The 54,882-nt window shown below is 73.3% G+C and carries 55 protein-coding genes (2 of these 55 only partly in view); 16 read left to right on the top strand and 39 right to left on the bottom strand.

Going from position 1 to position 54,882, the window contains the following annotated elements:
• The 3 genes from ACGFMM_RS20680 to ACGFMM_RS20670 all read right to left on the bottom strand — a co-directional run.
• Positions 1-520, bottom strand: partial view of a MetQ/NlpA family ABC transporter substrate-binding protein gene (locus ACGFMM_RS20680; RefSeq protein ID WP_393647817.1) — the 5' portion only. 335 nt of this gene lie to the left of the window's left edge; only the first 520 of its 855 coding nucleotides appear in the window; the start codon lies at positions 518-520; its stop codon lies off the left edge, out of view.
• 79 nt (positions 521-599) lie between these two features.
• Entirely contained in the window at positions 600-1,268 is a 669-nt protein-coding gene (locus ACGFMM_RS20675; protein ID WP_393647816.1) for a methionine ABC transporter permease, read from the bottom strand.
• Positions 1,265-2,338 (bottom strand): methionine ABC transporter ATP-binding protein, encoded by a 1,074-nt coding sequence (locus ACGFMM_RS20670; RefSeq protein WP_393647815.1) that lies wholly within the window; start codon positions 2,336-2,338, stop codon positions 1,265-1,267. Before ACGFMM_RS20670 ends, ACGFMM_RS20675 begins: the two co-directional genes overlap by 4 nt.
• A 513-nt stretch (positions 2,339-2,851) precedes the next feature.
• On the opposite strand from ACGFMM_RS20670, the gene ACGFMM_RS20665 reads away from it, so the two are divergent.
• Positions 2,852-3,214 (top strand): hypothetical protein, encoded by a 363-nt coding sequence (locus ACGFMM_RS20665; RefSeq protein ID WP_393647814.1) that lies wholly within the window; start codon positions 2,852-2,854, stop codon positions 3,212-3,214.
• 104 nt (positions 3,215-3,318) lie between these two features.
• Positions 3,319-3,690: a hypothetical protein gene (locus ACGFMM_RS20660; RefSeq protein WP_393647875.1), complete on the top strand. Its 372-nt coding sequence runs from the start codon at positions 3,319-3,321 to the stop codon at positions 3,688-3,690.
• A 1-nt stretch (position 3,691) separates the two neighbouring features.
• On the opposite strand, the gene ACGFMM_RS20655 is transcribed toward ACGFMM_RS20660, so the two are convergent.
• The 3 genes from ACGFMM_RS20655 to ACGFMM_RS20645 form a co-directional block, all read right to left on the bottom strand.
• The gene (locus tag ACGFMM_RS20655; protein ID WP_393647813.1) at positions 3,692-4,174 is read right to left on the bottom strand and encodes a GNAT family N-acetyltransferase; all 483 of its coding nucleotides are present in this window, start codon (positions 4,172-4,174) and stop codon (positions 3,692-3,694) included.
• Positions 4,175-4,211: 37 nt separating this feature from the next.
• On the bottom strand, positions 4,212-4,763 hold the full coding sequence (locus ACGFMM_RS20650; protein WP_393647812.1) for a sigma-70 family RNA polymerase sigma factor: 552 nt from the start codon (positions 4,761-4,763) through the stop codon (positions 4,212-4,214).
• A gap of 87 nt (positions 4,764-4,850) precedes the next feature.
• Positions 4,851-6,020 carry a glycerophosphodiester phosphodiesterase gene (locus tag ACGFMM_RS20645; RefSeq protein ID WP_393647811.1) on the bottom strand — a complete coding sequence of 390 codons (1,170 nt, stop codon included), beginning with the start codon at positions 6,018-6,020 and terminating at the stop codon, positions 4,851-4,853.
• A 231-nt stretch (positions 6,021-6,251) separates the two neighbouring features.
• On the opposite strand from ACGFMM_RS20645, the gene ACGFMM_RS20640 reads away from it, so the two are divergent.
• Positions 6,252-6,926: a lysophospholipid acyltransferase family protein gene (locus ACGFMM_RS20640; protein ID WP_393647810.1), complete on the top strand. Its 675-nt coding sequence runs from the start codon at positions 6,252-6,254 to the stop codon at positions 6,924-6,926.
• 4 nt (positions 6,927-6,930) lie between these two features.
• Here ACGFMM_RS20640 and ACGFMM_RS20635 read toward each other — a convergent pair whose 3' ends face one another.
• The 3 genes from ACGFMM_RS20635 to ACGFMM_RS20625 all read right to left on the bottom strand — a co-directional run bounded on the left by ACGFMM_RS20635 (position 6,931) and on the right by ACGFMM_RS20625 (position 10,597).
• Complete coding sequence (locus ACGFMM_RS20635) at positions 6,931-8,412, bottom strand: membrane-associated oxidoreductase (RefSeq protein WP_393647809.1); 1,482 nt, start codon at positions 8,410-8,412, stop codon at positions 6,931-6,933.
• Positions 8,413-8,507: 95 nt separating this feature from the next.
• Positions 8,508-10,049, bottom strand: a complete 1,542-nt coding sequence (locus tag ACGFMM_RS20630; protein ID WP_393647808.1) for an MFS transporter — start codon at positions 10,047-10,049, stop codon at positions 8,508-8,510.
• Positions 10,046-10,597 (bottom strand): TetR/AcrR family transcriptional regulator, encoded by a 552-nt coding sequence (locus ACGFMM_RS20625; RefSeq protein WP_393647807.1) that lies wholly within the window; start codon positions 10,595-10,597, stop codon positions 10,046-10,048. The genes ACGFMM_RS20630 and ACGFMM_RS20625 overlap by 4 nt, the downstream gene beginning before the upstream one ends.
• 84 nt (positions 10,598-10,681) lie before the next feature.
• Here ACGFMM_RS20625 and ACGFMM_RS20620 point away from each other — a divergent pair, with 84 nt between their 5' ends.
• Positions 10,682-11,206, top strand: coding sequence for an HAD domain-containing protein (locus ACGFMM_RS20620; RefSeq protein ID WP_393647806.1), 525 nt, complete (start codon positions 10,682-10,684; stop codon positions 11,204-11,206).
• Positions 11,207-11,237: 31 nt separating this feature from the next.
• Here ACGFMM_RS20620 and argH read toward each other — a convergent pair whose 3' ends face one another.
• The gene (argH, locus tag ACGFMM_RS20615; protein WP_393647805.1) at positions 11,238-12,665 is read right to left on the bottom strand and encodes an argininosuccinate lyase; all 1,428 of its coding nucleotides are present in this window, start codon (positions 12,663-12,665) and stop codon (positions 11,238-11,240) included.
• A gap of 195 nt (positions 12,666-12,860) precedes the next feature.
• Here argH and ACGFMM_RS20610 point away from each other — a divergent pair, with 195 nt between their 5' ends.
• Genes ACGFMM_RS20610 through ACGFMM_RS20595 form a run of 4 tightly spaced genes read left to right on the top strand, consistent with a single transcriptional unit; the run spans position 12,861 to position 16,839 of the window.
• The gene (locus ACGFMM_RS20610) at positions 12,861-14,246 is read left to right on the top strand and encodes a hypothetical protein (protein ID WP_393647804.1); all 1,386 of its coding nucleotides are present in this window, start codon (positions 12,861-12,863) and stop codon (positions 14,244-14,246) included.
• Positions 14,243-15,466, top strand: a complete 1,224-nt coding sequence (locus ACGFMM_RS20605) for a hypothetical protein (RefSeq protein ID WP_393647803.1) — start codon at positions 14,243-14,245, stop codon at positions 15,464-15,466. Before ACGFMM_RS20610 ends, ACGFMM_RS20605 begins: the two co-directional genes overlap by 4 nt.
• 39 nt (positions 15,467-15,505) lie before the next feature.
• Positions 15,506-16,102: a pyridoxamine 5'-phosphate oxidase family protein gene (locus ACGFMM_RS20600; protein ID WP_393647802.1), complete on the top strand. Its 597-nt coding sequence runs from the start codon at positions 15,506-15,508 to the stop codon at positions 16,100-16,102.
• 38 nt (positions 16,103-16,140) lie between these two features.
• Complete coding sequence (locus ACGFMM_RS20595) at positions 16,141-16,839, top strand: L,D-transpeptidase (RefSeq protein WP_393647801.1); 699 nt, start codon at positions 16,141-16,143, stop codon at positions 16,837-16,839.
• Between the two features lie 24 nt (positions 16,840-16,863).
• Here ACGFMM_RS20595 and ACGFMM_RS20590 read toward each other — a convergent pair whose 3' ends face one another.
• The 5 genes from ACGFMM_RS20590 to argC are packed head-to-tail and all read right to left on the bottom strand — an operon-like array spanning position 16,864 to position 21,730.
• Complete coding sequence (locus ACGFMM_RS20590) at positions 16,864-17,427, bottom strand: arginine repressor (protein WP_393647800.1); 564 nt, start codon at positions 17,425-17,427, stop codon at positions 16,864-16,866.
• Positions 17,428-17,434: 7 nt separating this feature from the next.
• Positions 17,435-18,637 (bottom strand): acetylornithine transaminase, encoded by a 1,203-nt coding sequence (locus ACGFMM_RS20585; protein ID WP_393647799.1) that lies wholly within the window; start codon positions 18,635-18,637, stop codon positions 17,435-17,437.
• The gene (gene argB, locus ACGFMM_RS20580) at positions 18,634-19,539 is read right to left on the bottom strand and encodes an acetylglutamate kinase (protein ID WP_393647798.1); all 906 of its coding nucleotides are present in this window, start codon (positions 19,537-19,539) and stop codon (positions 18,634-18,636) included. The genes ACGFMM_RS20585 and argB overlap by 4 nt, the downstream gene beginning before the upstream one ends.
• Positions 19,536-20,705, bottom strand: a complete 1,170-nt coding sequence (argJ, locus tag ACGFMM_RS20575; protein WP_393647797.1) for a bifunctional glutamate N-acetyltransferase/amino-acid acetyltransferase ArgJ — start codon at positions 20,703-20,705, stop codon at positions 19,536-19,538. Before argJ ends, argB begins: the two co-directional genes overlap by 4 nt.
• Entirely contained in the window at positions 20,702-21,730 is a 1,029-nt protein-coding gene (gene argC / locus ACGFMM_RS20570) for an N-acetyl-gamma-glutamyl-phosphate reductase (RefSeq protein WP_393647796.1), read from the bottom strand. The genes argJ and argC overlap by 4 nt, the downstream gene beginning before the upstream one ends.
• A gap of 150 nt (positions 21,731-21,880) precedes the next feature.
• Between argC and ACGFMM_RS20565 the strand changes: the two genes are divergently transcribed.
• Entirely contained in the window at positions 21,881-22,279 is a 399-nt protein-coding gene (locus ACGFMM_RS20565) for a VOC family protein (RefSeq protein WP_393647795.1), read from the top strand.
• Here ACGFMM_RS20565 and ACGFMM_RS20560 read toward each other — a convergent pair.
• From ACGFMM_RS20560 to ACGFMM_RS20545, 4 genes are all read right to left on the bottom strand, one after another.
• Positions 22,276-23,433 (bottom strand): methyltransferase, encoded by a 1,158-nt coding sequence (locus tag ACGFMM_RS20560; protein ID WP_393647794.1) that lies wholly within the window; start codon positions 23,431-23,433, stop codon positions 22,276-22,278. The two genes, ACGFMM_RS20565 and ACGFMM_RS20560, sit on opposite strands and share 4 nt — an antisense overlap.
• Positions 23,434-23,466: 33 nt before the next feature.
• A complete protein-coding gene (locus ACGFMM_RS20555) occupies positions 23,467-24,078 on the bottom strand; it encodes a histidine phosphatase family protein (RefSeq protein ID WP_393647793.1) in 612 nt (203 codons plus the stop codon).
• A 69-nt stretch (positions 24,079-24,147) separates the two neighbouring features.
• On the bottom strand, positions 24,148-24,612 hold the full coding sequence (locus tag ACGFMM_RS20550; RefSeq protein WP_393647874.1) for a GNAT family N-acetyltransferase: 465 nt from the start codon (positions 24,610-24,612) through the stop codon (positions 24,148-24,150).
• Between the two features lie 82 nt (positions 24,613-24,694).
• Entirely contained in the window at positions 24,695-26,134 is a 1,440-nt protein-coding gene (locus ACGFMM_RS20545) for a PLP-dependent aminotransferase family protein (protein ID WP_393647792.1), read from the bottom strand.
• Here ACGFMM_RS20545 and ACGFMM_RS20540 point away from each other — a divergent pair.
• On the top strand, positions 26,133-27,041 hold the full coding sequence (locus ACGFMM_RS20540; RefSeq protein ID WP_393647791.1) for a DMT family transporter: 909 nt from the start codon (positions 26,133-26,135) through the stop codon (positions 27,039-27,041). The two genes, ACGFMM_RS20545 and ACGFMM_RS20540, sit on opposite strands and share 2 nt — an antisense overlap.
• A gap of 103 nt (positions 27,042-27,144) precedes the next feature.
• Complete coding sequence (locus ACGFMM_RS20535; RefSeq protein WP_393647790.1) at positions 27,145-27,342, top strand: DUF1918 domain-containing protein; 198 nt, start codon at positions 27,145-27,147, stop codon at positions 27,340-27,342.
• Here ACGFMM_RS20535 and ACGFMM_RS20530 read toward each other — a convergent pair whose 3' ends face one another.
• Positions 27,343-28,626 (bottom strand): glycoside hydrolase family 10 protein, encoded by a 1,284-nt coding sequence (locus ACGFMM_RS20530; RefSeq protein WP_393647789.1) that lies wholly within the window; start codon positions 28,624-28,626, stop codon positions 27,343-27,345. It abuts the gene before it with no gap.
• Between the two features lie 166 nt (positions 28,627-28,792).
• Between ACGFMM_RS20530 and ACGFMM_RS20525 the strand changes: the two genes are divergently transcribed.
• On the top strand, positions 28,793-29,653 hold the full coding sequence (locus ACGFMM_RS20525) for a 3-hydroxybutyryl-CoA dehydrogenase (RefSeq protein WP_393647788.1): 861 nt from the start codon (positions 28,793-28,795) through the stop codon (positions 29,651-29,653).
• 100 nt (positions 29,654-29,753) lie between these two features.
• Here the strand turns inward: ACGFMM_RS20525 and ACGFMM_RS20520 are convergent, their stop codons facing one another.
• The 12 genes from ACGFMM_RS20520 to infC all read right to left on the bottom strand — a co-directional run bounded on the left by ACGFMM_RS20520 (position 29,754) and on the right by infC (position 43,873).
• The gene (locus ACGFMM_RS20520; RefSeq protein WP_393647787.1) at positions 29,754-30,284 is read right to left on the bottom strand and encodes an NUDIX hydrolase; all 531 of its coding nucleotides are present in this window, start codon (positions 30,282-30,284) and stop codon (positions 29,754-29,756) included.
• Positions 30,285-30,346: 62 nt separating this feature from the next.
• A complete protein-coding gene (locus ACGFMM_RS20515; RefSeq protein ID WP_393647786.1) occupies positions 30,347-31,690 on the bottom strand; it encodes a transcriptional regulator in 1,344 nt (447 codons plus the stop codon).
• Positions 31,691-32,021: 331 nt separating this feature from the next.
• A complete protein-coding gene (locus ACGFMM_RS20510) occupies positions 32,022-33,095 on the bottom strand; it encodes a PP2C family protein-serine/threonine phosphatase (RefSeq protein ID WP_393647785.1) in 1,074 nt (357 codons plus the stop codon).
• Positions 33,096-33,288: 193 nt separating this feature from the next.
• A complete protein-coding gene (locus ACGFMM_RS20505) occupies positions 33,289-34,422 on the bottom strand; it encodes a flavin-containing monooxygenase (protein ID WP_393647784.1) in 1,134 nt (377 codons plus the stop codon).
• Positions 34,423-34,521: 99 nt separating this feature from the next.
• On the bottom strand, positions 34,522-36,171 hold the full coding sequence (locus ACGFMM_RS20500) for a LuxR C-terminal-related transcriptional regulator (protein ID WP_393647783.1): 1,650 nt from the start codon (positions 36,169-36,171) through the stop codon (positions 34,522-34,524).
• A gap of 149 nt (positions 36,172-36,320) precedes the next feature.
• Positions 36,321-38,849 carry a phenylalanine--tRNA ligase subunit beta gene (gene pheT / locus ACGFMM_RS20495; protein ID WP_393647782.1) on the bottom strand — a complete coding sequence of 843 codons (2,529 nt, stop codon included), beginning with the start codon at positions 38,847-38,849 and terminating at the stop codon, positions 36,321-36,323.
• A complete protein-coding gene (pheS, locus tag ACGFMM_RS20490) occupies positions 38,849-39,976 on the bottom strand; it encodes a phenylalanine--tRNA ligase subunit alpha (protein ID WP_393647781.1) in 1,128 nt (375 codons plus the stop codon). Before pheS ends, pheT begins: the two co-directional genes overlap by 1 nt.
• Before the next feature lie 135 nt (positions 39,977-40,111).
• On the bottom strand, positions 40,112-41,290 hold the full coding sequence (locus ACGFMM_RS20485; RefSeq protein WP_393647780.1) for an ATP-binding protein: 1,179 nt from the start codon (positions 41,288-41,290) through the stop codon (positions 40,112-40,114).
• An 82-nt stretch (positions 41,291-41,372) separates the two neighbouring features.
• Positions 41,373-42,212 carry a TrmH family RNA methyltransferase gene (locus ACGFMM_RS20480; RefSeq protein ID WP_393647779.1) on the bottom strand — a complete coding sequence of 280 codons (840 nt, stop codon included), beginning with the start codon at positions 42,210-42,212 and terminating at the stop codon, positions 41,373-41,375.
• Positions 42,213-42,342: 130 nt separating this feature from the next.
• A complete protein-coding gene (gene rplT / locus ACGFMM_RS20475; RefSeq protein ID WP_019884941.1) occupies positions 42,343-42,729 on the bottom strand; it encodes a 50S ribosomal protein L20 in 387 nt (128 codons plus the stop codon).
• Between the two features lie 108 nt (positions 42,730-42,837).
• On the bottom strand, positions 42,838-43,032 hold the full coding sequence (gene rpmI, locus ACGFMM_RS20470; RefSeq protein ID WP_329122635.1) for a 50S ribosomal protein L35: 195 nt from the start codon (positions 43,030-43,032) through the stop codon (positions 42,838-42,840).
• A gap of 127 nt (positions 43,033-43,159) precedes the next feature.
• The gene (infC, locus tag ACGFMM_RS20465) at positions 43,160-43,873 is read right to left on the bottom strand and encodes a translation initiation factor IF-3 (RefSeq protein WP_393647873.1); all 714 of its coding nucleotides are present in this window, start codon (positions 43,871-43,873) and stop codon (positions 43,160-43,162) included.
• A 297-nt stretch (positions 43,874-44,170) separates the two neighbouring features.
• On the opposite strand from infC, the gene ACGFMM_RS20460 reads away from it, so the two are divergent.
• On the top strand, positions 44,171-44,530 hold the full coding sequence (locus ACGFMM_RS20460; protein WP_393647778.1) for a DUF1844 domain-containing protein: 360 nt from the start codon (positions 44,171-44,173) through the stop codon (positions 44,528-44,530).
• A 96-nt stretch (positions 44,531-44,626) separates the two neighbouring features.
• On the opposite strand, the gene ACGFMM_RS20455 is transcribed toward ACGFMM_RS20460, so the two are convergent.
• Genes ACGFMM_RS20455 through ACGFMM_RS20445 form a run of 3 tightly spaced genes read right to left on the bottom strand, consistent with a single transcriptional unit; the run spans position 44,627 to position 48,010 of the window.
• Positions 44,627-45,361 carry an SseB family protein gene (locus tag ACGFMM_RS20455; protein ID WP_393647777.1) on the bottom strand — a complete coding sequence of 245 codons (735 nt, stop codon included), beginning with the start codon at positions 45,359-45,361 and terminating at the stop codon, positions 44,627-44,629.
• A 43-nt stretch (positions 45,362-45,404) separates the two neighbouring features.
• Complete coding sequence (gene mycP, locus ACGFMM_RS20450; RefSeq protein WP_393647776.1) at positions 45,405-46,613, bottom strand: type VII secretion-associated serine protease mycosin; 1,209 nt, start codon at positions 46,611-46,613, stop codon at positions 45,405-45,407.
• Complete coding sequence (locus ACGFMM_RS20445) at positions 46,610-48,010, bottom strand: hypothetical protein (RefSeq protein ID WP_393647775.1); 1,401 nt, start codon at positions 48,008-48,010, stop codon at positions 46,610-46,612. The genes mycP and ACGFMM_RS20445 overlap by 4 nt, the downstream gene beginning before the upstream one ends.
• A gap of 178 nt (positions 48,011-48,188) precedes the next feature.
• Here ACGFMM_RS20445 and ACGFMM_RS20440 point away from each other — a divergent pair, with 178 nt between their 5' ends.
• Positions 48,189-49,391: an alanine racemase gene (locus ACGFMM_RS20440; RefSeq protein ID WP_393647774.1), complete on the top strand. Its 1,203-nt coding sequence runs from the start codon at positions 48,189-48,191 to the stop codon at positions 49,389-49,391.
• A gap of 15 nt (positions 49,392-49,406) precedes the next feature.
• Here ACGFMM_RS20440 and ACGFMM_RS20435 read toward each other — a convergent pair whose 3' ends face one another.
• From ACGFMM_RS20435 to ACGFMM_RS20420, 4 genes are all read right to left on the bottom strand, one after another.
• A complete protein-coding gene (locus tag ACGFMM_RS20435; RefSeq protein WP_393647773.1) occupies positions 49,407-50,297 on the bottom strand; it encodes a DUF2510 domain-containing protein in 891 nt (296 codons plus the stop codon).
• A gap of 61 nt (positions 50,298-50,358) precedes the next feature.
• Positions 50,359-51,150, bottom strand: a complete 792-nt coding sequence (locus tag ACGFMM_RS20430) for a 3-oxoacyl-ACP reductase (protein WP_393647772.1) — start codon at positions 51,148-51,150, stop codon at positions 50,359-50,361.
• 6 nt (positions 51,151-51,156) lie between these two features.
• Positions 51,157-52,521, bottom strand: coding sequence for an aldehyde dehydrogenase family protein (locus ACGFMM_RS20425; RefSeq protein ID WP_393647771.1), 1,365 nt, complete (start codon positions 52,519-52,521; stop codon positions 51,157-51,159).
• A gap of 8 nt (positions 52,522-52,529) precedes the next feature.
• Positions 52,530-53,894 (bottom strand): glutamine synthetase family protein, encoded by a 1,365-nt coding sequence (locus ACGFMM_RS20420; protein ID WP_393647770.1) that lies wholly within the window; start codon positions 53,892-53,894, stop codon positions 52,530-52,532.
• A gap of 78 nt (positions 53,895-53,972) precedes the next feature.
• Between ACGFMM_RS20420 and ACGFMM_RS20415 the strand changes: the two genes are divergently transcribed.
• Together ACGFMM_RS20415 and eat are read left to right on the top strand one after the other, a co-directional pair.
• Positions 53,973-54,701 carry a FadR/GntR family transcriptional regulator gene (locus ACGFMM_RS20415; RefSeq protein ID WP_393647769.1) on the top strand — a complete coding sequence of 243 codons (729 nt, stop codon included), beginning with the start codon at positions 53,973-53,975 and terminating at the stop codon, positions 54,699-54,701.
• A gap of 151 nt (positions 54,702-54,852) precedes the next feature.
• On the top strand, positions 54,853-54,882 hold the start of the coding sequence (gene eat, locus ACGFMM_RS20410) for an ethanolamine permease (protein ID WP_393647768.1). The gene runs 1,416 nt beyond the window's last position; the window shows 30 of its 1,446 coding nt (coding positions 1-30); the start codon lies at positions 54,853-54,855; its stop codon lies beyond the right edge, outside the window.

The raw sequence follows: 54,882 nt of genomic DNA, 5'->3' as shown, positions 1-54,882 counted from the left end.
TGCCGACGCCGTCCTTGAGGGTGATCAGGCCGTTGGCGGCGAGCAGCTGGAGCGCGCGGCCCTCGTTGGTGGTGTCGTTGGGGACGGCGACGGTCTGGCCGGCCTTGATGTCCTTCAGCGAGGTGAGCTTCTTGGAGTAGAGGCCGAGGGGCTCCAGGTGGACGTTGGCCACCGGGACGATGTGGGTGTTGTTCTTCTTGTTGAAGTCGTCGAGGTACGGCTTGTGCTGGAAGTAGTTGGCGTCGACCTGGCCGGACTCGGTGGCGGTGTTCGGCAGGACGTAGTCCGTGAACTCCTTCACCTCCAGCTTCAGTCCGGCCTTGGCCGCCAGCTTGTCCTTGACGAAGTTCAGGATGTCGGCGTGCGGCGTCGGGGACGCGGCGACGACGAGCGGCTGGGACGCGTCGGCCTTGCCCTCCCCCTTGGCGGCGGGGTCGGAGGAGGTGCCGCAGGCGGTGAGGCCCAGGGCGAGCGCGGCGGTGGCGGCGGCAGCGGCGGTGAGCTTGGTGTTCCTACGCACGAAGAGTGCCTCTTTCTGGTGGTGCGGACTTCGCCCGAGCACGACAAGTGCGGGCTGTGGGGTGGAGCGTTCCGGGGGCCTACGCGGTGCGGCCGCGGCGCGCCAGGAGGCGGACGACGCCGTCTCCGACGAGCTGGACCACGGTCACGATCGCGATCAGGACGACGACGGTGACCAGCATGAACTGGGTGTCGAAGCGCTGGTAGCCGTAGGTGATGGCCTTGGAGCCGAGGCCTTCGCCGCCGACCGCGCCGGCCATCGCCGAGTAGCCGACGAGGACGATCACGGTGGTGGTGACGGCGGAGACGAGCGAGGGCAGGGCCTGCGGGAGCAGCACCTTGCGGATGATCGTGGGGACCGATCCGCCCATGGACTGGACGGCTTCGACCAGCCCGTGGTCGACCTCGCGGATCGCGGTCTCGACGAGACGCGCGAAGAACGGGATCGCGCCGATGGCGAGCGGCACGATCATCGCGGTCGGCCCGATGAAGGTGCCGACGACGAAGGTGGTGAAGGGGATCAGGGCGATCAGCAGGATGATGAACGGCAGCGAGCGGCCGATGTTCACGATGACGCCGAGGACCTTGTTGACCGCCGTGTTCTGCAGCAGTCCGCCCTTGTCGGTGAGGACGAGGAGGATGCCGAGCGGCAGTCCGCCGAGGACGGAGACGACCGTGGCCCAGAGCACCATGTAGAGGGTGTCGATCGTGCCCTGTTCGAGCAGCGGCTGCATTTCCGACCAGGTCACTTGGCACCTTCCTTGGCCGGCGTGGGGTGCTGTGCGGGGATCGCGGCGGCGTCGTCGACGGCGTCCTCGGCTTCGACGACGTCGACCTGCAGGCCCTGCTCGCGCAGGAAGCCGACGGGGACGACGTTCTCCTCGTACCGGCCGGGCAGCTCGATGCGCATGCGGCCGATCTGCTTGCCGGCGACGGTGTCCATCGCCGCGCCGAGGATCGAGATGTCGATGTTGTAGGTGCGGGCCAGCTGCGAGATGACCGGCTGGGTGGCGGCCTCGCCGTGGAAGGTGACGTCGACGACGGTCCGCTCGGCGCCGGTGGCGGCGCCGGTGAGCGGGAAGAGTTCGGCGGCCAGTTCGGAGCCGGGGGTGGCCAGCAGTTCGCTGACGGTGCCGGACTCGACGATCCGGCCCTTCTGCATCAGCGCGGCGGAGTCGCAGATCGTCTTGACGACCTCCATCTCGTGCGTGATGAGCAGGACGGTCAGGCCGAGCTGCCGGTTGAGGTCGCGCAGCAGCTGGAGGATGGAGCGCGTGGTCTCGGGGTCGAGGGCGCTGGTGGCCTCGTCGGAGAGCAGCACCTTGGGCTTGCCGGAGAGGGCGCGGGCGATGCCGACGCGCTGCTTCTGGCCTCCGGAGAGCTGCCCGGGGTAGGCCTTTGCCTTGTCGGCGAGGCCGACGAGGTCGAGCAGTTCCAGGGCGCGGCGGCTGCGCTCGGCGCCGGAGACGCCGAGGATCTCCAGCGGGAGCTCGATGTTGTCCTGGACGGTGCGCGAGGACAGCAGGTTGAAGTGCTGGAAGACCATGCCGATGCCGGTGCGCGCCCGGCGCAGTTCGGCGCCGGCCCGGCGGCCGCGGCCGGCGAGGGCGGTGAGGTCGACTCCGTCGACGGTCACGGTGCCGGAGGTGGGGCGCTCCAGGAGGTTCACGCAGCGGATCAGGGAGGACTTGCCGGCGCCGCTCTGGCCGATCACGCCGAAGACCTCGCCCTCGCGGACGTGGAGGTCGACGCCGTCCAGAGCGGTGACCTGGCGGCCTCGTGACGCGTAGACCTTGGTCAGGCCCGTAGTGGTGATCACAGGGGTTTCCGTACTGTCGAGTGCCGCGGCGCTTGGGTCCGCCGGGCATGGGAATTCGCAAAAGGGACAGTCAGGCGCGGGGGTGCGCGGGGCAGCCACGTTCCGGTGCCGTGGGGCAGGCGGACGGTTCGGCCGTCGGGGGCTCGCTTCGGGGCGCGAGTCTCAGGCGGGGGCCCTCAGTTGGCGCACATTCGACACATACAACGAGCACCGGGCGTCATGTTCGCCTCGGTCGCAGGGGTGCGGTCGCTCGTCGTGGTCATGGCTGCAATTTAAGCACGGGGCATTTCGAACGGAAGGGCGGTGTCCGAATAGCGGACGCCGATGGGACGCCAGGCGGACACCGCGCCCCTCGGACGGAGGGGGTCATTCCGCTCCCTGCCTGGCCGAACACGGCCCTGCGCGGACCTCCCGGAGGTGCGTACGGGGCACCCCGTGTGGCCAAGCCCACCCCGCCGCACGCTCCGGGGGCCGGGGACGGCGGGCGCCCCGCCGCGTAATACGCTCGGGCGCATGCTTGACGCCCTGACGGTCGCGGTCTCCGTGGCCGCGCTCGCCCTCGCCGCCTGGTGCGGCTTCGCCGCGTACCGCGACCAGCCGACCAAGGACTGGCACTTCATCGGCATGGCCGTCGTCACCGTGCTCGCCCTGGTCCAGCTGGTGGTCGGGGTCGTGCAGCTGGCCCGCGGCCAGGCGGCCGAGGAGGGCACGGTGATCTTCGTGGCGTATCTGCTGGGCGCGCTGTGCGCGGTTCCCGGGGCGGGCTTCATGTCGCTGGCGGAGCGCAGCCGCTGGGGCTCGGCGACGGTGGCCGCGGGCGCGGTGGTGCTCGCGGTCCTCGAAGTGCGTCTCTTCGACATCTGGACGGTGGGCTGACGATGACCGCGACGGACGCGGAGACCGGAGAGACCCCGGAGAGCGCGGAGAGCTCGGAGGCCGGGGAGAGCGGGCAGCGGACCCGGCTCGTGAAGGGCCCGGGCATGCTGCTCGTCTGGCTGTACGGGGTGATGTCGGTGGGCGCGGTCTCGCGCTCGATCGTGCAGATCTCCACCGAGTTCGAGCACGCCCCGCTCGCCTACTCGCTGTCGGCGGTGGCGGCCGTGGTGTACGCCTTCATCACGTACACGCTGGTGCGGGGCGGCGAGACGGCCCGCAGGGCGGCGCTGGTGTGCTGCGCCGCCGAGCTCGCGGGCGTGCTGATCGTGGGCACCTGGACGCTGCTCGACCCGGCGGCGTTCCCGGACACCACGGTCTGGTCGGACTACGGCTACGGCTACATCTTCATCCCGGTGCTGCTCCCCGTGACCGGCATCCTCTGGCTGCGCCGGGCCCGCAGCGCACAGACCGGCTGAGCTACGCCGCCTTCTCCAGGGTGACCAGCGTGAGCCGCGGGCCGACCTCGCGGGTGGCGACCTGCTCGTACCCGCGGCTGCGGTAGAGGCGCAGATTGCCGTCGCTGCGGTGACCGGTGAACAGCTGGTAGCGCTTGGCGGCGGGACGGGCTCCGGTGGCGAAGTGCTGCTCGATGGCGTCGAGGAGCCGGCCGCCGAGGCCGTGCCGGCGCATCCGCGGATGGACGATCAGCTTGGCGATGTGCACCGTCCCGGTCTCGTCGGCCTCGGCGCGGACGGAGGCGACCACCTCGTCGCCCAGCCGGGCCACCAGGCCGTGACCGCGGTCCAGTTCGGCCCGCAGCTCCTCGAGGGTCTGGGTGAGCGGTTCGATGCGCCAGTCGCCGTACAGCTCCGCCTCGCTCTGATAGCAGAGGTACTGCAGCTTCAGAATCTGCTCGGCGTCCTGCGAGGTCGCTGCCGAGATCGTCACGCTCATGCCCATGTGTGCTGCCTTCCGCTCACCTGGTCTGCCGGCCGGTCTACCGCTCCTTTCCCCGGAGGGCGGGAGCAGGAACCTCTGCAGCCAGCATTCTGCGCAGGCATCCCAGGCAGCGGGAACGCATCGGCCCCAGACTGCCTTGTGAGATACCCAACTCCCCTGCGATTTCGCGGTATGTGGGGTCCTCGGGCGACAGCATCGCGGTGAGCACCTGCGGGCACTGGCCGGGGGTGCGGCGCACCGCGGCACGCAGGGTCCGGCGGCGCTCGGCGACGAGCGCGGAGCGCTCCGGGGAGCCGTGCGCGCCGGGCGGGGCGGCCGGCTCGTGGGGGTAGGCACGCTCCCGGCCCGCGGTACGGCGGGCCCGGCGGGCCTCGTCGCGTACGGCGCGGCGCAGCCAGTCGGCGGGCCGGACGGGGGCGTCGTCGTCGCGCAGCCGCTCCAGGAGGCGGAGCCACACGGCCTGCTCGAGGTCGCCGGGCTCGATGCCGGCGCCGGCGGCCTCGGCGTGCGACTCGGCGGCCAGCAGCGGGGCGAGTTCGGCGACCAGGCGCGGGGCCCGCTCGGCGGCGGGGGGTTCGTCAGTCGTCATGCCGGGCACGACGGGCGGCGGCCCGGGGGCGGTTGCGCGCTGTCGCCCCAACCACCCGGTCGGGTGCACCGCCCGTCGCGCGGGCCGTCAGCGGCCGGCCAGGTCCGCGGCGGCGAGCAGGGCCGTGTCGGGGTTGTCGGAGAAGATGCCGTCGATCCCGGTGGCCAGGTAGGTCTTCAGCGCGCCGAAGGCGTCGCCGTACGCGTTCGGGTCGGTGCCCCGGCGGAAGTCGGCGGGCAGGAAGCTGTTCTCGTTGCGGTGCGTGTACGGGTGCAGGATCAGGCCCTGCGCGTGCGCGTCGCGGACGAGGGTGGTCGGTGCGCCCAGCTTGCCGGAGGCGTCCTTGGGGATGACCAGGTCCAGGGTGGGGCCGATGCCCTGCGCGTACGAGGCGATCCACGCCAGGCCCTCGGGCTTGACGAGGTCGGCGACGGTGCGCGGGTCGCCGGCCTGGACGAAGTCCCAGGGGCGGCTGCTCGCGGCGGACAGCAGGACCACGCGCGGGGAGTCGACCAGCTTCGCCAGGCGCTGGATGCTGCTGGGCTCGAAGGACTGCAGGAAGACCGGGGAGTGGGCGCGGTGGCGGCCGTAGCGGCGCAGCAGCCGGGCCAGCCGCTCCTCAAGGCCGAGGCCGAGGCCGCGGAAGTACGTGGGGTGCTTGGTCTCGACGTGCAGCCACACCTCGCGGCCGCGGCGGCGGCCCTCCTGCTCGGCCCAGCGCAGCACCTCCTCGAAGGTGGGGATCTCCCAGCGGCCGTCGTAGAGGGTGTTCTCCTGGCGGATGCCGGGAATGCGCTCCTTCGCACGCAGGGTCTTCAGCTCGGCGAGGGTGAAGTCCTCGGTGAACCAGCCGGTGAGGGTGACCCCGTCGATGGTCTTGGTGGTGCGGAGGGAGGCGAACTCGGGGTGGTCGGCGACGTCGGTGGTGCCGGTGATGTCGTTCTCGTGCCGGCACACCAGGTGCCCGTCCTTGGTGGGGACGAGGTCCTGCTCGATCACGTGCGCGCCGAGGTCGAGGCCGAGCCGGTACGAGCCGAGGGTGTGCTCGGGGCGGTAGCCGCTGGCGCCGCGGTGGGCGATGACGGTGGGGACGGGCAGGGCGCGGTGGCCCCGGCCGGCCCCGCGGTCCGCCTCCTGCCCGGCGGCGGGGGCGGCGTGCGCGTCGCCGGCGCCGAGGGCCGCGGAGCCGAGGACGGCCGCTCCCGCTGCGCCGAGGACGGTCCGGCGTGCCGGGTTTGTAGGCGAACCCTGGGTCATGAAGGCTCCTTCTGCCGCTGTTGTCACTATGTCCCGCACCTGCCAAACGGGCGCTCCGACCCTAGGCGGAGCCGCCTTCCGGGCGGCAGACGCCGGGCGAACGGGGTGCAAAATCGAGTCAACGCCGCGTTGCGGCTCCGTGAACCCGATGTGCGGATACGAGTGACCCGCGAGTATCGTCCTCACCTGCACTTCGCACGCCGCCTGCCGTTCCCGACACCGGAGGAACCGTTGTCCCGTCTCGCGCTCATCAAGGCTGTGCTCGGACCGATCCTGCGTCTGATGTTCCGCCCACGTGTGGAGGGCGCGGAGCACATCCCGGGCACGGGGCCGGTGATTCTGGCCGGAAACCATCTGACGTTCATCGACTCGATGATCATGCCGCTGTGCACGGACCGCCCGGTGTACTTCATCGGCAAGGACGCGTACGTGACGGGCAAGGGCCTCAAGGGCCGGCTGATGGCCTGGTTCTTCACCGGCGTCGGCATGATCCCGGTGGACCGCGACGGCGGCCGCGGCGGCGTCGCCGCGCTGATGACCGGCAGCCGGGTCCTGGAGGAGGGCAAGGCGTTCGCGATCTACCCGGAGGGCACCCGCTCCCCCGACGGCCGGCTGTACCGGGGCCGTACCGGCATCGCCCGGCTGACCCTGATGACCGGCGCGCCGGTGGTGCCGTTCGCGATGATCGGCACGGACAAGATCCAGCCGGGCGGCGCGGGCATGCCGCGGCCGGGCCGGGTGACGGTCCGCTTCGGCGAGCCGATGGAGTTCTCCCGCTACGAGGGCATGGACCGCGACCGGTACGTGCTGCGCGCGGTGACGGACTCGGTGATGGCCGAGGTGATGCGGCTGTCGGGGCAGGAGTACGTGGACATGTACGCGACGAAGGCGAAGGAAGCCGCCTGATCCGCTACTGGCGGCTGAGGGCGCGCGTGATGCCCGCCGCGATGGTGGTCGCCAGCGTCCAGCCGGTGACGACCAGCAGGTAGGAGAGCCACTGCTGGGCCCCGCTCGGCGCGTAGGCCGCCTCCTGGCCGAAGCCGATGATCGGCAGCAGCAGGTCGAGGGTGTAGAAGACCGGGTTGAAGTCCGGCGCCTCGCCCGCCTTGAGCGGCCGGGGATGATCGAAGGCGAAGGCCAGGGACCCGGTCAGGAGCAGCGCGGCCAGCCAGCCGGCCGCCCGCATGGGCCGGAATCCGTAGCCCACGGTCGCGTCCTGGAGCAGGCCCCAGACGCGGGCGTGGCGGGGCAGGGTGCGCCGGTGGCGACGGAGCTTGGCCAGCAGGACGGTGCGCACGGCCGCCTCGTCGCCGGCCGTGCGGTAGGCCGCGGCCAGTTGTTCGTACGCGAAGGGCGTGTAGCCGGGCTCGTCGCGCTCCAGGGCGGGAAGCCGCTCCGCCGCGGGCAGGAGGGGGCCGAGGCCGCGATAGGTCAGACCGTCGATGCGGACCTGGTCCGGCCAGACCTCGGGAGCTACGAAGAGCAGGTCGCACTGGGTGCGGCGGAGGTTGACCGAGCCCTGGATGGGCGGGCAGTCGCGCAGCCATATCTCGCCGACGGTGCAGCTGCTGGCGCGCAGAGCGGTGCCGCCGGGGTTGGCGAGCCGGGCGTAGGCGAGGTTGAGCTGGCCGGGTATGCGCGCGCCGGTGAGGTTGACCCGGCCGGTGACGCGTATCCGCATGGCGCGCAGGTCGGTGCCGACCGCCAGGGTCTCGGCGTGCAGGGCCGTGCCGTCGGGGCAGTTGAGCTCGGCGTCGTCGAGCATCACCTGCCCGCCGGCGGTGGTGGCGTTCAGCAGGACGCGGCCGTGGGTGACCATCCGCTTGGCGCGGACGTCGGTGCCGATCGTGGCGTGGTTCAGCAGCAGGACCGGCGCGTCGGGGTCGTCGGGGTCGAGGGACGCCGGGGTGCCGATGACGGCGTCGTTGAGGAAGACCCCGTTCGCGACCTGGGCGCCGGACAGCTTCAGCGGGCCGGTGATCCGGCAGCCGGACAGCCGCAGCGACACGTCGACGCGGAGGTTCGACGCCTCCAGGCCCGGGAGCACCGAGTCGCGCAGGACGAGCGCCCGTATCCGGGCCGCGTAGAAGTCGGGGCTCTCGTCGAAGTGGCAGCCCCGCAGGCGCACCGGGTGGTCGACGTCCCCGTACTTGAGGCGGAGCACGCCGGTGACGCGGGCGCCGGCGACCTTCAGGCCGGGGGTCGCGCCCTCGTGGGCCGGTCCGTCGAGGAGCAGGGCGCGCAGGACCTCGGCGCGCACGGTGCGCTCGGGACCCCAGGACGCTCCGGTCCCGGGGTCCTCGTCGGGGTGCTCCCGGAAGTCGACGCCCTCGTCGCGCGGGAACGCCTCCCAGATGCGGCGTTCGGCCGGCGTCAGGTCGTTGATCTCCATTGCGGGGATCGTTTCGCGCGTCCGTTCGCCCTGTCAATCCGGTGCCGACCGGCTCTCCCTGACTCGGAGTCAGTGCGTCGAGCACTGCCTCGGCGTCAGTGCTCGACGCCGTCCGCCAGCTTCTGGCCCTTCAGCAGGAACCAGGCCGCCACCGCGGTCGCCAGGAGGACGGCGGCGCCGATGCCGGCGGCGATGCGCAGGCCGTCGACGAAGGCCTCCTGGGCCGAGGCGACCAGCGCCGCGCCCGTCTCCGGCGCAAGTCCGGCGGACGCCTCGACCGCGCCGCCGAGCGAGTCGTGGGCGGCCGCGGCCGCGCCTTCCGGGACGCCGGCCGGGGTGGCGAAGCCCCGGTACACGCCGGTGACGATCGAGCCGAGCAGCGCGATGCCGAGCGCGGCGCCCAGCTCGTACGCGGTCTCGGAGACCGCGGAGGCCGAGCCGGCCTGCTCCTTGGGCACGCCGGACAGGATCACGTCGGCGGTCACCGTGAACGCGAACCCCGCGCCGACGCCCACGACGAGCAGGGCGGCGCCGAGCAGCGGGTAGCCGCTGTGGCTGTCCAGGGTGGTCAGCACGGCCAGCGACAGACCGACCGCGGCGAGTCCGCCGGCCACCACGGACCGCACCGAGTAGCGGCGGGCGGCAGAGCCGGCGATCAGACCGGCCGTCACCGCGCCGACGGCGGCCGGTAGTTCGGCCAGTCCGGCCTCCAACGGCTGTCGTCCCTGGACCAGTTGCAGGAACTGGGACAGGAAGAAGATCAGTCCGGACAGGCCGAGAATGGTCAGCAGATCGGCGACGACGGCGGCGGAGAAACCGCGGTTGCGGAACAGCCGCATGTCGAGCAGTGGCGCCGGCAGGGTGAGCTGGCGGCGGACGAACCAGGTCAGCGCGCCCGCGCCGGCGAGCGCGGCGACGGCCACGTCGAGCGTGGGGCCGTGCGCGGCGATCTCCTTGATCGCGTACACCACGCCGATCATGCCGATGAGGGACAGGCCGACGCTGGGCAGGTCCCAGGGGCCCGGGTTCGGGTTCTTCGACTCGGGGATCAGCTTGTAGCCGACGACCACGAGGATCGCCATCACGGGCAGGTTGATCAGGAAGACCGAGCCCCACCAGAAGTGCTCCAGCAGGAAGCCGCCGACGACCGGACCCACGGCCGCGCCGGCCGAGGCCATCGCGCCCCAGATGCCGACGGCGAGGCTGCGCTCGCGCGGGTCGTGGAACAGGTTGCGGATCAGCGCGAGGGTGGACGGCATCAGGGTCGCGCCGGCCACGCCGAGCAGGGCGCGGGCCGCGATCATCAGCTCCGGGCTGGTGGCGTAGGCGGTCAGCACCGAGACGGCGCCGAACGCGACGGCACCGGTGAGCAGGAGCTTCTTGCGGCCGATGCGGTCGCCGAGGCTGCCCATGGAGACCAGCAGACCGGCGATGACGAAGGAGTAGACGTCGCCGATCCACAGCAGCTGGCTGCCCGACGGCTTCAGGTCCTCGGAGAGGAACGGCGTCGCGAGGCCCAGCACGGTGGCGTCGACGGCCACCAGGAGCACGGCCAGGACGAGGACGGCGAGGGCGAGCCAGCGACCTGGCCGGCGGCTCGCCTCGGTATGCCTCTGGTACTGGTCGGTGACGGTCACTTTTCCACGCTCCTGCGCGCTCCGCCGAGCATCAGCTCGGCGATCATGTATTGGTAGTCTTTGGCGGCGACCCGGCCGTCCATCACGGCCCACGCCCCGCTCCCGATGAGCCCGTAGAAGGCCTCGGTGAGCCAAGCGGGCGTCAGATCGATCCGGAAGACGCCCTGTTCCTGGCCGCGCCGGAACAGCGCGGAGACGCGGGCGTCGAGCGCGGCCCAGCCCTCGTGCTGCTCCTCCCCCTCGAACAGCTGGTTCTCGGTGACGAGGAACGACAGCAGCGGGGCGACCGGCTCCACTCCGGCGACGAGCCGGCGCAGGGCCTCGTCCGCGGGACCTTCGTCGAGGGCCGCGCCGTCGATGGCGGCGGCCATCTCCTCGAGGGCCAGCTCCTCCAGCGCGCGGATCAGCGCGTCACGCCCGGCGAAGAGCCGGTGCAGCGTGGCGCGGCCGATGCCGGCGGCCCGGGCGACGTCGTCCAGGGTGGCGGTCGCTTTGAGGCTGAGCGTGGCGGCGGCGGAGCGGAGTACCTGGGTGCGGTCGACGGCCATGAGACAACCATACACCGAATGAGACGTGAATGTCTCATAGGAAATAGTGACGCCTCACGGAGGCGGGAACGGAATGCTGTGTACATGACGAAGAGTGCGAGCGCGAAGCCCCTGCTGCTGATCGACGTCGACGGACCGCTCAATCCGTACGCGGCACAGGCCCAGCGGCGGCCGGAGGGGTACACCACGCACCGGATGCGGCCGTCCGGCTGGTTCGAGACCAAGCCGCTGCGGGTGTGGCTCAACCCCGGCCACGGGGCGGAGCTGCGGACGCTCGCCGAGCGGTACGAGCTGGTCTGGGCGACGACCTGGAAGGGCGAGGCGAACGACTGGATCGCGCCTCATCTCGGGCTCCCCGAGCTGCCGTTCATCGACTGGCCCAAGATGCACGGAGCCGCCCCGCGCGGGACGTTCTGGAAGACCCAGTACATCCTGGAGTACGCGGCGGGTCGGCCGTTCGCCTGGGTGGACGACGACATCACGTCGTACGACCACGAGTACGTGGAGCAGAACCACCTCGCCGCCGCCCTGCTGCTGCACATCGACCCCCGGTTCGGACTGCTCCGGCCGGACTTCGACGCGCTCGCGGACTGGGCGGCGGCGCTGTGACGTGATGAGGGGACGGGGGTGGGGGCGGGGACTAGTTCTTGGCGTCCGCCCAGGCGTGCTGGATGACCAGGTCGGCCTTGACCTCGACGAGCTGGGCGGCGACGGCGGAGGGCGCGGTGCCGCCCCGGCCGTTGCGGGAGGCGAGCGCGCCGGGGACGTTCAGGACGGAACGCACCTCGGGGGTCAGGTGCTCGGAGATCTTCGCGAACTGCGCGTCCGTCAGCCCGTCGAGCTCCTTGCCCTCCGCCTCGGCGACCTTGACGCACTCGCCGGCCACCTCGTGCGCGACGCGGAACGGCACGCCCTGCTTGACCAGCCATTCGGCGATGTCGGTGGCGAGCGAGAAGCCGGCCGGGGCCAGCTCCTCCATGCGCTCCCGGTTGACGGTGAGGGTGGCCATCATGCCGGTGAAGGCCGGCAGCAGGACCTCCAGCTGGTCGCAGGAGTCGAAGACCGGCTCCTTGTCCTCCTGCAGGTCCCGGTTGTAGGCCAGCGGCAGGGCCTTGAGCGTGGCCATGAGACCGCTCAGATTGCCGATGAGCCGGCCGGACTTGCCGCGGGCGAGCTCGGCGATGTCCGGGTTCTTCTTCTGCGGCATGATCGACGAGCCGGTGGAGAAGGCGTCGTGCAGGGTCACGAAGGAGAACTCCTTCGTGTTCCAGATGATGATCTCCTCGGCGATCCGGGAGAGGTTGACCCCGATCATCGCGGTGATGAAGGCGAACTCGGCGACGAAGTCGCGCGAGGCCGTGCCGTCGATGGAGTTGCCGGCCGAACCGCGCTCGAAGCCGAGGTCCTTGGCGACGGCCTCCGGGTCGAGGCCGAGCGAGGAGCCGGCGAGGGCGCCGGAGCCGTACGGGGAGACCGCGGTCCGGGTGTCCCACTGGCGCAGCCGCTCGGCGTCCCGGGACAGGGACTGCACGTGGGCGAGCACATGGTGGGCGAAGAGCACGGGCTGGGCGTGCTGGAGGTGGGTACGGCCGGGCATGGCGACGTCCGGGTGGGCCTCGGCGAGGCCCACGAGGGCGTCCTGGAGGTCGGCGATCAGGCCGCCGATGATGCGGGCGTGGTCCCGCAGGTACATCCGGAACAGCGTGGCGACCTGGTCGTTCCGCGACCGCCCGGCGCGCAGCTTGCCGCCGAGGTCGGGCCCGAGCCGCTCGAGGAGGCCGCGCTCCAGGGCGGTGTGCACGTCCTCGTCGGCGATGGTGCCCACGAACTCGCCGGAGGTCACGTCGGCCTCCAGCCGGTCGAGCCCGTCCAGCATCCGCGCCAGCTCGTCCTCGGTGAGCAGCCCCGCCTTGTGCAGCACGCGCGCGTGGGCGCGGGAGCCGGCGATGTCGTACGGCGCGAGGCGCCAGTCGAAGTGGACCGAGGCGGAGAGTTTCGCGAGAGCCTCGGCCGGCCCGTCGGCGAACCGGCCGCCCCAGAGCCGGACGTCACCGTGGTTGCTGCTCACTGCTGGTTGCTCCTCTTGGCTGCGGACGTCGACGACAAGCGTCATTGCATGAGTATGCATTGCTCTGCATGATTCGTCAATTTCGGAGGGTGGGTGCGGCGGAAAATCCCAGGTGGGACGGCCGACCGCGCCGCTACAGTCCGGGCGGGCCGCGGACGGGGTGCGGCCGGTGGGCCGGAGAGAGGAGACGTCGCCATGCGACACGAGGTGAATGAACCGTCCGAGGGCCTGGCACCGCCGGTCCTGTCGGACCCGCCCGCGGTCTGGGTCCGGTACGACCGGGAGGTCCGGGCGGAGGGCCGGGCGGCTGTGCCCGGCGGGATCGGCGCGGCCCTGTGCTCCGCCTCCCGGGCGGAGCGGGATGCGGCGCTGCGGCAGGCCGCGACGCTTCCACGCGACGAACTGGCCCTGGTGCTGCCCCTGGTCGCGGTGCGGTGCGCGGACTGGGTGCAGCCCGTACGGGCGCGGGCCCGGGAGCTGTTGCGGGACGCAGTGCGCGGGCCGCTGCCCACCGGGGCACTGGCCGCCACCGCCGCCGTGGTGCTGGCCGTGGCGAGGCGGCGGGAGGGGGACGGGGCCCACGCGTTGCTGGTGGAGGCGTTCTCCGACGCACGCGTGCGGGAGGTGCTGCTCACCGCGCCCGATCCGGTCACCCGGCGCTTCGCCCACCGGGCGGCGCTGGACGGCGGTCTCCTGCCGGCCGGGCGGGCCGCGCGGGCGGCGGCGGTCGACCGCGACCGGCTGGTACGCGGCATGTGCCTGGCGGCGGTGGCCGACGTCCCGGGAGCCGACCCGGCCGACCTCGCCGTCCTGCCGGCCTCCAAGTGGCCCGAGACCCGGGCCGCGGCGGTCGCCGCGCTCACCGACGCGGAGCCGTACCTCGCCGACCGGTCCGGGGCGGTGCGGGCCGCCGCCCGCGACGTCGTACGCGCCTCCGGCGGGCAGCCCGCCGACCTGTGCCGCGGGCAATGCGCGGACGCGGCCCGGTGGCCGTACGCGCCCGTCGGGCTCGCCGAGTGCGCGGAGCGCACGGACGGGGACCACGCGCTGCTCGGGGAGTTGACGGCCCATCCGGTGGCCCGCGTCCGCGCCTCGGCGGTGGCCGGGCTGCGCGTACTGGACCCCAAGGGCTGGCGCGCGGTGCTGCCGCTGCTCGACGACCCGTCGGCGGCCGTCGTCCGGGAGGTGACTCGCTCACTCGCCGAGCACGCGTCTCGCGTGCCGGACGACGAACTGCTGGCCCGAATAGCGCCGGAACGACCGTACCGGCAGCGGGCCGCGGCCCTGCGCCTGCTGTCGCTCGGCTACGGCTCCGGTCGGCTGCTCGGGTTGATGCGGATGCAGGAGGATCCGGATCCGAGGCTGCGTGCCCGGGCGGCGCTCGCGGCGTCCCGCAAGACGTACACCGCCTCGAGCAGCACGCCCGAGGCGGCCGTCGAACTGCTGGAACTGCTTGACCGGCACCCCGACGTGCTCCGCACCTGGGACCGCTCATTCGTCCGCGAGGTCCTCCTGCGGGTGCTGGACCGGGCGAAATCCGCAGGCGACCCCGACCCCGCGCCCCCTACCCTCCCCGCATGACACCTGAGGCGGGGATGCGGGAGAGGGCGGTACGGCGGCTGGCGCGGGGGTTGCCGGTGCACCGGGTGATCGACATGACGCGCCCCGGCGCGTGGACGGACCTGGACGAGGACGTACGCCGCGCGCACCGCCACGGCACGCCCGCGCCGAGCCGGTGGCCGACCCTGCTCGCCCTCGTCACCGGTGCCCGCGTCGGCGAGGCCCGTCTCGCCGCCGCCCTGTGCGCCCCCGACGGCCGGGTCCGCGAGGCCGCGCTCGGCCGGGCCGCGACCGTGCCCGCGCTCCTGCCGCTGGTCGCGATCCGGACGGCGGACTGGGTCGGGCCGGTGCGCGAGCGGGCCTGCGCCGTGCTGGCCGCCGCGCTGCCCGGGTCCGGACCGGAGACGTTGTCCGTGACGGCCCCGGTGATCCTCCGTATAGCGGACCGGATGCGGGGCGGCGAGGCCGCCCGGCTCCTGGACGAGACCCTCGGCCGCTGCCCCGAGTCCACCGTCACCGCCCTGACCTACCACCGCGACCGGCCCACACGGCGGCTCGCCCGGTGGGCCGCGATGGCCCGGAACGTCTACGGGCCGCGGGAACTCGCCACGCTCGCCGCCTACGACCCGGACATCGTCGTCCAGGACCGGGCCGCCGCCGCGGCCGTCGCCGCGGACGCCCCGGACGAGACGCTCCCCGTGCTCCTGGTGGCACGCAGCGGCCGGGTGCGGGCGGCCGGTGTCACCGGGCTGCGCCGGGCCGGACGGAGCCGGGAGGCGGAGCCCTTCCTGTACGACCGCTCCGCGATGGTGCGGGCCTGCGCCCGCTGGGTGCTCCGGCAGGAGGGCACGGACCCGCTGTCGCTCTACCGCGCCGCCTGCGCCGACCCGTCGGGCATGCCCGACCGGGCGCCGCTGGGCCTCGCGGAGTGCGGTGAGCGGTCCGTCGACGTGCCGGTGCTCTGGGAACTGACCGGGCACGGCAGCCCGTTGGCGCGCGCGTCCGCCGTCGCTGGGCTCCGTCTCTTCGACATCGCCGACCGGGACCGGCTGATGCCCCTGCTCGCCGACCCCGCGCCCGGGGTCGTACGCGAGACGGCGCTGGCCCTGCGCCCGTGGGCCGGCTGGTTGCCGGAGGCCGAACTCCTGGCCCTGGCCGGGGCGGAGCGGCCCCGCCACGTCCGCGTGCGGGCGCGGCAGTTGCTCGCGGCGGCGGGGCGGGCCGTCCCGGAGCGCGGATGAGGACGTGGCCGGCGCCCCCGGCACGCCGATAATGACTCCATGGGGAAAACATATGAACGAATCGACGGACGACTTCGCGCCTTCATCGAGGCCCAGCCCGTGTTCTTCACGGCCACGGCCCCGTTGGACGGCGAGGGCACGGTCAACATCTCGCCCAAAGGACTGACCGGTTCGTTCGCGGTCATCGACGAACACACCGTCGCCTACCTGGACTTCGCCGGGTCCACTGCCGAGACCGTCGCGCATCTGCGGGAGAACGGGCGGATCTCGCTCATGTGGTGCGCCTTCCAGGGGCCGCCGAACATCGTGCGGGTGCACGGGAAGGGCGAGGCGGTGTTCCGGGACGACGAGCGGTGGGAGGAACTGCTCGGGCACTTCCCGGACATCGACGTCACCCTGCACGGGCTGAGGGCCGTCATCGTCGTGACCGCCGAGGTCGTCCGCGACAGCTGCGGGTACGGGGTGCCGTTCATGTCGTACGACGAGGACCGCGACCTGCACGGGAGGCGGTTCGCGCGGGAGGACGACGAGTCGCTCAGCGCGTACTTCGCGAAGAAGGACCACATCGCGACGAGCATGGACGGGCTGCCCGGGCTGCCGCTCCCGCTGCCGCCGCTCCCCCGGCCGGCCCAGTAGCCGTGGCGGCGGGGTCACGGCGGGTCTAGCTTCGCGCCATGCGCCTGCTGCTCGCCGCCCTCGCCTCGCTCGCCGCTCTCGTCGCCGCGTCTCCCGCCGGCCCGCTGCCCACCGGTCCGTTGCCCGCCCGCATGGCCGACACCGGGGGCGGTACGCAGCTGATCACCGCCGAGGCCCCGGCGCTCGGCTCCACCACCGGGACCGTCACCTGGTGGGACCGGCGCGGCGGGCGGTGGACGGCGGCCGGGTCCGCGCCCGCGCGGTTCGGGGCGAACGGGCTCGCCGACGGGGCGACCCGCCGGCAGGGGACGAGTACCACCCCGACCGGGCTGTACGGGCTCCCGTACGCCTTCGGCATCAAGGCCCGGCCGGCCACCGCGTACCCGTACGTGCCCGTCACCGAGCGGTCCTGGTGGTGCCAGGACAACGCGTCGCGCGCCTACAACCGCTGGGTGGAGGGGCTGCCCGCCGACTGCCGGGCCGCCGAGGCCGAGCATCTCGTCTCGTACGAGGCTCAGTACGCGCACGCGCTGGTCGTCGCGTTCAACTACGACCGGCCCGTGCGCGGCCGCGGCGCCGGGATCTTCCTGCACGTCAACGGCCGGGGGGCGACGGCCGGTTGCGTGTCCGTGCCGGCCGACGCGATGCGCCGGATCCTGGAATGGGCGGATCCGGCCCGCCGTCCGCACATCGCCGTCGGGACGCGGGGCGGCCCGACGGCGATCACGCGGTACTAGCGGTACTGGCGGTACTGGCAGGTACTAGCGGTCGTTCTGCGCCAGCCGCAGCAGGTGGTCGGCCAGGGCCTGGCCGCCCACCGGGTCGCGGGAGATGAGCAGCAGCGTGTCGTCGCCCGCGATCGTGCCGAGGATGTCGTGCAGTTCGGCCTGGTCGATGGCCGAGGCGAGGAACTGGGCCGCGCCGGGCGGGGTGCGCAGCACCACCAGGTTGGCCGACGCCTCCGCGGAGATCAGCAGCTCGCCGGAGAGCCGCCGCATCCGCTCCTCCTTGGCGGACTCGCCGAGCGGCGCCTGCGGGGTGCGGAAGCCGCCCTCGCTGGGGACCGCGTAGATCAGCTCGCCGCCGGTGTTGCGGATCTTCACCGCGCCGAGCTCGTCGAGGTCCCGGGAGAGCGTCGCCTGGGTGACGCTCAGCCCGTCGTCGGCGAGGAGCCTGGCGAGCTGGCTCTGCGAGCGCACCGGCTGCCGGTTGAGGATGTCGACGATCCTGCGGTGGCGTGCGGTGCGGGTCTGCGGAACGGACGGCCCTGCCCCGGGGTCCCCCTTGGCGGACCCGTCGTGCTCGGTGTCCTGCGCCTCGGTCATCGTCGTCTCATTTCTCGGCTTCCTGCCCTTCCCCGTGCACCGCTTCCAGGACGCCCGCGAACACCTCCAGGAAGGCGTCCGCCTCCGCGTCCCCGATGGTCAGCGGCGGCATGATCCGTACGACATCGGGTGCGGGCGCGTTCACCAGGAGGCCGGCGTCCTGGGCCGCCTGCTGCACCTGGGGTGCGAGGGGCCCGGTGAGCACGATACCCAGCAGAAGGCCCGCGCCACGGACGTGGGAGACCAACGGATGGCCGAGACCCTCGATTCCGTCGCGCAGCTTCTCCCCGATCCGCTTGACCTGGTCGAGCGCGCCGTCCTGGGCCAGGGTCTCGACGACGGCGAGACCGGCGGCGCAGGCGACCGGGTTGCCGCCGAAGGTGGTGCCGTGGTGGCCGGGCTCGAACAGCTCGGCCGCCGGCCCGAAGGCGACGGTCGCGCCGAGCGGCAGCCCGCCGCCGAGGCCCTTGGCGAGCGTGACGATGTCCGGGTCGACGCCGTCGTGGGCCTGGTGCTCGAACCAGGTGCCGCAGCGGCCGATTCCGGTCTGCACCTCGTCGAGGACCAGCAGCGTGCCGGTGGCGCGGGTGATCTCCCGGGCCGCCCGCAGGTAGCCGACGGGCGGGACGACCACGCCGTACTCGCCCTGGACCGGCTCGATGATCACGAACGCGGTGTCCTCGGTGACGGCGGCCCGCAGGGCCTCGACGTCGCCGAAGGGGACGTGGGTGACGTCGCCGGGCAGCGGCAGGAACGGGGTCTGCTTGCCGGGCTGGCCGGTGAGCGCCAGCGCGCCCATGGTGCGGCCGTGGAAGGCGTTGGCCGTGGCGACCATGTGCCGCCGACCGGTCAGCCGGCCGAGCTTGAACGCGGCCTCGTTGGCCTCGGCGCCGGAGTTGCAGAAGAACACCTTGCCGGGGCGGCCGAAGAGCTGGAGCAGCCGCTCGGCGAGCGCGACGGGCGGTTCGGCGACGTACAGGTTGGAGACATGGCCGAGGGAGGCGATCTGCCGGGACACGGCGTCGACGACGGCCGGGTGGCCGTGGCCGAGGGCGTTGACCGCGATGCCGCCGACGAAGTCGAGGTACTCCGTGCCGTCGGCGTCCCAGACCTTGGCGCCCTCGCCGCGGACCAGCGGGAGGCGGGGGGTGCCGTAGTTGTTCATCAGCGCGCCCTGCCACCGCTGGGTCAGGTCCTGGTTGGCGGTCATGCGTCCCCCTTTCCGTCCGGCACGACCATCGTGCCGATGCCCTCGTCGGTGAAGATCTCCAACAGGATCGAGTGCGGGACCCGGCCGTCGATCACGCGGGCCGTGCGGACCCCGTTCCGTACGGCGTGCAGGCAGCCCTCCATCTTGGGGACCATGCCGCTGGAGAGCTCGGGCAGCAGCTTCTCCAGCTGGCTCGCGGTGAGCCGGCTGATGACCTCGTCGCTGTTCGGCCAGTCCTCGTACAGGCCCTCGACGTCGGTCAGCACCATCAGCGTCTCCGCGCCCAGCGCCGCGGCGAGTGCCGCAGCCGCCGTATCGGCATTGACGTTGTAGACATGTCCGTCGTCCTCGGAACGGGCGATGGAGGAGACCACCGGGATCCGGCCGTCCTCCAGGAGCGCCCGGATGGCGCCGGTGTCGAGCGCGGTGATCTCGCCGACCCGGCCGATGTCGACCTGCTCGCCCTCGATGACCGGCTGGTGCTTGGTGGCGGTGATGGTGTGCGCGTCCTCGCCGGTGAGACCGACGGCGAGCGGGCCGTGCTGGTTGAGCAGGCCGACCAGCTGGCGCTGGACCTGGCCGGCGAGCACCATCCGTACGACGTCCATGGCGTCCTCGGTGGTGACGCGCAGGCCGGCCTTGAACTCGCTGACGATGCCGTGCTTGTCGAGCGCGGCGCTGATCTGCGGGCCGCCGCCGTGCACGACGACCGGCTTGAGGCCGGCGTGCCGCAGGAAGACGACGTCCTGCGCGAAGGCGGCCTTGAGGTCCTCGTCGATCATGGCGTTGCCGCCGAACTTGATGACGATCGTCTTGCCGTGGTGGCGGGTCAGCCAGGGCAGCGCCTCGATGAGGATCTGCGCCTTGGGCAGGGCCTTGTGCTTGCGGGTGCTGTTGCTCATGACGAGTACGCGCTGTTCTCGTGGACGTAGTCGGCGGTGAGGTCGTTGGTCCAGATCACCGCGGACTCGGTGCCGGCGGCGAGGTCGGCGGTGACGGTGACCTCCCGGTAGCGCATGTCGACCAGCTCGCGGTCCTCGCCGACGGAGCCGTTCCTGCAGACCCAGACGCCGTTGATGGCGACGTTCAGCCGGTCCGGCTCGAAGGCGGCGCCCGTGGTGCCGATGGCGGAGAGCACCCGGCCCCAGTTGGGGTCCTCGCCGTGGATGGCGCACTTGAGGAGGTTGTTCCGGGCGATGGAGCGGCCGACCTCGACGGCGTCGCCCTCCGTGGCCGCGTTGATCACCTCGATCCGGATGTCCTTGCTGGCGCCCTCGGCGTCGCCGATGAGCTGGCGGCCGAGGTCGTCGCAGACCTGCCGGACGGCCTCGGCGAACGCGTCCTGCGCCGGGGTGACGCCGGAGGCGCCGGAGGCGAGCAGCAGGACGGTGTCGTTGGTGGACATGCAGCCGTCGGAGTCGACCCGGTCGAAGGTGACCCGGGTGGCGTCGCGCAGGGCGGAGTCCAGGGCCTTGGCGTCGAGGTCGGCGTCGGTGGTGAGGACGACGAGCATGGTGGCGAGTCCGGGGGCGAGCATGCCCGCGCCCTTGGCCATGCCGCCGACGGTCCAGCCTCCCCCGGACTCCGTCCGGGGGGAGGTCACGACGGCCGTCTTGTGGACGGTGTCGGTGGTCTTGATGGCGATGGCGGCCTTCTCGCCGCCGTGCTCGGAGAGTTCGGCCGCGGCCTTCTCGACGCCGGGGATCAGCTTGTCCATGGGGAGCAGGATGCCGATGAGGCCGGTGGACGCGACGGCGACCTCGCCGGCGCCGATGCCGAGGACGTCGGCGACCTTCTCGGCGGTGGCGTGGGTGTCCTGGAAGCCCTTCGGGCCGGTGCAGGCGTTGGCGCCGCCGGAGTTGAGGACGACGGCGGTCAGCTCGCCGTCGGCCAGGACCTGCTGGGACCACAGGACGGGGGCCGCCTTGACGCGGTTGGAGGTGAACACTCCCGCGGCGGCGCGGCGCGGCCCGGTGTTGACCACGAGGGCCAGGTCCGGGTTGCCGTTCTGCTTGATTCCGGCGGCGATGCCCGCCGCCGTGAATCCCTTCGCTGCGGTGACGCTCACGGTGCCACTCCGATCGTGGAAAGTCCGGTGTCCTCGGGGAGGCCGAGGGCGATGTTCATGCTCTGCACCGCGCCGCCGGCGGTGCCCTTGGTCAGGTTGTCGATGGCGCTGATCGCGATGATCCTGTTCGCCTCTTCGTCGTACGCGACCTGGATCTGGACCGCGTTGGAGCCGTACACGGCCGCGGTGGCCGGCCACTGGCCCTCGGGGAGCAGGCGGACGAACGGCTCGTCGGCGTACGCCTTCTCGTACGCGGCGCGGACCGACTCCGCGGTGACGCCGGGCTTCGCGTACGCGGAGCAGGTGGCGAGGATGCCGCGGGGCATCGGGGCGAGGGTCGGGGTGAAGGAGACGCCCACCCGGGCGCCGGCGACGGCGCTCAGGTTCTGGATCATCTCGGGGGTGTGGCGGTGGCCGCCGCCGACGCCGTACGGGGTCATGTTGCCCATGACCTCGGCGCCGAGCAGGTGCGGCTTGAGGGCCTTGCCGGCGCCGGAGGTGCCGCTGGCGGCGACGATCACGGCGTCGGGCTCGGCGAGGCCGTCCGCGTACGCCGGGAAGAGCGCGAGCGAGACGGCGGTGGGGTAGCAACCGGGCACCGCGATGCGCTTGGACCCCTCCAGCGCGGCGCGGGCGCCCGGCAGTTCGGGGAGCCCGTAGGGCCAGGTGCCGGCGTGCTCGGATCCGTAGTAGCGGTCCCAGTCGGCGGCGTTCTGCAGCCGGAAGTCGGCGCCCATGTCGACGACGAGGACGTCCGGGCCGAGCTGCTCGGCGACGGCGGCGGACTGCCCATGGGGCAGGGCGAGGAACACGACCTCGTGCCCCGCGAGCACGTCGGCGGTCGTCGGCTCCAGAATCCGGTCGGCGAGCGGCGCCAGATGGGGCTGGAGCCCGCCGAGCGACTGACCGGCGTTGGAGTGGCCGGTCAGGGCGCCGATCTCGATGTGCGGGTGTGAGATGAGCAGGCGCAGGAGTTCCCCACCCGCGTATCCGCTCGCACCCGCCACTGCTGCTCGTACCGTCATCGAACCCTCCTCCTGGATGGCATGACTATACGCAGCGCAGCAGATCTATGCAAAGAACTTTGCTCGCGGCCCCGCTCAGGGCGTGGGACTCAGGAGGGTGGGGCCGAGGAAGGCCGCGCGACGCCCGGAGCCCCGGTTACCCTGCGCTTCATGATCGACAAGAACACGCACATACGCGTCGCCCGCCCCTCGCGCGACCTCGCCGCCGCCGAGCGCTTCTACGTCGACGGGCTCGGGCTCGTCGTGCAGTGGAGGTCCGCCAAGGACGCCCCCGGCGAGCACGATCTGCTCATGGTCGGACCGGCCGACGGCGGCTGGCACTTCGAGCTCACGCACGACCCCGACCGGCCGATCGACCCGACGCCGACGGTCGACGACCTGTTCGTGGTCTACCTCGGCGCGCCCGTCACGGACGAGCAGGTGGCGCGGCTGGTCGCGGCGGGCGGGGAGCGCGTGGCGGCGCACAACCCGTACTGGGACGAGTACGGCGTGACCGTCGCCGACCCCGACGGGTACCGGCTGGTGCTCTGCTCCCGTACCTGGGGCTAGGCGCGCTTCACCGCTCGCAGGACCACGAACTTCGGGTCGCTCGCGACGAGCTCGCAGTTGCCGAAGATGCGGCGCAGCGTCGCGTGGTAGCCGAGGTGGCGGTTGCCGACCACCCACAGCTCGCCGCCGGGGCGCAGGATCCGCCGCGCGCCGGAGAACATCCGGCGGGCGGTGCGGTCGGTGGTGGCCTGGTGGCTGTGGAAGGGCGGGTTGTTCAGGACCAGGTCCACGGAGCCGGCCGGCAGCTCCGCCACGCCGTCGCCGACCAGGAACTCGGCCTTCCGGCCGGGCGCGGCGTTGGCCTCGAAGGTCGCCTCCGCGGAGGCGACCGCCTGGTACGACTCGTCGGTGAAGACCAGCTCGGCCTCCGGCTCGCGCAGCGCGACCGCCAGGCCGACGACACCGTTGCCGCAGCCGAGGTCGACGACCCGCGAGCGGCCGAGGTCCTCGGGCAGGTGCTTCAGGAAGAAGCGGGTGCCGATGTCGAGGCGGTCGGCGCAGAAGACGCCGGCGTGGTTGGTGACGGTGCGGCCGGCCACCCCGCCGGCCGCGTCGGCGGGCAGCTCGTACCGGTACGGCCAGGGGTTCGCGCCCGGCCGGAGGCCCGGGTCGGGCGTGGTGTGGATCAGCCGGGCCTTCCTGACCGCGAGCGAGGTGCGGGTGGGGCCGAGAATCCGCTCGAAGAGCGTGAGGGTGGAGGTGTGGATCTCCTTCACCATCCCCGTGCCCACGACCACCGTGCCCTCGTGGACGGCCGGCGCCAGCCGGTGCAGCTGGTCCTCCAGGAGGGCCAGGCTCTTCGGCACCCGGACGAGGAGGACGTCGACGCGGTCGGGCGGGGGGTCCTGCGTCGTCAGGAGGCGGACCGCTCCCCGGCCGGCTGCCGCACGGGCCAGGTTCGCGTGCGTCGCCTGCCGGCCCAGGTGCGAGTCGGTGATCTGGACGAGCTCCCCGGCGGCCCCGGCGAGGACGGTGGTCAGCGCGCCCCAGCGGTCGCCGACGACGGCCACCGTGCCGGACAGGTCCTGGCCGCTCTCGTGCAGGTGCCGCAGCAGGTACTCGTCGGACGCGTCCCAGGCGCGCAGGGTGTCGCGCGGGTCCTCGGGGAAGCGGGTGAGCTCGAACTCGCCCCATGACGTGGTCAAACGGTTCATCGTGCCTCCCAGGCTAGCCGGTCGGCACGGGCCTCACGGGCCCGGTGTGTACGGGCGCGCCAGCGGCGCCGGACGGCCCGCCGCCTCCAGCTGGAGGTGCCACCGTCCCGGCCGGCCGGTCAGGGCGACCGTCGACAGCGGCCGGACGTCCACGTTCCAGTACGTCGCGGGCGGGGCCTTGAGCGCGTAGACGAAGGCCGCGCGGATCACGGACGGCTCCGCGACCGCCACGATCGCGCCGTCGTCGGCGGGCCGGGTGTCGAGCCAGCCGCCGATCCGGGTGATGAAGGCGAGCAGCGGCTCGCCGCCGTGCGGGGCGCTGCGGGGGTCGGCGAGCCAGGCGTCGACGGCGGCCGGCTCCAGCGCGGCCACCTCCGCGAGGGTCAGCCCGCGCCAGCGGCCCATGTCGCATTCGCGCAGCGCGGGCTGGGCGAGCGGCGCGTATCCGAGCGCCTCGCCCGTGGCGCGGCTGCGGGGCGTCGGCGAGCAGTAGCGCAGGTCGGCCGCGCCCAGCGGGACCAGCGCCTCGGCGGCGCACTGCACCTCGTACCAGCCCGCGGCGTCCAGCGGGCGGTCGTCGTCGAAGCGTTCGGCGAGCAGGGAGGAGCTGCGCGCCGCTGCGACCAGCGTGACCCGGAGTCCCATGGGCGCGATCGTGAGGCCGCGGCCCCCGTAGGTCAAGAGTTCGACGCGAGTGGAGGCGGATGGAGGTCGTCAGCGCAGGACGGCGGCCATCCACAGGTCCGGGTTCTCAAGCGGTGCGAAGCCGACCTTCTCGTACACACCGTGGGCGTCCTCGGTGGCGAGCAGGACGCGGCGCACGCCGTACGGGACCAGGTGGTCGCGGACGGCCGTCACCAGCGCGGTGCCGAGTCCGGTGCCGCGGGCCGGGCGGTCGACGTAGACGTCGCAGAGCCAGGCGAAGGTGGCCCGGTCGGTGATGACCCGGGCGTACGCGGCGAGCTCGCCGGTCTCGCGGTGGTACGCGCCGAAGTTGAGGGAGCCGTCGACGGCGCGGTCCTGGTCGGCCCGGGAGCGGCCGAGCGCCCAGTAGGCGTCGGTGGAGAGCCAGTGGTGGATACGAGCCCGGTCAAGGCGGGCGGGGTCGGTGGAGATCTCGTACGCGCCGTGCACGGCGAGGGCGCCGGCGACCGCTCCGGGGTCCGTGCCGTTGTCCATGCCCTCGCCCGTGTCCGTTCCGATGCCGTTGTTCGCTTCGCTCATGGCCGCAGGCTCGCAGGGCTGCCGGACGGCTGTCAGCTCAATTCTCGAGCTCGTCCACCGCCGTGCGCAGCCTGCGCACCCCCTCCGCGAGCTCCGCCGTCCCCGCCACCCCGGCGAAGCTCAGCCGGACGTGGCCGCCGGGCGGTTCGGCGCAGAAGTACGGCCGGCCGGGCGCGACCGCGACGCCGGCGCGCAGCGCGGCGGACAGCAGGGCCGCCTCGTCGAGGGTGTCGGGGAGGCGGAGCCAGAAGTGGTAGCCGCCGGAGGGGATGCGGGACGGCAGCGCCAGCTCCGGCAGGCTCCCGGCGAGCGCCGTGGCAAGGGCGTCCCGGCGGCTTCTCAGCCCGGCCGCCACCTGCCGCAGATGCCGGCCCCAGGCGGGCGCGCCGACGAGTTCGAGGGCGGCCTCCTGGAGCGGGCGGGGGACGAAGAAGCTGTCGACGACCTGGATGGCCCGGAGCCGTTCCAGTACCGGCCCTCGTGCGGCGAGCGCGCCGACGCGCAGGCTGGCCGAGGTGACCTTGGTGAGCGAGCAGACGTGGACGACGACGCCGTCCGGGTCGTCGGCGGCGAGCGGCGCGGGCAGCGGTCCGGCGTCCTCGTGGGCCAGCCGCCGCGCGAAGTCGTCCTCGACGACGAACGCGCCCGCCGCGCGGGCGATCCGCAGCACCTCGCGGCGGCGGGCCCCCTCGAGCACGGCGCCGGTGGGGTTCTGGAACAGAGGCTGGCAGACGAACACCCGGGCTCCGGTGGCCCGGAAGGCCGCTTCGAGGAGGTCGGGGCGGACGCCGTCGGCGTCGGCGGGCACGGGCACCGGGCGCAGCCCGGCCGCGCGGGCGACGGCGAGCATCCCGGGGTAGGTGGGCGACTCGACGAGTACGGGCGTGCCGGGCGTGCCGAGGGCGCGCAGCGCGGTGGTGAGCGCGGACTGGCCGCCGGCGGTGATGAGGACCTCGGCGGCGGTGACGGTGCCGCCGATCTCGCGGGCGAACCACTCGCGCAGCTCGGGCAGTCCGTCGGCGGGCGGCCTGCCCCAGGCGCCGGGGCGGCGGCCGGCCCGGGCCAGGGCGGCGGCGAGGGCGCGCTCGGGCTGGAGGGAGGGGTGCAGATAGCCGCCGTTGAACTCGACGACGCCCGGCGGCGGGGCGGCCAGGGTGACGAGGACGCCGGAGGCGTCGACGGCGCGCGGCACGACCTCCGCTGCGGTGTCGGCGCTCAGGGCGAGCTCCTGCCAGGAGGTGTCGCCGGCGGCGGGCGCGGCGGTGCGCGGTTCGGCGCGGAAGGCCCCCGCCCCGGGCCGGGTGACGACCAGGCCCTCGGCGGCGAGCCGGGCGAGGGCGCGGGTGACGGTGACCGGGGAGACCCGGTACTGCTCGACGAGCGCCCGGCTCGACGGCAGCTTTCCTCCATATGGATAGCGGTTGAGCTGGGACCTCAGGGAGTTCGCCAGTTCCGCGACACTGCTACGCTCGTGCATGACAGCACAGAATAGCGCTACTCTCCCCGGCTCGATAGCGGTCGACGGCACGCGGACCCGCGGCACCCTGCTCGCCGTCCTCGGCGTGGTCGCGTTCTCGCTCACCTTCCCGTCGACCGTCTGGGGCCTGGAGAGCTTCGGCCCGTGGTCCCTGGTCGCCGTGCGTTCCACCCTCGCCGCCCTGATCGCGGGCGCGTTCCTGCTGGCGCTCAAGGTGCCGCTGCCCGAGCGCCGGCACTGGGCCGGTCTCGCCGTCGTCGCCCTGGGCGTGGTGGTGGGCTTCCCGCTGCTGACGACGCTGGCCCTGCAGACCTCCACCACCTCGCACGCGGCCGTGGTCGTCGGCCTGCTGCCGCTGACGACGGCGGTGTTCGCCGCCGTCCGCACCGGCCGCCGCCCCTCGCGCGCGTTCTGGGCGGCGGCGATCGGCGGGGCGGTCGTGGTCCTGGCGTTCACCCTCCAGCAGAGCGGCGGGGTGCTGTCGGCCGGTGACCTGTACCTGTTCGGGGCGCTGCTGGTGTGCGCCGCCGGGTACACCGAGGGCGGCCGGCTGGCGGCCGTCATGCCCGGCTGGCAGGTCATCGGCTGGGCCCTGATCCTCTGCCTGCCGCTCGCGCTCGCCGGTTCCGCGGCGGCCCTCGCGCACGAGCCGGTGCGGCTGACCGCGCACGGCGTGATCGGCCTGGTCTGGGTGGCGGCCGGCTCGACCTTCTTCGGGCTGTACGTCTGGTACCGCGGCATGGCCGAGATCGGCATCGCGCGGGCCAGCCAGCTCCAGCTCGCCCAGCCGCTGCTGACCCTGTTCTGGTCGGTCTTCCTGCTCGGCGAGCGGCTGCCCCTGGCCGCCCCGCTGGCCGCCGTCGGGGTCCTGGTCTGCATCGCGGCCACCCAGCGCGCGAACACCTGACGGGCGGGCCCCCGGGCCCGGCAGGACACCCGGGGTGACGCAGGTCACAATGACAGACGTAGACTCCGAAGTAGGCAGGCCGGTCGCGAGGAGGTCAGTCCCGATGCATGCGAGCAAGGGCGACAAGCTGGTGGTGCACGGCCGCACCGTGGGTCAGCACGACCGTACGGCCGAGGTCCTCCAGGTACTGGGCGAGAACGGCAACCCGCCGTACAAGGTCAAGTTCGACGACGACGGTCACGAGGCCCTGATGTCACCGGGCCCCGACACCGTCGTACGCCATCACGAGCAGCAGATGTGATCACAAGGGCGTGCGGACCTTGGTCGGGTAGTGGTCGGCCACCACGGTGGCCATCGCCCCGATCCGGTCCGTCGTGACCTCCGTGGCCGCGAAGAAGCAGTGCCCGCCCACCGACGGGTACCGGCTTGCGACGTCCAGGTGCCAGGACAGTTCCCGCGGGTCCTGCCAGGCGGCAGGCTGGGCCGGGTCGCCGGCCTTGTAGAGGGCCTCGCCGATGTAGAGCGCGCAGCCGCTGTCCCGGGCGACCGCGTCCCACCAGGCCACCAGCTTCTCGTAGTCGGCGGACGCGTTGCCGAGGTGCCAGTAGAGCTGCGGGACGACGTAGTCGATCCACCCCTCCCGGACCCACTTGCGGGTGTCCGCGTACAGGTCGTCGTAGGTCTGGACGCCCGCCCGGGTGTCCGAGCCCAGCGGGTCGGTGGCCGCGTTGCGCCACACCCCGAACGGGCTGATCCCGAAGGCCGCCTCGGGCGCGAGGGCCCGCAGCCGCTGCACGGTCTCGCCCACCAGCAGATCGATGTTGGCGCGCCGCCAGGACGCCTTGTCCGGGAAGTCGCCGCCGTACCAGGCGTACGCGTCGTCGTCGGCGAAGCTCTGCCCGGCCACCGGGTACGGGTAGAAGTAGTCGTCCCAGTGGAAGCCGTCGAGGGCGTAGCGCCGGACGGCGTCCAGCATCGCCTCCTGGACGAACGCCCGGACCTCCGGCAGCCCGGGGTTGTAGTACAGCTTCCCGCCGTACGGCACGACCCAGTCGGGATGCTGCCGCGCCGGGTGCGAGGCGGTCAGCCGGCCCGGGTCGGTGTGGTGGGCGACCCGGTACGGGTTGAACCAGGCGTGCAGCTCCAGGCCGCGGGCGTGCGCCTCCTCGACGGCCGTGCCCAGCGGGTCCCAGCCCGGGTCGCGGCCCTGCACTCCGGTGAGGCACTGCGCCCACGGCTCGTACGACGAGGGCCACAGCGCGTCGGCCGTCGGCCGGACCTGGAGGACCACCGCGTTGAGACGGCGGGCGACGGCCGAGTCGAGATGGGCGACGAGTTCCGCGCGCTGCTGTTCGGCGGTGAGTCCGGTGCGCGAGGGCCAGTCGCGGTTGCTCACGGTGGCCAGCCACATGCCCCGGAACTCGGTGGTGCGTTGTGGCCTTCTTCTCATCCGTCCGCCCCCGTCCGGCTCGCCCCGCCCGGCCGCGCCCGAGCCGGCGTGTGCGGCCGTTCCCCCGCCGAATCCCAGTGCCGCGGCCGTTCCGGCCGCCCCCGCCACAAAGCCCCTTCGTCCCATTCGCCGCATCGATGCCCCTCGGATGTCGGGTACGTCACACCTGTCCGGCCAGCATGCCCCTCCCGAACGATCGATCAAACGAGGCTGGCGGAGTAACGTCATGGAGTCGAGGCGGAATCCGGAATCACACGGGCCCGCCGCCAAGCAGAACGAAAGACACGAGGTGACGGACTCCATGGGCGACATCGAGCGCGTCGGAGTGGTCGGCTGCGGCCAGATGGGTGCAGGCATCGCGGAGGTGTGCGCCCGCAGCGGCCTCGACGTGAAGGTCGCCGAGACCACCGGCGAGGCGCTGGAGATCGGTCGCACCCGGCTCACCAACTCGCTGTCGAAGGCCGCCGAACGCGGCAAGCTCAGCGAGGAGGAGCGGGACGCGGCGCTGGCGCGGCTCAGCTTCACCACCGACCTGGGCGAGTTCGCCGACCGGGACCTCGTCATCGAGGCCGTCGTCGAGAACGAGCAGATCAAGACCGAGATCTTCCAGGTGCTCGACCAGGTGCTGACCCGCCCGGACGCCATCCTGGCCTCGAACACCTCCTCCATCCCGCTGGTGAAGCTGGCCGTGGCGACCTCCCGCCCCGACCACGTCGTCGGCATCCACTTCTTCAACCCGGCCCCGGTGCAGAAGCTCGTCGAGCTGATCCCGGCCCTCACCACCTCCGAGGGCACGATCAGCCGGGCGCAGGCCTTCGCCGAGAAGGTGCTGGGCAAGCACGCGATCCGCGCCCAGGACCGCTCCGGCTTCGTGGTGAACGCGCTCCTCGTGCCGTACCTGCTCTCCGCGATCCGGATGTTCGAGTCGGGCATCGCCAGCCGCGAGGACATCGACAACGGCATGGAGTTCGGCTGTGCCCACCCCATGGGCCCGCTGAAGCTGTCGGACCTGATCGGCCTGGACACCATCGCCTCGATCGCCGACTCGATGTACGCGGAGTTCAAGGAGCCGCTGTACGCCGCTCCCCCGCTGCTGCAGCGCATGGTGGACGCGGGCCGGCTCGGCCGCAAGACCGGCTCCGGGTTCTACGTCTACCCCTGAGCCCCCCAGACCCGCGCCCGGGCACCGCTGCCGTCGGGCGCGCAGGCCGGACGGCCCGTACACCGCACAGGTACGGGCCGTCCGGCGCTTTCTTCTCCCGTCAGCCGAGCCGCAGGTGATGGAGCATCAGCAGTCCGGCGGCCATGTTGGCGGCCGGGATCTCGCCGCGGGCGATCATGTCGGGGATCTGCTTGAGGGGTATCCAGGCGCGTTTCGAGGACTCGAAGTCGTCCTCGGGCGGGCCGGTGTACGTGGCCTCCTCGGTCCAGTAGAGGTGGTGCCGGGCGTCGATGAGGCCGTTGGCGGGCTCGACGGTGAGCAGATGGCGCAGCGGGCCGGGCCGCCAGCCGGTCTCCTCCTCCATCTCGCGGGCGGCTGCGGCCTCGATGTCCTCGCCGTCCTCGACGACCCCGGCGGCCAGTTCCCAGCCCCAGCTGTCGGTGATGAAGCGGTGGCGCCAGAGCAGGAGCACTTCGTCGGCCTCGTTGACGACGGTCGCCACGGCGACCGGCCGGAGCCGGATCAGATAGTGGTCGAGGCGGCGGCCGTCGGGGAGCGCGACGTCCGCCAGGTTCACCCGGAACCAGCGGTTCTCATAGACCGGTTGTTCGCTCAGTTTCGTCCACTGCACGTTTCTGCCGCCTTTCTGCCGCCTTCCGATTGGTCGGTGGCAATATGGCAGCAGTCCTCGGGTCACAACGGAACGCGCAGGGCCCCGTCGATCAGCTCGGCCGCCTCCCGGGCCTCCCCGCCGCCGCTCGCCAGCAGATGCTCCCGCACCAGCCGCAGCCGGTCGCGCAGCCGCTGCGACTCCATCCCCCGGACCCGCTCGGTCATCTCCACGGCCGTGTGCGCCGCCCGGTCGGCCTCCCCCTCGCGCAGCTCGATCTGGCAGAGCATGGCCAGCCGGTGCACCCGCCCCCGGTCGTGCGCCGGCGTCGACACCGCCTCGGCCGCGTGCGCGTGCGCCGAGGGAAGATCACCCAGCTTGAGGAGAGCCTCGGCGATCTGCACGTTGACGTGCCCCGGCTGCACGTAGCCGGTCTCCGCCGGCTCGGTCCCCGGACAGATCCGCTCCGCCTCCGCCTCCGCCCGCCGGATGCACGCCAGCGCCGCGTCCCCGTCGCCGAGATGCGCGTACGCCTTCGCCTGCATCGCCGACAGGTCGCCGGCGAGGGCCGGGGTGATCCGCTGCCCCGCCGAGCGCAGCGCCGCCTCCGCGAAGGCCACCGCCTGCCGGTACTCCCCCATGAACAGCGACTGGTTGACCAGCAGCGCGATCACGTACGCGCCGAGGCCCCGGTCCCCGCTCGCCTTCGCCAGCCGCAGCGCCTGGTGGAAGTACCGCTGCGCCAGGCCGTGCGCGTCGGAGTCGTACGCGCAGATCCCGGCGATCGCGACGAGGCCGCCGGTCGCCCGGTGCAGCTGCCGGCCCAGCGCGTCCGGGTACGAGCCGCGCAGCAGCGGCGCGGTCTCGGCGTTGAGGAAGCCGACGATCCGGGCGCGGGTCGCGAGGCCGCCTGCCTTGCGGTACATCAGCTCGTAGTGGGCGCGGGCAGCGCGCAGCAGGGCGACGTCGGACGGCGCGACCCGGGTCTGGCCGTCGCGGGAGACGTCGGCGTCCTCCGGCGGGTTCTCCCACTCCCAGACCGGCATCACGGCAGGGGTGCCGGTGACGGCCGGCGCGGCGATGACGTGCGGCCGCTGCTGCTCGTCGGAGCGCCACAGGGCGGTGGCCCGCTCCACGAAGCCGGAGAGCGGCGAGCCGTGCGTCGACGCGGAGGGACTTCCGGGGACGCCGAGGCCGATGTCGTCGAGGGTGACGGTGCGGCGCAGCCGGGCGGCCAGCACCTCGCAGATCAGGTCGGGCACCTGCCCGCGCGGCCGCTGACCCTTCAACCAGCGTGCCACGGCGGTGTGTTCGTACCGCAGCGCGAGGCCCCTGGCCCGGCCGGCCTGGTTCACATGGGCGGCCAGTCCCGCGTGCGAGACCCCCGCCTCGTCGAGCAGGGCGTCGAGCAGGGTGTTGGGCTGCATGGGGATCTCCCGGGGCTCGGTCCGGCCAGACGGGGTCGGTTCACGGACCAGGGTCGATTCGCAGACTAGGGCCGATTCGCACGGGGTGTGAAGGGAATGCCCGCATAAGCACCCTGTGCGCTCTGCCGCCGTGCCTCCGCTGCCGGTTGACTGAGCGTCCTCTCCGCTGAGGGACCTGCCCCTCGCGGAGGGAGGACCCGCCTCCCCAGAGGCGGCCGGGCCGTCTGCTCCCCCTCGTACAGCGCGACGGCCCGCCACGCGCCGTCCGTCCTGCCGTCTGCCCGACACTCCGTGGCAGGACGGGCGGCGCCGACCGGAGGACGCCTGCCCCCTATCCCGGGTACGGCGCCGGTCGGGTACGGCGCAGCCCGGGTTCGGCGGGCTGCGCCGGAACCCGCACCCGGTCGTTGCGCACGACGAGCAGCGCCACGTCGTCGGCGAGCCGGCCGCCGGTGTGCCGCAACAGGGCGGTGTGCACCCGCTCGACCAGGGCCGCGGGCGAGATCGGCGCCTCGCGGACGGCGTCGGCGAGGACGGCGTCCAGCGGGAAGAACCGGCCCGCGGAGTCCCGGGCGTCCTCCGCGCCGTCGGTGTGCAGCAGCAGTACCTCGCCGGGCCTCAGCAGGACGCAGGCGTACGGGGTGAGTTCGGCGGGCAGCGGGAACGCGCCGAGCGGCGGCAGCGGATCGCCGGCCGGCAGCGTCTCGGCCCGGCAGCCGAGCCGGTACGGGCCGGGATGACCGCAGTTGAGCGCGTGCACCGACCCGTCGGGCCGGATCTCCAGGAGCAGGAGGGTGACGAACTCCTCCGCGGCCGGATGCGCGGGCTCCGCGGAGCCGCCCGCCGGATGCTCGTCGAGGGCCCGGTCGCGCAGGTGGCGGGCCAGCGCGCGGTCCAACCGCCGCAGCACGCCGCCGAGTTCGGGCTCGTCGTGGGCGGCCTCGCGGAAGCTGCCCAGGACGGCGGCGACGGCCCCGAGCGCGGCGAGGCCGTGCCCGCGGGCGTCCCCGATGAGCAGGCGCACGCCGTACGGGGTGGCGGCGGCCTCGTACAGATCGCCGCCGACCTCCGCGCCTCTGGAGGCCGACAGCTGGGCGGCGGCGAGCGCGAGCCCGTCGAGGCGGGGCGGCAGCGGCCGCAGCACGACCCGCTGCGCGGCGTGCGCGATGGCCCGCATCCCCTCCAGCTCGCGGGCGAGGCCGCGGCGGATGCCGAGGACGAGCCCGGTGCCGACGCTGAAGAACACCGCGCTGGTCGCGATCCGCATCGGGAGCCCGGGCTGCTGGGCGAGCGGACAGGCGAGCTTCCAGGTGACGGCCACGGCGCCCCAGACGCCGGGAAGGACGAGCGGACCCAGCCGGCGAAGCCGGGATTCCGCGGAGTGCGACGACCTTGTACGGATCATGCACGGCCCTCCCTGAGGCCTTCCAGCACGCAGGCCGGCCCCTGCGGCCGCGTCGATTCTGTCGACACGGCCGGGCACGGGGGAACATCCGCCAGACTTCTCACCCGAAGGAGTGAGCGCCAGGCCCGCGCCTCCCCCCGCCACCACCGCGCCACCCGCACAGACGCGGGAAGCCCGCACGAGTGCGCAGCCGTCAGGCGGTTGCGCCTGCGCCGGTCCGGGGCCGTGCGGGGGTGCGGGCGCGGTGCTTCACCAGGTGGTTCACGACGTACTCGGCGTCCCGGCCCGCGCCGCCGATGAGCATCGACGCGAAGGCGTACTGGAAGGCCAGGCCGACGAAGTACAGGCCGGGCGCGGTCGGGACGACGCCCCGGTGCTCCAGCGGCCAGCCGTCCTCGCCGGTGACCGGGAGGTCGATCCAGGAGAAGTCCTGCCGGAAGCCGGTGCACCAGACGACGTTGGCGACGTCGAGGACGCGGCCGCCGTCGAGCACCGGCATGCCCTCTCGCACACCGACCGTCCGCTCCGCGGCCAGTTCGACGCCGGCGCCGGTGAGGTCGTCCCGCTTGATCCGGATCAGCGGACCGCCGTGGGCCCGGACCTCGGGACGCAGCTTGCGGCCCAGCGGCGTGCGCAGGTTCAGCACGTGCTGCGCCAGGAACCACAGCACCGGGAAGATCGCGTGCGCGGGCCGGCCCTCGATGTCCATCGGGATCTCGCCGTGGATCTGCCCGCTGAGCACGGTCGGATGGCCGGCGTTCCCGGCCTCGTACGCGATGTCCCCGCCGGAGTGCGAGGCGCCGACCACCAGCACGCCGCCGGGCCGCAGCTGGTCCGGGTTCTTGTAGGCGCTGGAGTGCAGCTGCGTGATGCGCGGGTCGAGTCCGGCGGCGAAGCCGGGCACGTACGGGGTCCGGCCGAACGAACCGGATGCGACGACGACGTGCTCGCACACGTAGGCGGTGGTGTCCGTCTCGACGACGTACCGGCCGTCCTCGCGGCGCAGCCGGGCGACCCGCTCGCCGCCGCGGACGGGCAGGGCGAAGGTCTCGGCGTAGGACTCCAGGAAGTCGGCCATCTCGTCCTTGGTGGGAAAGGACATCGGCGGCGCCGGGAAGCGCATCCCGGGCAGCGAGGCGACCTTTGCCGGGCTGAACAGCCGCAACGAGTCCCAGTGGCAGCGCCAGTTGTCGCCGACGCGCGCGTTGCTGTCGAGGACCACGAACGGCCGGCCGCGGCGGGCGAGGTGGTATCCGGTGGACAGCCCCGCCTGGCCTGCGCCGATGACGACCGTCTCGATGTGTTCCGTCCTGCCGGTGGCGTTCATCGCGGGCCTCCTCGTCCGTTCCTGAGTCCGACATTAGGGACGCGGCGGGTGCGGCAGCTTCGGGAGAACACCCCAATCACCCGGCGCGGCGGGAATGGGTCATTCTGCCCATCGCCGCCCGACCAGATCGTGCTCGTAGGCGTACGCCGTGGCCGCCGCCCTGGAGGACAGGCCGAGTTTGCCGAAGATGTTGCTGACGTGACGGGCCACGGTCTTCTCGCTGAGCACCAGCTCGTCGGCGATCGCGTGGTTGGTCCGGCCGGTGGCGACCAGCCGCAGGACCTCGATCTCCCGGGGGCTGAGCCCGCCGTCGTGACGGGCCCCGCGACGGGTGAGCGCGTCGAGGCGGGCCAGGTCGGGGGCCGCGCCGAGCTCCCGGAACGCCTCACGCGCCGCGTTCAGTTCGAGGCGGGCGGTGCCCGCGTCGCCGAGCCGCTGCCGGGCGACTCCCAGCAGCATGAGGGAGCGCGCCCGCTCGTACGGGGCCCCGAGCTCGCTCCAGGTCCTGCCCGCCTCCAGCAGGGCGCCGAGCGCCGCGGCGGCGTCGCCCTCGGCCAGCAGCACGGCGCCCCGGGCATGGGCGGCGACGGCCCGGAGCAGCGGCGCTTCGAGGTCGTCGGCGGTGCGCGTCAGCTCGTCGACGGCCTTCCGGGCGGCCGGGACCTCGCCGGCGGCCAGCATGATCTCCGCGTACGGGGCGAGCAGCCTCGCCCGGCGCAGCCGGTCCGGCGTCTCGTCCAGGGCGCTGCGGATCGCTGCGGCCGCCGCGTCGGTCCGGCCCTGGGCCAGCCACAGCAGCGCGAGCCCCGGCTGCGCCCGGTGCCCGCAGGCGCCGGCCTGCCGGTAGGTCTCCTCGGAGCGGGCGAAGGCGCCGCGGACCCGGTGCAGCTCGGCCTCCTGGTAGAGCGCCATGCCGAGGACCCCGCGGCCCGGCAGCCCTTCGAGCCGCTCGCAGGCCCGGCGTGTCTCGTCCAGGGCGTCGGACCAGTCGCCGTGCGTCTGCAGGACGTGGGCGCGGTGGATCAGGCACTGGCCGCGGTAGGGCACGAGATCCGGCTGCGCGGCGCACCAGTCGGCCAGCGCCTCGGTCCACTCCTGGGCCCGGCGCAGGTCGAAGATCTCCTCGCAGGCCTCGATGACGCTGCAGTACACCAGCCCGGTCACGAGCGGCGACAGCTGGCGCGAGGCGACCGCGACCATGGCCTCGTCGAGCAGGGCGGTCCCGGCGGCGGTCTCGCCCGCGTAGACCAGCGCCCGGCCCTGGCCGTGCCGGGCCAGTGTCACCAGGTCCTGGTCCCCGAACCGCTCGCCGATCGCCGCGGCCTCGCCGAACAGGCCGTACGCGGCCCGGGGGTCCTTGTGGATGAGCCGCAGGCCCTGGGGGAAGAGCACATAGCCCTGCTCCACGCAGTCGAGCCCGCCGTCCTCGAGGAGCCGCCGGGCGCGAGCGAGCCAGCCGCCGCCCCGAGCCGTCTCGCCGCTCAGCAGCAGCGGCAGGGCCATCCAGAAGGCGCACCGCACGGCGCGCGCCGTCTCGCCGAGGTCCAGATACGCGTGGTGGGCCCGCTCGGTGGCCGCTCCGCACTCGGCGTCACTGCCCACCAGGTAGGCGGCGGTGGCGAGGCGCACGAGGTCGTCGGGGCCGAGCGGGTGCTCCCCGTCGGCCTGCGCGAGCGCGGTGTAGGCGTCCGACCACGCCTGACGAGCAAAGGCGTCCCGGGCTCGTACCAGTTCCGCGGCCACGTCCATGACGGCTCCCACCACCATTGCACCGCACGGCCGCGGTCTTGTCAGGTCAGGCGGGCGCGGGCCGGAACGGCGGAGGGCCGCCGCCGGGTCTCCCCGGCGACGGCCCTCCGGCCGTGGCTGCGCCTCGCGGCCTTACGCGCCTGGCGGCCTTACGCGCCGCGCAGCGTCGCGCCGAAGCGCTCCGTCGCCAGGGCGACGGCGGCGTCACGGGCGGCGGACGCCTCGTCGACGGTGAGCGTGCGGTCCGTGGCGCGGAACTTCAGCGCGTACGCCAGGGACTTCTTGCCCGCGTCGATCTGGTCGCCGGTGTACACGTCGAACAGCCGAATGGACTCCAGCAGCTCGCCCGCGCCCTCGCGCAGCACCGTCTCGACCTCGGCGGACGGCACTTCGGTGCCGACGACCAGCGCCACGTCCTGGGTGGCGACCGGGAAGGAGGAGATCCGCGGGGCCTTCAGCGGCCCCTCGTTGGCCTGCTCCAGGATGTCGAGGTCCAGCTCCATCGCGCAGGACCGGGCCGGCAGGCCCAGCGCCTTGACGACCCGCGGGTGCAGCTCGCCGGCGTGGCCGGCGAGGACCTTCTCGCCGTCCACGACCACGTGGAACGCGGCGCAGCGGCCCGGGTGGAACGGGGCGTGCTGGTCGGCACTGATGATCAGCTCGACGCCGGCCTCGGCGGCGACGATCCGGCCGGCCTGGATCGCGTCCGCCCAGTCCGACGGGTGGCCCTTGCCCCACCAGCCGGCCTGCTCGCGGCCGCCCGCGAGGACGACGGCGACGCGGTACGGCTGCGCCGGGAGGGCGGCGTCGAGCTGGGCGATCTCCTCGTCGGCGGGTCGCCCGTCGACCCGCAGCCGCTCTGCCTCGCCCGGCTTCTCGCCCGGCCGGAAGACCAGACCGGTCTCGAAGAGCGCCAGGTCGTGGCTGCCGCGGCCGTCGTTGCGGCGCAGCGCGCCGAGCAGGCCCGGCAGCAGCGTCGTACGGAGCGCGGGCTCCTCGTCGGAGAGCGGGTTGACGAGCGTCACCACGTTGCGGCGGGCGTCGTCCGTCTCGAAGCCGAGCTGGTCGAGCACCTGCTCGCCGATGAACGGGTAGTTCAGGGCCTCGACGTAGCCGGCCCCGGCCAGGGCGCGGCCGACGCGACGGCGGGTGCGCTGGGTCTCGGTCAGACCACGGCCGGCGGGCGGCTTGGGCAGCGTGGAGGGCAGGTTCTCGTAGCCCTCCAGCCGGATGACCTCTTCGGCGAGGTCGTTCGGCGCATTGAGATCGGGCCGCCACGACGGCACGGTGACGATCAGCTCGTCCTGGCCGTACACGTCACAGCCGACCTCCTGGAGGCGGCGGACGACGGTCTCGCGGCCGTATGCGACGCCCGCGACCTTGTCGGGGTGGTCGGCCGGCATGGTGATCGTGCGCGGCGCGGCCGGCGCGACGACCTCGGTGACGCCGGCCTCGGCCGTGCCGCCGGCGAGCAGCACCAGCAGGTCGACGGTGCGCTGCGCGGCAGCGGCGGCGGCCTGCGGGTCGACGCCGCGCTCGAAGCGCTTGGACGCCTCGGAGGACAGCTTCTGGCGGCGGGCGGTGCGGGCGATCGCGATCGGGTCGAAGTGCGCGGCCTCGATGACGACCTCGGTGGTGCCGGTGACGGCGCCGGTCTCCGGGTCGGTCACGGCGTCCGCGATCTCGGTGTTCGCGCCGCCCATGACGCCGGCGAGGCCGATCGGCCCGCGGTCGTCGGTGATGACCAGGTCCTCGTGGTGCAGGGCGCGGTGGGCCCCGTCGAGGGTGACGAAGTGCTCGCCCTCCTCGGCGCGGCGGACCCCGATGGTGCCCTGCACACGGCTGCGGTCGTAGGCGTGCAGCGGCTGGCCGAGCTCCAGCATCACGTAGTTGGTGATGTCCACGGCCAGCGAGATCGGGCGCATGCCGGCCTTCTGCAGACGGCGCTGCAGCCAGATCGGCGAGCGGGCCTCGGGGTCCAGGCCGGTGACCGTGCGGGCCACGAAGCGGTCGCAGCCGGCCGGGTCGGCGATCTGGACCGGGTAGCCGTACGAGTTCGGCGCGGGCACGTCGAGCAGCGCCGGATCGCGCAGCGGCAGGCCGTACGCGATGGCGAGCTCGCGGGCGACGCCGCGCAGCGACAGGCAGTAGCCGCGGTCCGGGGTGACGGCGATGTCGAGGACCTCGTCGTACAGCTCCAGGAGCGCGAGGGCGTCGATGCCGACCTCGTGCTCCGGCGGGAGCACGATGATGCCGTGCGAGCCGTCGTCGCCCATGCCGAGCTCGTCGCCCGAGCAGATCATGCCGCGCGAGACCCGGCCGTACGTCTTGCGCTCGGCGATGCGGAAGTCACCGGGCAGGACGGCGCCGGGCAGGGCCACGACGACCTTGTCGCCCTCGGCGAAGTTGCGGGCGCCGCAGATGATCTCCTGGGGCTCGCCGGTGCCGTTGGCCTGGCCGACGTCGACGGTGCAGAAGCGGATGGGCTTCTTGAACTCCGTCAGCTCCTCGATGGTGAGGACCTTGCCGACCACCAGCGGGCCGGTCAGGCCGGCGCCGAGCTGCTCGACGGTCTCGACCTCGAGGCCGGCGGAAATGAGCTTGGCCTGGACGTCACGCCCGGTCTCCGTCGCCGGCAGGTCGACGTACTCCCGCAGCCAAGAAAGCGGGACCCGCATCAGATCTCCATCCCGAACGGCCGGGTGAACCGGACGTCACCCTCGACCATGTCTCGCATGTCATCGACGTTGTGGCGGAACATCAGCATCCGCTCGATGCCGAAGCCGAAGGCGAATCCGCTGTACTTCTCGGGGTCCACGCCGCAGGCGACGAGCACCTTCGGGTTGACCATGCCGCAGCCGCCCAGCTCGATCCAGCCCTCGCTGCCGCAGGTGCGGCAGGGGCGGTCGGGGTTGCCGACGGACTCGCCGCGGCAGACGTAGCAGAGCATGTCCATCTCGGCGGACGGCTCGGTGAACGGGAAGAAGTTCGGGCGCAGCCGGGTCTTCATGTCCGGGCCGAAGAGCGCCTGGACCATGTGGTCCAGGGTGCCCTTGAGGTCCGCCATGGTCAGGCCCTCGTCGACGGCGAGCAGCTCGATCTGGTGGAAGACCGGGGTGTGCGTGGCGTCGAGCTCGTCGGTGCGGTAGACGCGGCCGGGGCACACGACGTAGACCGGGGGCTCCCGGTCGATCAGCGTGCGGGCCTGCACCGGGGAGGTGTGGGTGCGCAGCACGATGCCGGACTCGTCGCCCGTGGTGCCCTCGGGGCCCTGGACGAAGAAGGTGTCCTGCATCTGGCGGGCCGGGTGGTCCGGCACGAAGTTGAGGGCGTCGAAGTTGAACCACTCCGCCTCGACCTCGGGGCCTTCGGCGACCTCGTACCCCATGGAGACGAAGACGTCGGAGACGCGCTCCATCAGCGTGGTGAGCGGGTGGCGGGCGCCGGCCGGGACGCGGTCGTACGGCAGCGTGACGTCCACCGCCTCCTCGACCAGGACACGGGCGTCGCGCTCGGCCTCCAGCTCGGTCTGGCGGGCAGCCAGCGCCTTGGAGACGGCGCCGCGGGCCTGGCCGACGAGCTTGCCGGCCGCCGCCTTGGCGTGCGGGGGCAGCGCGCCGATCTCACGGTTGGCGAGGGCCAGCGGCGAGGTGCCGCCGGTGTGCGCCGTCTTGGCGTGCGCGAGCGCGTCGAGGTCGCCGGCGGCCGCGAAGGCGGCGAGCGCCTCGTCCCGCATGCGCTCGATCTCTTCCGGTTTCAAGGCTTCGACCTCGACCGGGTCGTACGACTTATTGGGTGCCGACATCTCTTCCCGTGCTTCCGTTTGGCTGGCTGGGGCGACCCCGCTCGACGACAAGGGCGCAAACGTGCCAAAGGTCGAGTCTAACGGGGTGCAGGGACGCGAATGAGCCCGTGGGCGGCCCGCGCGGCTCGGATCTCGTCAGGCGAGATAGGCCGGGGCGCCGACGGGCAGGATAAATCGGAACTCGGCGCCGCCCCGGGGGCCGCGGCCGACGGTGATGGTCCCGCCGTGGGCCTCGACGATGCCCTTGACGATGTACAGGCCGAGGCCGGTGCCGCCACGCTTGCTTCCCCGCCAGAAGCGGGTGAAGACACGGCCCATCGACTCCTCGGGGATGCCGGGGCCTTCGTCGCTCACGGTGACGGCCGTGCCTTTCTCGTCGTCCTGCGCGGATGCGGGAGCCACCTCGATGGTGACGGTTCCCTCGCCGTGGCGCACGGCATTTTCGAGCAGGTTGCCGAGCACCTGGTCGATCTTGTCCGGGTCCGCCCACAGATCGGGCAGGCCGGACCGGACGCGGACGAAGAAGCGGTCCGGGGACTGGCCGCCGGCGGTGTGGGCCTGGATGTGCCGGCCGACGGCGGCGGCGATGTCGACGGGCTGGCGGCGGACCTCGAGCCGGCCGGAGTCGATCCGGGAGATGTCGAGCAGTTCGGCGATGAGCCGGGTGACGCGGTTGGCGTCGGCGTCGACGGTCTCCAGCATCAGCCGCTTCTGGTCGTCGGTGAACCGCTCCCACTTGGCGAGCAGGGTCGCGGTGAAGCCCTTGACGGAGGTGAGCGGCGAGCGCAGTTCGTGGGCGACGGTGGCGATCAGCTCGGCGTGGCTGCGCTCGGTGCGGCGGCGGGCCTCGGTGCCGCGCAGGCTGACGACGACCCGGCGGACGGCGCCGGTGGGCGTGTCGCGGACGTAGCGGGCGGAGACCAGGACCTCGCGGCCGCCGGGCAGCAGCAGGTTGCGCTCGGGCTGGCCGGTACGGGTGGCGAGCCCGCCGTACGGGTCGGTCAGCGGCCACCAGCGGCGGCCCTTGAGGTCCTCCAGGGGCAGCGCCTGCTCCAGGGGACGGCCGAGGGCGCGGGCCGGGGGCACGGAGGTGATCCGGCCGGCGGCGGCGTTGAAGCAGATCACGCGGCCGGCGGCGTCGGCGACGACGAGCCCGTCGGGCAGCTCGTCGGGGTCGATCGCGGCGGACGACGGCGCGGCCTGTGCGGGTGCGGCCTGGGCGGGTGCGTCTCCGGGGGCCGGTTCCGGGTCGGAGGCGTACGGCGGCGTCCTCCGCTCGCCCGTGGGCCTGTCCGTGTCCGTATCGGCCGTCATCCCCGTATCCCACCCCTCCGTGTGACGCAGTGGGCCCCCGAGCCCGTCACCCTACTAGCTGAAGGTGACGGTTTGGACCCCCTCAGTGGGTACGGCCGGGGCGCTGGGCCCGCGCGGACGCGTAGAGGCATACGGCGGCGGCCGTCGCGAGGTTCAGGCTCTCGGCCTTGCCGTGGATCGGGACGCGCACGACCGCGTCCGCCAGGGCCCGGGTCTCCTCCGGGAGCCCCCAGGCCTCGTTGCCGAAGATCCAGGCGGTGGGGCCGCCCATGGTGCCCGCGTCCAGCTCGTCGTCCAGGTCGTCCTCGCCGGCCCCGTCGGCGGCCAGGATCCGCACGCCGGCGCCCTTCAGCTCGGCGACGGCCTGCTCGACGGGGACCCCGACGGCCACCGGCAGGTGGAACAGCGAACCGACGGACGCGCGCACGGACTTGGGGTTGTACAGGTCGACGGAGGCGTCGGTGAGGACGACGGCGTCGGCGCCGGCCGCGTCGGCGCAGCGCAGCACCGTGCCGGCGTTCCCGGGGTCGCGCACATGGGCGAGGACGGCGACCAGCCGGGGCTTGGCGGCGACGATGTCCTCGAACGGCGAGTCGAGGAAGCGGCAGACGCCGAGCAGGCCCTGCGGGGTGACGGTCTGGGAGACCTCGGCGAGCACGGCGTCGGAGGCGTGGTGGACGCGGGCGCCGGTGGCCCGGGCGGCCTCGACGATGTCGGCGTACCGCTCGGCGGCCTCGACGGTCGTGAAGAGCTCCACCAGCGTGGGCTGGCCGTCGCCGCCGCGGTGCGCCACGGCCTCCCGTACGGCCTGGGGGCCCTCGGCGATGAACCGGCGTTCCTTGCCCCGGAAGTTGCGCTTGGCGAGCCGCCGGGCGGCGACGACGCGCGGGGAACGCGGGGAGATCGGCTCGGGGGTGACCATGGGCTGCGGCGGTTCTCTTTCGTCGTCCCCGGACGAGAGGTCCGGGGTCACGTGGTCCGGGGGCTGACGCACCCGGACCCGCAGGCGCGGGCGCCTGCGGGTCCGGGCAGAAGTACTGCGGCCTGGAAGATCAGGCGGCGGCCTTCGGAGCGTTGACGTCGGCCGGCAGAGCCTTCTGCGCGACCTCGACCAGCGCGGCGAACGCGTTGGCGTCGTTGACGGCCAGCTCAGCGAGGATCTTGCGGTCCACCTCGATGTTGGCAGCCTTCAGGCCCTGGATCAGGCGGTTGTAGGTCATGCCGTTCAGGCGGGCAGCGGCGTTGATGCGCTGGATCCACAGCTGACGGAAGTCGCCCTTGCGCTTCTTGCGGTCGTTGTAGTTGTAGACCAGCGAGTGGGTGACCTGCTCCTTGGCCTTGCGGTACAGGCGCGAACGCTGACCGCGGTAGCCGGAGGCCTGCTCGAGGATCGCCCGGCGCTTCTTGTGGGCGTTGACTGCCCGCTTGACGCGTGCCACTTCTTAACTCCTTGTAGCGGGGTCGTGGTGGTCCTCACACGACCCGGAAAACGGATGGGTCCCGGTCTAGGCCGGATGCTCTCGTCGCCGAGAGCACGAGACGATCGGTCAGATGCCCAGCATCTTCTTGATGGTCTTGGTGTCACCCGGGGCCATCTCGGCGTTGCCGGTGAGGCGACGCGTCAGCTTGGACGACTTGTGCTCGAGCAGGTGGCGCTTGCCGGCGCGCTCCCGCAGGATCTTGCCGGAGCCGGTGACCTTGAAGCGCTTCTTGGCACCGGAGTGCGTCTTGTTCTTCGGCATGGCGCCGTTATCTCCTCGTCAGTGGCGCTCCCCTCCGGTGCGGGCACCGGGCGACCGGGAGCGTCAATTCTTCGTGTGGTGGTGCCGGGCGGACCGGGGGACTGCCGGGCGGGCAGCCCCCGTCGGATCACGCCTCGGCGTTCTCGGCCGACTCGTCGGCCGAAGACTCCTCGACCGGCGCCTCGGACGAACCGCCCTGACGCTCGGCCTTGCGCGCGGCCTGGGCCTCACGCGCCTCGGCCATGGCCTCGGTCTTCTTCTTGTGCGGGCCCAGAACCATGATCATGTTCCGGCCGTCCTGCTTCGGGTTGGACTCGATGAAGCCGAGCTCCTGAACGTCCTCCGCGAGGCGCTGGAGCAGTCGGTAACCGAGCTCCGGCCGGGACTGCTCACGACCACGGAACATGATCGTGATCTTGACCTTGTCGCCCTGCTTGAGGAACCGGACGACGTGACCCTTCTTGGTGTCATAGTCGTGCGGGTCGATCTTCGGCCGGAGCTTCATCTCCTTGATGACCGTGTGCGCCTGGTTCTTGCGCGCCTCACGGGCCTTCATGGCCGACTCGTACTTGAACTTCCCGTAGTCCATGAGCTTGCACACGGGCGGACGGGCGTTCGCCGCAACCTCAACCAGGTCGAGGTCGTACTCCTGCGCGAGCTCCAGGGCCTTGGCAAGCGGAACAATGCCCACCTGCTCGCCACTGGGGCCGACAAGACGCACCTCGGGAACGCGAATCCGCTCGTTGATGCGGGGCTCGGCGCTGATGGATCCTCCTCGGTAGCACCACGCGACCGCCTTGGCGGACGGACACGTCACGTGTTTAACGTTGAGACCAACCATCCCGGGACACGAAAAATGCCCCGGACGGGACACAGGCGGGGCTCCATGGCAATACCGGAGCACCGCCGCGGTGTACCGCGGGGCGCAACATCGGGCGAACTCCATCGTCCGTACGGAACGATGGCGGCCGCCTGACCGGTGACCCGCCGCCCCTGACGGGCGGCAAGGTGGGAAGTCGGAGCCTCCACTTGTGGGCCGGGCACGCACGTGTCCGGCCGGTCGTTACACAAGGTTAGCAGGTCGTCGGGGCAAGGGCTAACCGAAGGGTTCCGCCCGGCGGGGCATATCGTGGGCCCCATGAGTGACACGCCCACCAATGACTCCACCGACTTCGACGCCATGACCCGTGAGATCGCCGAGGCCCCCGCGGTCCAGGTGATCGTGACGGTCGCCGTCAACCTGATGAGCGCCGCCGCGGTGAAGCTCGGGCTGGCCGAGGGGGGCGAGGACCACAAGGACCTCGACGAGGCCCGCAAGCTGGTCCACGCGCTGGCCGGCCTGCTCGACGCCAGCACGACGGAGATCAGCTCGTTCCACGCGGCCCCGCTGCGGGACGGCCTGAAGTCCCTCCAGCTGGCCTTCCGCGAGGCGTCCATCGTCCCGGACGAGCCGGGCCAGGGACCGGGCGAGAAGTACACGGGGCCGGTGTTCGGCTGAGCGGGTGAACGGTCCGGGCCCACGACTCTGCCGGGGGTACGGGGGTTGCCCCCGGGGAGCCGCAGTCACGGGGCCGGTGTTCGGGTAAGCCGAGGTTCAGTCCCGTACGTAGAAGGGCTCGCCCGGAGGCGGGGTCGTGGCCGGCAGGAGTGCCAGGTCGAGGCCCCGCACCAGGCGGGCCCTCAGTGTTTCGTCGGCGGCCAGGGCGCGGGCCACGCGCTGGGCGGCCTCCGCGGCGGCGACGTCGTCGTCGAGGACGAGGGCGAGGATGCCGTCGCTCGCCCCGGGGCCGAGGTAGGCCCGTACGACGGCGGGCTCGCCGGCGACCGCGGCGCGCACCGCGTCCCGTACGGCCGGGTCCTGGAGCGGGTCCGCGCTGGTCCGGCCCTCGGCGAGGGCCAGCAGCGCGGGGCCGGCCACCTGGTACGGCACCGGACCCGCGAGGTCCAGCACGAGCGTGTCGGCCTTCTCGTGCACGAGGGCCGCCAGGGCCTGGTGCAGCGGTACGGCCACGGGCCGGGCGGCCGGGTCCCACAGGGCCAGCGAGGCGATCGAGGTGAAGGCGGGCAGCGCCCGGCGGTCCCCCGCGGTGAGGGTCGGCACGGCCATGTCGCTGGTCTTCTCGCGGCGCAGGCCCGTTTCGGGGTCCTCCTCGACCTCGCCGAGGACGGCGACCACGGGGACGAGGAGCCGGGCGTCCCTGAGCGCTTCCAGGACCGGGCCGTGGGCGGTGCGGTCCTCAGCCCACGCGGCGAGGGCCGCGGCGAGCCGCGGGTCCGCGGTGCCGTCGTCGTCGGAGAAACCGGGGTCCGGGATGTTCTTGAGCGCCACGTCCCGAGCCTATCCGGCGGACCGGCTCACCAGGTCCGGCGGGTCAGCGGTGGCGGCGCGGGTCCGGGGTGCGGCTGCCGCGCCACAGGACGACCGCGGCGGCGAGCAGGAACACGCCGAGCCCGCCCGCGGCCGGCGCGAGCACCCCGAGGGGCCGGTCGTCGCCCGCCTCCGGGGCGGGGCCGGAGCCGAAGTACCGGCCCTGGTGCCCGGCCGCGGCGGCCCGGCCGGCGGTGCTCCCCTTCGTGGCGGCGAGCTTGCCGCCGGCCTCGATGGCGGCGGCCGGGTCGACGGTGCCGTACCCCTTGTCGTCGCTGCGGCCGCCCTTGGGGCGGCTGCGGGCGGTGTCGACGAAGAGCTGCTTCACCTGGGCCGGCGTCAGACCGGGGTGGGCGGCGCGGACGAGGGCGGCGGCCCCGGAGACGAACGCAGCGGCGGCGCTGGTGCCCCAGCCCTCGTAGTAGCGGCGGTCCGGGTCGGCGATCACCACGTCGACGCCGGGGGCGCTGACCGTGGCGTACCAGCGGCTGGTGGAGAACGAGGCGTGGGTGCCGTACCGGTCGACCGCGGCGACGGCGATGACGCCGGGGTAGGCGGCGGGGTACGAGACGTGGTCGCCCTTGTCGCCGCCGTTGCCGGCGGAGGCGACGACGACGACGCCCTTGGCGAGGGCGTACTGGACGGCGGCGTCCTCGTCGGCGTCGGGGTGGGCGGACTCGCTGTCGTCGCCGAGGGAGAGGTTGATGACGTCCGCGCCCTGGTCGGCGGCCCAGCGGATGCCCTGGGCGAGCGCGCCGCCGCGGGTTTCGCGGGCGCGGGCTCGGGCCTTGTCGGCGCCTTCGAGGATGACCCGGACGGGCAGGATCCGCGCCTGCGGGGCGATGCCGAGGACGCCGTCCTGGCGGCCGGGGCCGTGGCCGTGTCCGGCGATGATGCCGGCCATGGCGGTGCCGTGGCGGGCCCAGGCGCGGTCGCCGCGGGCGGCGCCGAAGCCGACGAGGTCCTTGCCGGCGAGGACGTTGCCGTCGAGGTCCGGGTGGCTCGCGTCGACGCCGGTGTCGAGGACGGCGACGGTGATGCCGCGGCCCTTCGTGGTGCGCCAGGCCTCGGAGGTGTGGAGCGCTTCGAGCCCCCACTGGCGGGCGCGGATGGTGTCGGCGTGCGCGGGCGCGGCGGCGGGCAGCACGACGAACGAGGCGGCGAGCGGGAGCGCGAGGAGGGCGCGGAGGCGGCCGGGGCGGGGGCGCGTCACCGGTCCTCCTGGGTGGCCGCGGCGACGGCGCGGCGCAGCCCGCGTTCGACGCGGTCGGCGACGCCCTTGGCCTCGTGGCCGAGGCCGGCCTGGGCGGGGGCGGTGGTCTGGCGGGGGTCCATGGCCTCGGCGGCGGGCTGGGGGCGGGGCACGGGGCGGCCGTCGGCGAAGCCGGAGACGGCGTAGACGAGCACGGGCAGTTCGGGCACGGCGGCGAGCTGCCAGCTGGCGCGCTGCGCGTCGCCGAAGCGGGCGGCGGGGGTGCCGGGGGCGGGCAGGGCGCGCGGCATGTGGTCGACGCGCTTGGCGAGGCCGCCGGAGGTGAACTGCCGGGTGAGGGTCTGCATGGCGGTGGCGTCGGCGTCGGTGAAGACGAGGCCGACGGTGACGACGTCGGTGGAGGTGGCGTCGGTGTAGGTGGCGCGGACGACGCGGACGCAGCCGGTGGGCCGCAGGCTCGTGACGAGGGCGGGCGAGAGGACGGCGGCGGTGCAGGGCGCGTCGGGCGCGACGGCGAGGCGCGTCCACGTGCGGTCGGCTCCGCCGGGGCCGGAGCGGGCGCCCTTGAGGGTGGGCGGGAAGAGGGTGTCGACGGGCGTGCTGTGCCAGGCCCGGCGGGCTTCGGCGTACCCGGCGGGCTCCTGCGCGGCCCCGTGTCCCTGCTGGGTCAGCACCACTCCGGCGATGGCTCCGCCGACCAGGCCGAGCCCCAGGACGAGGCACGTCCCGGCGGCGACGACCCAACCGAACCGCCGCTCCCGGATGGGCCGCAGCTGCGCGGTGGTCTCACTGGGCGTCTCGGGCGGCGCGCCGAAGTACGTGTACGCGGGCGGCGTGGGGCGCAGCCGCGTGGTGGTCTCGGAGCCGGGGTACACGGGGGCGGCGGGCACCACCCAGGGGGCCGCCGGCGCGGGCCGGGGCGGGGCCGCGGCGGCGGGCTGAGGCACGGCGGGCGCGGGCATGGCCTGCGCGGCCGGGTTCGGCGGTACCGGCTGCGGGGCAGGCTGCCGGGCCGCGGTCGGTATCGGCGGGGGCATCGGGGCGGCCGGCGCGGGCGGCGTCGGCGGACCCGTCAGCGGGGTCTGCGGGGCGGGGGCGGCAGGCTGCGGCGCCGGGGCGGTCGGCAGCGGCTGGGCCTGCGCGGTCGGCTGAAACTGGGCCGGGGCGGTCGGCAGCTGCTGGGCCGGGGCCGGCGCCGGCGCGTGCGGGGTCTGCGGGGCCGGGGCGGGCGGTGTCGGCGGACCCGTCAGCTGTGCCTGCGGGGCCGCTCCGGCCGGCTGCGGGGCCGGGGCGGTCGGTAGAGGCTGGGCCTGCGCGGTCGGCTGCGGCTGGGCCGGGACCGGCGGCGGCATGTGCGGCGGGAGCGGAGGCGGGGTCGGGTGCGCGTTCGTCGGCATCGCGTCCCCCCGCTCGCTCTCGTTCCCGTACTCGTACCCACTCGTAGTCGTACGGGTGCTCGTACCGCCTGGCAATGTGCGCCACTCTACGGGCTGTTCCGGCGCGGGCGGGAACCCCGGGGGATCTGACCGGATGATCCCCCTACCCTCGGATGGGGCGGTCTGGAAAACTCGGGCCATGACTCCCCGTGCCGCCGACCGCGCCCGGTACGACCGGGCCACCGCCCAACTCGACGCGCCCGTGGCGATCGTCGACCTGGAGGCGTTCGACGCCAACGCGGACGACCTGGTGCGGCGGGCCGCGGGGAAGCCGATACGGGTGGCGAGCAAGTCGGTGCGGTGCCGGGCCCTGCTGGAGCGGGTGCTGGCCCGCGAGGGCTTCGCGGGGATCATGTCGTTCACGCTCGACGAGTCCCTCTGGCTGGCCCGCGCCGGTTTCGAGGACGTGCTCCTCGCCTACCCGTCCGCCGACCGCGCCGGCTTCGCCGCGCTCGCCGGCGACGAGAAGCTGGCCGCCGCCGTGACCGTGATGGTCGACGACCCCGCCCAGCTGGAGCTGATCGACCTGGCGCGCGACGGCGGCACCGAGGAGATCCGGGTCTGTCTGGAGCTCGACACCTCGCTCCTGCTGCTCGGCGGCCGGGTGCGGATCGGGGCCCGGCGCTCCCCCCTGCACGAGCCCGCGCAGCTCGCCGAGCTGGCCCGCTCGGTGGCCCGCCGGCCCGGTTTCCGGCTGGTCGGGCTGATGGCGTACGAGGGTCATGTCGCCGGCGTCGGCGACGCGGTCGGCGGCCGACCGCTGCGTTCGCGGGCGGTCCGCCTCATGCAGGCCGCGGCCCGCCGGGAGCTGGCGGCGCGGCGCGCGGCCGCGGTCCGCGCCGTACGGGCCGTCGCTCCGGACCTGGAGTTCGTCAACGGCGGCGGCACCGGCAGCGTCCAGCACACGGCCGCCGAGGACGCGGTGACCGAGATCGCCGCGGGCTCGGGCCTGTACGTGCCGCGGCTGTTCGACCACTACTCGTCGTTCGACGGCCGTCCGGCCGCCCTGTTCGCCCAGCCGGTGGTCCGCCGCCCGGGCGTGGGCGTGGTGACGGTGCTCGGCGGCGGCTACCCGGCGTCGGGTGCGGCGGGCCGGGACCGGCTGCCGGTCCCGTACCTGCCGGAGGGGCTGCGCTACGACCCGCGGGAGGGGCCGGGCGAGGTGCAGACGCCGCTGATGGGCTCCGCCGCCGACGATCTGCTGATCGGCGACAAGGTGTGGTTCCGGCACGCGAAGGCCGGTGAGCTGTGCGAGCGCTTCGACCGGCTGCACCTCGTCGAGGGCGACCGGATCACGGCGACCGTGCCCACGTACCGGGGCGAGGGCCGGACGTTCCTCTGACCCCGGCGCCGAGCGCTACAGCGCCTTGATGCCCGCCGCGATCTCGTCCATCAGTTTCACCGCCGGGCCCTTCGGCCCGGCGTCGAACACGAACCGGACCACGACCGGCGCCTGACTGCCCGACGGCGACGGGAAGACCAGGGACTGCACGATCCCGCCGGGGCCGGCGCCGGTGACGACCTTCCAGCGGACCAGGTAGGCGTCGCGGCCGGCCACGACGGTCGCCTTGGACGCGAGGACGGTGTGGGACTTGACCCCGCCGTAGGGGTCGTTGCCGAGGATGTCCTGGGTGTACGCCTGCTCCACGGCCCGCGAGATGTCGGCCTTGGCGATCGCCTCCGGGGTGGTGGCGTCGGTCTTGGCGGGCGTCCGGGTGGTGACGATGCCGTACTTGCAGCTCTCGCCGACGTCGCCGGGGCACTGGTAGTCGCCGGCCGTGCTGACGGTGGGGACGTCGTCGGTGGTCTGCTCCGGCTTCTCCCAGCCCTGCGGGATCGGCAGGGAGATCCCGTTGAGCTGGTCCTCGACCACGGCCGGGTCGCCGCCGCCGGTGTCGGCCGACTGCGTAGGGCTGCCGGTCGGCTCCGGCGCGGCGGTCGTGGCGCTCGACGTCGGCCCCGCGACGGGCGGGTCCGTCCGCTCGTCGTCCTTGCCGTTGACGACGACGGCGACGATCACCGCGACGGCGACGGCCACGACCGCCACGGCCCCGCCGATGACGACCCCGCGCTTCGGTCCCCCGGCCGCCGGCGGCACGACGACCGCGGTGGGGCCGGGGTGGCCGGGGTACGCCTGGCCGCCGCCGGCAGGGCGCGTGTGGCCGGTCCACGCGCTGCCGTCAAACCACCGCTCGGTCCCGGGCGTGCCCGGGTCCGGGTACCAGCCCGCAGGCGTGTGCATGCTCATCCGGCCAGCCTAGAGGGCGTGTTCGACGCCCGGACACCGAGGCCCGTACTACAGCGGCGTCCTACAGCGGCGTCACGTACGCGCCGGAGATCCCGCCGTCCACCAGGAAGTCCGTGGCGTTGACGAACGAGGAGTCGTCGCTGGCGAGGAAGGCGACCGCCGCCGCGATCTCCTCGGCCTCGGCGAACCGGCCCACCGGGATGTGCACCAGGCGTCGCGCGGCCCGCTCCGGGTCCTTGGCGAACAGCTCCTGCAGCAGCGGGGTGTTCACCGGCCCCGGGCAGAGCGCGTTGACCCGGATGCCCTCGCGGGCGAACTGCACGCCGAGCTCGCGGGACATGGCGAGCACGCCGCCCTTGGAGGCGGTGTACGAGATCTGCGAGGTCGCCGCGCCCATGACGGCCACGAACGAGGCGGTGTTGATGATCGAACCCCGGCCCTGCTGCCGCATGTACGGCAGGGCCGCCTTGCAGCACAGGTACACGGAGGTGAGGTTGACCTCCTGGACCCGCTTCCAGGCCTCCAGGCCGGTCTCCAGGATGGAGTCGTCGTCGGGCGGCGAGATGCCCGCGTTGTTGAAGGCGATGTCGACGGAGCCGTACGTGTCGAACGCCGTCCGGAACAGCGCCTCGACCTGCTCGGGGTCGGTGACGTCGACCTGGACGAACGTGCCGCCGACCTCCTCCGCGGCGGCCTTCCCGGCGGTCGCGTCGATGTCGCCGCAGACGACGTTCGCGCCTTCGGAGGCGAGCCGGCGGGCGGTGGCGAGGCCGATGCCGCTGCCGGCCCCGGTGATGACGGCGGTGCGGCCGACCAGGCGGCGGCAGACGATCTCTTCGGTGCGGTCGGTCATGGGTGCTCAGGCCTCCGTGCTGATGAAGACGTTCTTGGTCTCGGTGAAAGCGGTGAGGGCGTCGGGGCCGAGTTCGCGGCCGAGGCCGGACTGCTTGTAGCCGCCGAAGGGGGTCCAGTAGCGCACGCTGGAGTGGGAGTTGACGGACAGGTTGCCGGCCCGCACGGCCCGCGAGGCGCGCAGCGCGCGGCTCACGTCCCGGGTCCAGATCGATCCGGACAGGCCGTACGGTGTGGCGTTGGCGAGCCGGATCGCGTCGTCCTCGTCCTCGAAGGGCAGCACGACGGCGACCGGTCCGAAGATCTCCTCGACGGCGCAGGGCGCGTCCTCGGCGACGTCGGTGAGGACGGTCGGCGGGAACCAGAAGCCGGGGCCTTCGGGGGCCTTGCCGCGGATGCCGGGCAGGGAGTCGGGCACGTACGAGCGGACCCGCTCCAGCTGGGCTCGGGAGATCAGCGGCCCCATCCGGGTGCGCTCGTCGGCCGGGTCGCCGACCACGATCTCCTCGATCGCCGGGGTGAGCAGCTCCAGGAAGCGGTCGTACACGCTGCGCTGGACGAGGATGCGGCTGCGGGCGCAGCAGTCCTGGCCGCTGTTGTCGAGGAAGGACATGGGCGCGGCCGCGGCGGCCGCCTCGATGTCGGCGTCGGCGAAGACGATGTTGGGGCTCTTGCCGCCGAGTTCGAGGGTGACGCGCTTCACCTGGTCGGCGCACTTGGCCATGATCGCCTTGCCGACCTTGGTGGAGCCGGTGAAGACGATCTTCGCGACGCCGGGGTGGACCACGAGCGCGTCGCCGGCGACGGCGCCCTCGCCGGGCAGGACCTGGAACAGGCCCCCGGGCAGCCCGGCCTCCAGGGCGAGTTCGGCGAGCCGCAGGGCGGTGAGCGGGGTGGTCTCGGCGGGCTTGAGGATCACGGCGTTGCCCGCGGCGAGCGCGGGGGCGGTGGCCCAGGCGGCGATCGGCATCGGGAAGTTCCAGGGCGCGATCACGCCGACGACACCGAGGGGTTCGAGGAGGGTGACGTCGAGGCCGCCGGGCACGGGGATCTGCCGGCCGCTGAGCCGCTCCACTCCCCCGGCGGCGAAGTCGAGCAGATCGCGGACGTTGCCGGCCTCCCAGCGGGCGTTGCCGACGGTGTGGCCGGCCTCGCGGACCTCCAGCTGGGCGAGTTCCTCGATGTGGTCGTCGACGACGACGGCGAAGCGTCGCAGCAGCCGGGCCCGGTCGGCGGGCGCGGCGGCCGCCCAGCCGCGCTGGGCCGCGGCGGCTCGGGCGACGGCGGCGTCGACGTCCTGGGCGGTGGCGGCGGGGACGGTGGCGACGACGTCTTCGGTCGCCGGGTTCAGGACGAGCAGGTGGTGCGGCACGTAGGTCCTCACATGCGTTCGAAGGAGCGGCGCAGCTCCCAGTCGGTCACCGCGGCGTCGAAGGCGTCGAGTTCGACGCGGGCCATGTTGCGGTAGTGCGCGACGACCTCGGCGCCGAAGGCTGCCTTGGCGATCTCGCTGTTCTCCCAGAGTTCGGCGGCCTCGCGCAGCGTGGTGGGCACGTGCTCGTACCCGCCGGTGTAGGCGTTGCCGTCGCAGGCCGGGGGCAGTTCGAGCCGCTGCTCGATGCCGTACAGGCCGGCCGCGACGAGTCCGGCGACGGCGAGGTGCGGATTGACGTCGCCGCCGGGAAGCCGGTTCTCGAAGCGCATCGAGCGGCCGTGGCCGACGACGCGGAGGGAACAGGTGCGGTTGTCGTGGCCCCAGGCGACGGCGGTGGGGGCGAAGGAGCCCGGCTGGAAGCGCTTGTAGGAGTTGATGTTGGGCGCGTACAGCAGGGAGAAGTCGCGCAGGGCGGCGAGCTGTCCGGCGAGGAAGTGCCGCATCACGTCCGACATGCCGTGGGAGCCTTCGCCGGCCATGACGTTGCGCCCGTCCGCGTCCTGCAGGGACAGGTGGATGTGGCAGGAGTTGCCCTCGCGCTCGTTGTACTTCGCCATGAAGGTGAGCGAGACGCCCTCCTGGGCGGCGATCTCCTTCGCGCCGGTCTTGTAGACGGCGTGCTGGTCGCAGGTGACGAGGGCCTCGTCGTACTTGAAGGCGATCTCGTGCTGGCCGGGGTTGCACTCGCCCTTGGCGGACTCGACGGTGAGCCCCGCGCCGGCCATCTCGTTGCGGATGCGGCGCAGCAGGGGCTCGATGCGGCCGGTGCCGAGGACCGAGTAGTCGATGTTGTACTGGTTGGCGGGGGTCAGGCCCCGGTAGTTCGCGTCCCAGGCCTGTTCGTAGGTGTCCTTGAAGACGATGAACTCGAGCTCGGTGCCCACGTGCGCGGTGTAGCCGTGCTCGGCGAGCCGCTCCAGCTGGCGCCGGAGGATCTGCCGGGGCGCGGCGACGACGGGCGAGCCGTCGCCCCAGGCGAGGTCGGCGACGAGCATCGCGGTGCCCTCGTTCCAGGGGACGCGGCGCAGAGTGGTGAGATCGGGGTGCATGGCGAAGTCGCCGTAGCCGCGGTCCCAGGAGGACATCTCGTAGCCGTCGACCGTGTTCATGTCGGCGTCGACGGCCAGGAGATAGTTGCAGCCTTCCGTGCCGTGCTTCAGGACCTCGTCCAGGAAGAACGGTGCGGCGAACCGCTTGCCCTGGAGCCGTCCCTGCATGTCGGGGAAGGCCAGGACGACGGTGTCGATCTCGCCGCTCGCGACGAGGGCGTACAGCTCCTCGACGGTGAGCGGGGGTTTGCGGTCTGCCACGGGATTTACTCCTCCTTCGGCCAGCCGGGAGCCATAAGGTATTACCGAAGACCATTGCTTGGGAAGGGAAACCGCGACGTGGCAGGGATCGAGGACCTCAACGACCGCCTGACGTCCGTGCTGCGGCCCGTGCGTGCGGGCAACGGCTTCGAGGAGGCGCTGGAGCAGATCCTGCGCGTGGTGCGGCTCGGCCTGGTGCCGGGAGGGGACCGGCTGCCGCCGGAGCGGGAGCTGGCCGAGCGGATAGGGATCAGCCGGGTGACCCTGCGCGAGGTCCTGAAGGTGCTGCAGGAGCAGGGCCTGGTGGAGAGCCGGCGGGGGCGGTACGGCGGCACGTTCGTCATGGAGCGGGCCGCGAGCGGCGACGAGGACGAGCTGCGCCGCCGGATCGCGTCCGTCGACATCGAGGACACGCTCCGCTTCCGGGAGGCGTTGGAGGTCGGCGCGGCCGGGCTGTGCGCCGCGCACGGGCTGGCCGACGAGGGGGCGGAGCGGCTGCGGGCGGCGCTGGCGGCCACGCACGACGCGCCGCTGGCGGACTACCGGCGCCAGGACACGCTGTTCCACCTGACGCTGGCCGAGCTGTCCGGCTCGCGGGCGCTGACCACGCAGTACGCGGCGGTCCGGGCCACGGTGAACGACCTTCTGGACTGCATCCCGCTCCTGGTGCGGAACCTGGAGCATTCGCAGCGACAGCACACGGCGCTGGTGGAGGCGGTGCTGGCCGGCGACACGGCGCGGGCGTACGAGACGGCGCGCGAGCACTGCGAGGGCACGGCGGCGCTGCTGCGGGGCTTCCTCACCTGACGCGCTGCTGCTGCGGGGCTTCCTCGCCCGAGGGCGGCGGCGTGCCCGTTCGTCGCGTAACCCGAAAGTAACGCACGGGGCTTGCGCTCCCGCCCGGCCGACGCAAAGGTATGGATCCATTCCATTGGGCCCGACGCGGGAGCTCTGTGCCATGACGCTGGAAGACACCTCCGGGAGCACC

Source organism: Streptomyces sp. NPDC048604, from assembly GCF_043199435.1.
Taxonomy (GTDB): Bacteria; Actinomycetota; Actinomycetes; order Streptomycetales; family Streptomycetaceae; genus Streptomyces.
This window is presented reverse-complemented; position numbering and strand designations above follow the sequence as displayed.

Coding starts and splice junctions, on each gene's coding strand:
- ACGFMM_RS20565 (WP_393647795.1), top strand. CDS start 21,881: ATGATCGACAAGAACACGCACATACGCGTCGCCCGCCCCTCGCGCGAC.
- ACGFMM_RS20535 (WP_393647790.1), top strand. CDS start 27,145: ATGCATGCGAGCAAGGGCGACAAGCTGGTGGTGCACGGCCGCACCGTG.
- pheS (WP_393647781.1), bottom strand. CDS start 39,976: ATGTCGGCACCCAATAAGTCGTACGACCCGGTCGAGGTCGAAGCCTTG.
- ACGFMM_RS20555 (WP_393647793.1), bottom strand. CDS start 24,078: ATGGGACTCCGGGTCACGCTGGTCGCAGCGGCGCGCAGCTCCTCCCTG.
- ACGFMM_RS20610 (WP_393647804.1), top strand. CDS start 12,861: ATGCGACACGAGGTGAATGAACCGTCCGAGGGCCTGGCACCGCCGGTC.
- argC (WP_393647796.1), bottom strand. CDS start 21,730: ATGACGGTACGAGCAGCAGTGGCGGGTGCGAGCGGATACGCGGGTGGG.
- infC (WP_393647873.1), bottom strand. CDS start 43,873: ATGGTTGGTCTCAACGTTAAACACGTGACGTGTCCGTCCGCCAAGGCG.
- ACGFMM_RS20525 (WP_393647788.1), top strand. CDS start 28,793: ATGGGCGACATCGAGCGCGTCGGAGTGGTCGGCTGCGGCCAGATGGGT.
- ACGFMM_RS20595 (WP_393647801.1), top strand. CDS start 16,141: ATGCGCCTGCTGCTCGCCGCCCTCGCCTCGCTCGCCGCTCTCGTCGCC.
- ACGFMM_RS20590 (WP_393647800.1), bottom strand. CDS start 17,427: ATGACCGAGGCGCAGGACACCGAGCACGACGGGTCCGCCAAGGGGGAC.
- ACGFMM_RS20600 (WP_393647802.1), top strand. CDS start 15,506: ATGGGGAAAACATATGAACGAATCGACGGACGACTTCGCGCCTTCATC.
- ACGFMM_RS20435 (WP_393647773.1), bottom strand. CDS start 50,297: ATGAGCATGCACACGCCTGCGGGCTGGTACCCGGACCCGGGCACGCCC.
- ACGFMM_RS20655 (WP_393647813.1), bottom strand. CDS start 4,174: ATGGGCATGAGCGTGACGATCTCGGCAGCGACCTCGCAGGACGCCGAG.
- rpmI (WP_329122635.1), bottom strand. CDS start 43,032: ATGCCGAAGAACAAGACGCACTCCGGTGCCAAGAAGCGCTTCAAGGTC.
- ACGFMM_RS20510 (WP_393647785.1), bottom strand. CDS start 33,095: ATGATCCGTACAAGGTCGTCGCACTCCGCGGAATCCCGGCTTCGCCGG.
- ACGFMM_RS20440 (WP_393647774.1), top strand. CDS start 48,189: ATGACTCCCCGTGCCGCCGACCGCGCCCGGTACGACCGGGCCACCGCC.
- argB (WP_393647798.1), bottom strand. CDS start 19,539: ATGAGCAACAGCACCCGCAAGCACAAGGCCCTGCCCAAGGCGCAGATC.
- ACGFMM_RS20560 (WP_393647794.1), bottom strand. CDS start 23,433: ATGAACCGTTTGACCACGTCATGGGGCGAGTTCGAGCTCACCCGCTTC.
- ACGFMM_RS20635 (WP_393647809.1), bottom strand. CDS start 8,412: ATGGAGATCAACGACCTGACGCCGGCCGAACGCCGCATCTGGGAGGCG.
- ACGFMM_RS20545 (WP_393647792.1), bottom strand. CDS start 26,134: ATGCACGAGCGTAGCAGTGTCGCGGAACTGGCGAACTCCCTGAGGTCC.
- ACGFMM_RS20480 (WP_393647779.1), bottom strand. CDS start 42,212: ATGGTCACCCCCGAGCCGATCTCCCCGCGTTCCCCGCGCGTCGTCGCC.
- ACGFMM_RS20515 (WP_393647786.1), bottom strand. CDS start 31,690: ATGCAGCCCAACACCCTGCTCGACGCCCTGCTCGACGAGGCGGGGGTC.
- ACGFMM_RS20660 (WP_393647875.1), top strand. CDS start 3,319: ATGCTGCTCGTCTGGCTGTACGGGGTGATGTCGGTGGGCGCGGTCTCG.
- ACGFMM_RS20430 (WP_393647772.1), bottom strand. CDS start 51,150: ATGACCGACCGCACCGAAGAGATCGTCTGCCGCCGCCTGGTCGGCCGC.
- ACGFMM_RS20620 (WP_393647806.1), top strand. CDS start 10,682: ATGACGAAGAGTGCGAGCGCGAAGCCCCTGCTGCTGATCGACGTCGAC.
- ACGFMM_RS20460 (WP_393647778.1), top strand. CDS start 44,171: ATGAGTGACACGCCCACCAATGACTCCACCGACTTCGACGCCATGACC.
- ACGFMM_RS20585 (WP_393647799.1), bottom strand. CDS start 18,637: ATGACCGCCAACCAGGACCTGACCCAGCGGTGGCAGGGCGCGCTGATG.
- ACGFMM_RS20665 (WP_393647814.1), top strand. CDS start 2,852: ATGCTTGACGCCCTGACGGTCGCGGTCTCCGTGGCCGCGCTCGCCCTC.
- pheT (WP_393647782.1), bottom strand. CDS start 38,849: ATGCGGGTCCCGCTTTCTTGGCTGCGGGAGTACGTCGACCTGCCGGCG.
- ACGFMM_RS20500 (WP_393647783.1), bottom strand. CDS start 36,171: ATGGACGTGGCCGCGGAACTGGTACGAGCCCGGGACGCCTTTGCTCGT.
- ACGFMM_RS20625 (WP_393647807.1), bottom strand. CDS start 10,597: ATGGCCGTCGACCGCACCCAGGTACTCCGCTCCGCCGCCGCCACGCTC.
- ACGFMM_RS20645 (WP_393647811.1), bottom strand. CDS start 6,020: ATGACCCAGGGTTCGCCTACAAACCCGGCACGCCGGACCGTCCTCGGC.
- ACGFMM_RS20650 (WP_393647812.1), bottom strand. CDS start 4,763: ATGACGACTGACGAACCCCCCGCCGCCGAGCGGGCCCCGCGCCTGGTC.
- ACGFMM_RS20505 (WP_393647784.1), bottom strand. CDS start 34,422: ATGAACGCCACCGGCAGGACGGAACACATCGAGACGGTCGTCATCGGC.
- ACGFMM_RS20550 (WP_393647874.1), bottom strand. CDS start 24,612: ATGGACAACGGCACGGACCCCGGAGCGGTCGCCGGCGCCCTCGCCGTG.
- ACGFMM_RS20540 (WP_393647791.1), top strand. CDS start 26,133: ATGACAGCACAGAATAGCGCTACTCTCCCCGGCTCGATAGCGGTCGAC.
- ACGFMM_RS20485 (WP_393647780.1), bottom strand. CDS start 41,290: ATGACGGCCGATACGGACACGGACAGGCCCACGGGCGAGCGGAGGACG.
- ACGFMM_RS20530 (WP_393647789.1), bottom strand. CDS start 28,626: ATGCGGCGAATGGGACGAAGGGGCTTTGTGGCGGGGGCGGCCGGAACG.
- ACGFMM_RS20605 (WP_393647803.1), top strand. CDS start 14,243: ATGACACCTGAGGCGGGGATGCGGGAGAGGGCGGTACGGCGGCTGGCG.
- ACGFMM_RS20445 (WP_393647775.1), bottom strand. CDS start 48,010: ATGCCGACGAACGCGCACCCGACCCCGCCTCCGCTCCCGCCGCACATG.